A 57,671-nucleotide genomic window follows, 5' to 3' on the forward strand; every position below is an offset into this window, starting at 1 on the left:
GGCGCTTGGCCGGGCCGCGAGACCGCCTATTCCTACTTGATGAACGAGGTGCGCGTCGGTCCGGACGACCGCTCGATCACCTTGCTGACGGCACTCAGCCGATGTAGTCGCGCCAGGGGCCGGTGATCGCGAGCGTGATGCCCGGGGTCTGGATGTTGACGAAGAGCACCTTGCCGTCGGCGGAGAACGTCGGGCCGGTGAACTCGGAGTCGTTCAGCATGTTCCGGGCGATCGCGTACGTCGGTCCGCCCGGCGTCGCGCTGAGGACGTGGCTGGCGGCGTTGCCGTCCTCGGCGAGGATCAGCGAACCCCACGGGGTGACGGTGACGTTGTCCGGGCCGTCGAAGTTGAGGTCCTGGTACTTCGACTGCAGCGAGAGCGCTGCGGCGTTCTCCGGGAAGTAGGTGACCAGCTGGATGGTCCGGGCGTCGTAGTTGTAGAACCAGACCATGCCGTCGTGTGGCACGGCGTCGGCCGGCAGGTCGGCGGTGCCGCCCTCGGCGAACGAGTTCACGACGTACACGCCCTCGCTGGTGCCGTAGACGCCCTCGAACTTCTTGCCGCGGGTGATCTGGCCGTCGGTGAACTGCTTGCGGACCGACACCGTCGCGCCGTCGCGGTCGGGCACCGGCACCCACGTGGTCCGGAACGGCCGGAGCAGCTGGGCCGAGGTCAGGTAGGCGACGTCCGGGATCGGCTTGCCGTCGTCACCCAGGATGGCCAGCGCCTCGAGTGTGCCGAAGTCCTTGTCCTGCAAGTCCTTCCAGCTGCGCGAGCTGAGCTTGTAGCCGCGCGGCGCGGACCAGCGGTAGAAGGTCCCGTTCGGGCCGGAGGCGTCCTCGGACAGGTAGATGTGGGTGCGGTCCTCGTCGATCGCGAGGGCCTCGTGCGCGTACCGGCCGAGGGCCTTCAGCGGCACCGGGTGCGCGGTCTTGCCGTCGGCCCAGACCTCGAAGACGTAGCCGTGGTCCTTCAGCCGGGTGGTGCCGTTGGCCTTGTTCTCGGTCTCCTCGCACGTCATCCAGGTGCCCCACGGCGTCGGGCCGCCGGCGCAGTTGGTGAGCGTGCCGGAGATGCCGACCCACTCGCCGAGGTTGGCGCCGTCGCCGTCGACCGAGATGACCGTGCAGCCACCGGCCGCACCGACGCCGGTGTCGTAGACGGTGCCCTCGACCTGCGGCACGCCGAGCGGGTCGTTGGCGCCGATCTCGTGGTTTTGGATCAGCGTGTAGGTGTTGTGCCGGCTACCGGCGAAGACCGCGGTGCCGTCGTGCAGGGCCGGGGTCGGCTGACCGCTCGTGAGCTTGGTCTGGCCGGCCTGGGTGACGATCCGGTACTTGAACCCCGGCGGCAGTGCGAGCACGCCCTTCGGGTCGTCCAGCAGCGGCGGGAACGGGCGGTGCTCCGGGAACGGCCCGTGGTGCGCCGCGGGGGCGGCTTCGGCGAGGGACGGTACGGCGCCGACGGTGGCGAATCCAACTCCCGCGGCACCGGCCGCGGCACCCCGTAGGACGGAACGACGTGCAACAGACATGAAAGCTCCTTGGTGCGTGTGGTGAGCGTGATCCTTCACGGGGAGGGCGGACACTCGGCAAACAGCACCTGAACAACTGTCTGGTAACCAGGGTGCAACGAACGCCCGGCGTACGGCGTCTACTGTGGGAGGTGATCGTGATGCGCAGAGTAAGCGTGCTGGCCGTGGCGGCGACCGTCCTTCTGGTTGCGTGCGGCAATGAATCCGGAGCCGGAGGGGAACCGTCGATGACGCCCACGAGCAGTAACTCAGCATCGCCCGACCCGACGACCCCGCCCACCTCCCCGCCCGCTTCCGGCCCGACGACCCCGCCGACGCTGCCGGCGGATCCGGTCGAGCAGGCCAAGGCCGACCTGGCCGCCCACCTGCGCGTCGATCCGGCGCAGGTGACCGTGGTCAGCACGGCCGAGGTCACCTGGCGCGACGGCAGCCTCGGCTGTCCGGAGCCCGGCATGTTCTACACCCAGGCCCTGATCCCGGGCATCCGCACGATCCTCGAGGTGGCCGGCAAGCAGTACCACTACCACTCCGGCACCGGCCGCCCGCCGTTCCTCTGCGAGAACCCTCAGCCACCGGCCGGCGGCTGATCCTCGATCGGCTCGGTGCTCCCCGGCCCGCCGAGAATCGGCCGGAGCCGTCGCAGGGCCTGGTTGGTGAAGAGCCCGGAAAGCGCGCCCATCGTGACGAGGACGGTCACGCCCGCGGTCGACGTGGTCTCGTCGCCGATGCTGATCAGTCCGGTGTTGACGGCCACTACCACGACCGCTCCCAGCAGTCCGGCCCACACCGGGAACAGCACGTACCACCAGACCTGGCCACTGCGGAGCCGGTCGTACCGGGCGTACTGGGCGAAAGCGAGTCCCTGCTGCACGACACTGCCGACCGCACCGGCGGCCGCGCCGACGATGAGCAGGCTCATGTTCAGCGTGACCGGGATGTCCAGCCCCCACCAGCTCAGCGGCCGTGTCGCGACGGTCCCGGTGGGCGCGGCTTCCTGGGCGGCGACGAGCTGTTCGGCCACGCCGTACGACGCAACCAGCCAGACGAACGCGATCAGTCCCTCGAGGGCGTTGACCAATCCGGTGATCCGGCGCACCGCCGGCGTCATCGCGGACGCGGCGGGCTTGGCGCGACGTCGTACCTTGTCCGGCTTGGTGGGCCGGCTGCTGTCCGCGGCCTGCGCGGACGTCAGATCCATGGTGGCCACTGTGCATCTCCCCGAGAAAGTTCCTGATGACTTCCGGAGTCGCCAGTACCGGTTTCAGATACGTCCGGAAATTTCTTGGAAGCGGGGTGTATCACCGTCAGCCGTCACGGACTCCGCACAAATGGGGGGATGCCTCCGAGTCGCCCAGGGGGGAGAGCGACGGGAGGCGCTGCAGGGGAGGGCTGACGTGGTGCGGGTGCTCGGTGGTCAGGCCGATAGTCCGCACCGCGTCAGCGTGTTTAGTGTCCCGTGAGTGAAGCCAGAGCGTCGCCAGCGCGCAGTACGGCGCCCACGCCGGGCTCCGGCTGCGTCAGAGCGAATGCCAGCAGTGCGTCGGACGCCTGCTTCGCGTTCTCACCCGTCACCGACATCCGCCCGGCGATCAGTGCGGCGACCAGCGGTGTCGCGAACGACGTACCGCTCCAGCGCGCCATGCCGATGAACTCGCGCAGCTGGCCGGTGTTCGGCGGTTCGGTGCACTCGTAGGTGCCGGTGAGGAAGGCGTTGACCAGGTTCTCGCCTGGTGCGTAGACGTCGACCCAGCCACCGAAGTTGCTGAACGACGCCCGGTCCCGCCCGTTGTCGGCCAAGGCGCCGACGCCGACCGTCTCGGGGAAGGCCGCCGGCCAGAAGTAGTCCCGGGTGCCCTCGTTGCCTGCCGCGGCGACCAGGGCCAGGCCGTTGACGCGATTCAGCCGGGTCTTGATGAACACGTCCAGACCGAGCGCCGGCAGATTGAAGCGCGTCCGGGTGCCGGCCGACAAGCTGATGATGTCCGGCGCCTCGCCGAGCACCTCGTCGAGTGCCTGGGCGAGATCGAACTCCCACATCGCTCCGGCGGTGGTGAAATAGCTCTTCACCACGATTTCGACATGACGGGCGAGCGCCCGCATCACTCCGGCGATGAACGTGCCGTGACCGGCGTACGGCCGGATCCGCCCGGCCGGGTCGAAGGCGTTCTCCGGGTCTCCGGTCACCCCGGTCAGCCAGTACGCGCCTGGTGCGTCGGACCAGCCGACGTCCAGGACGACGACCTTCACGCCGCGCCCGTCGGCCGCACCGGCGGACAGGAACGGAGTCGGCAGCGCCGGGTCCGGCGGAATGCCGGGCGCGACCTCTTCGGGCTCGGTCGCGGGACACGGGCTGACGCTGGGAGTTACGTAGAACATGTGCTCCGGTGTGACCACGCCGCGGCCGAGCCGCAGGTCGGCGTACTTCAGGAACCGGATGGTGACCGAAGGATCCTCAGGTGCGTTCGGCGGCACCTTGTCCGGGAGATGCAGCCGGGTGACTCCGCCGATTCCGTTGTCGGCCGGGCTGCCGCCACCGAAGAGCTCGACGACCCGGGCAAGGTCCTCATCGCGGACCAGGACGATCCCGGTGCGGTACAGGTACTCGGCGCCCTCGGGCCGTTTCTCCCAGTCCTCCGGGAAGACCCCTACCTCGCGGCCGTAGGCCTCGAGGATCAGTCTGATCTGAGCGACGAACTTCCGCTCCGATGGCTCGTTCGTTTGATTTCCCCCGTTGCTGTTCCCCTGCTGGGCCATTTCCTGCCTTCCCCCTGGATCGAATGAATCGAATGAAATGGTGCAACCGGCCGTTATCATTTCAGAATGCCGACGCCCGCGGGGAGTGCCGACGTGGCGGTTGCGCCGGAGTCTCTGCTGCCGCTGGCGCTGTCGCGCCCGCATGACGCGATCGCGGCGGCCCAGGTCCTGCTGTCGGGGGAACCAACGCCTGCTGCCGCATCTCTCGCGCACCAGGCGACCGCCATCGCGGTGCGTCAACTCGGCGATGTGACCGCGGCGATCCGGGAGCTGCGGATCGCGTTGCAGCTGGCTGAGCGATCCGGCCGGCCTGATCGCGAGGCGGATGTCTTGGCCACCCTCGGCGCGACTCTCGGCCGGGCCGGACGTAGCCGGGAGGGCCTGGCCAACCTCGGCCGTGCCGTCGACCTGAGCCGCGGTGCGTTGACCGGACGGGTGCTCGTGCGGCGTGCCGACGTACTGCTCATTCTGGGCCGGCATCGTGAGGCACTAGACGATCTGCGGTCCGCGATCCCGCGCCTGCGCCGGTCCGGCGATCAGGTGTGGGAAGCGCGATCGCGCAACTATCGCGGCTTCGTCCAGCTTGCGCTCGGCGGGACCAAGCGGGCGGACGCCGACTTCGCCGTCGCCGAGCGGCTGTACGCCGCGACCGGCCAGGAGTTCGAGTACGCCGAAGCCCGCCAGAACAGGGGATTGGTCGCGTTCTCGCGCGGCGACCTGCCGACGGCGCTGGGGTATCTCGACGAGGCCGGCCGGCGGTTCGAGGCGGTCGGGGTGGTCTGGCCGGACCTCGCGATCGACCGCTGCGGCGTACTGCTCGCGGCCGGGCTCAGCACCGAAGCGCTGGCGGAGATGGATCAGGCCATCGTGCGGATGGAAGCCGAGGGTGCGCAGGCAACGAAACGCGGCGAGCTGTGGTTCGCGGCAGCGTCCGCGGCCCTGGCGACCGGCGACCTGCCTGCCGCGCGGGACCGGGCTGATCGCGCTCGGCGGCTGTTCTCCGCGCAACATCGCGAGTGGTGGGCGGTGCGCTCGTCGATGGTTCAACTGGAGGCCCGCTATCTGTCAGGTGAGAAGGGTCCGCGCTTGCTGCGGCGAGTGAGTGAAGTGGCCCGCCGACTCGACGACCTCGGTGCCTCGGAGGCGTCGTCCGCGCACCTGCTGGCCGGCCGGCTGGCGCTGGCCGATGGCCGGGCGCGGACCGCGGATCGCCATCTGGAATTGGCCGGACGGCGGAGCAAGGACGCGCCACCGCTCGCTCGAAGCGCGGCCTGGCTCGGCAAGGCATTGCGGTCGGAGGCCCGTGCCGATGTCCGCGGCATGCTGAGTGCTTGTGCTCGCGGCCTCGACGCACTCGATGAGCATCGGCTGACGATGGGTGCCACTGAGCTTCGCGCGTTGGCTACCGGTCACGGCGCCGAGCTCGCGGAGCTCGCGCTGCGCGACGCACTGCGGCGGGACGACGCGAGCAGCTTGCTGGTCTGGGGCGAACGGTGGCGAGCCACCGCGCTCACTGTTCCGCCGGTGCGTCCGTCGGATGACGAGCAACTGGTCGGCGATCTGGCTGCGCTGCGAGACGTCGTACGGCGCCTCGACGCGCAGCGTGACGCGGCGTTGGAACGCGAACGGCGGCGACTCGAGAAGGCTGTCCGTGAGCGGGCACTGCGGGCTCAGGGGCAGCCGTTGAGTGGGTCGACGACTCGATTCGATGTCGAGGAATTGGTCGGCGCGCTGGAGGAGACCGTCCTGATCGAGTTGATCGAGGTCGACGACGTACTGCATGCCGTTGTGGTCCGGGACGGGACGATCAGCCGGCACACCGTCGGGCCGGTCGCCACGGCCGCGGTCGAGGTCGAGCGGTCGCGATTCCGGTTGCGGTGGCTGGCCCACGGCCGGTCGCAGCGTGGTCCCTCGCTCGATGTGCTTGGTTCACGACTCGGTGAGGCGATCCTCGGACCCGCGCAGCACCTGCTCGGTGATCGGCCGGTGGTGATGGTGCCGCCGGGCCGGCTCCAGGCCTTGCCGTGGGGACTGCTGCCGTCGATGGCTGACCGGCCGGTGAACGTGGTGCCGTCGGCGGCGACCTGGTTGCGGGCGCGCCGGTTGCGACCGCCGTCCGATCGACGCGTGGTCCTGGTGCTCGGGCCTGGGCTGTCCGCGGGTAGGGCCGAGGTGATGCGGCTGGCTCAGCGCTACCCGGAGGCGACCGTCCTGGCCAACGGCGATGCGACCGCGGAGAAGGTGTTGCACGCGCTGGACGGTGCGTGGATCGCGCACATCGCCGCGCACGGCACCTTCCGGTCCGACAGCCCGCTCTTCTCGTCGTTGCGGCTCGACGACGGGCCGCTGACCGTGTACGACTTCGAGCGGTTGCACCGAGCGCCGTACCGGCTGGTGCTGTCCAGTTGCGACTCCGGCTTGGCGAAGCCTGTCGGTGCTGATGAGCTGCTCGGGTTGAGCAGTAGCCTGATCCCGCTCGGTGCGGCCGGCATTCTCGCGAGCGTCGTACCGGTGAATGATCCGGCCACCGTTCCCTTGATGACGGCATTGCACGACAATCTGCAAGCCGGGCAGTCACTCGCAGCCGCGTTCGCCGGTGCCCGGACCGCGGCCGCCGACGACCCGGTGGCGGTGGCCGCGGGGCGTTCGTTCGTCGCATTGGGGGCTTGAGCTCATGTATCACCAGAGGCCGTACCGACTCCGTACAGGTGAACGGTCCAGCGTGGGAGGGAGATGACATGCGGGACGACCCGACTGTCGTCGACCTGGTCACCCGGGCCAGAGACGGCGACAAGGATGCCTGGGACGAGTTGGTGGAGCGGTACGCGCCACTCGTCTGGTCAGTGTGCCGCCGATACCGGCTGGCACAGGCCGACACCGACGACATTGGGCAGAGCGTCTGGCTGCGGCTGATCGAACACCTGCCCGGCCTGCGCGAATCAGCGGCCCTGCCGGGCTGGATCGCCACCACTACTCAGCGCGAGTGCTACCGGCTCCTGCGCGCGTCGAGCCGGGTCGAGCCTGTCGATCCGGCCGAGTCGAACGATGTCGTCGAACAGGCGGTCGCCGAGGAGGAAGTGCTCCGGCACGAACGCGGGCAGGTGATCCGGGCCGCGTTCCGTGAGTTGTCGGAGCGTTGCCAGGCATTGCTGAGGCTGCTCACCCGCGATCCGCCGACGGCCTACGACGAGATCAGCCGGCTACTGCATATCCCTGTCGGCAGCATCGGCCCCAACCGGGCCCGGTGTCTGGACCGGTTGCGCCGTACACCCGCACTGGCGCTGCTGGTCGCCGGGGGACCTGACGACGAGACGAGGAGGTGAGCAGCGTGGTGGATCTCGACTGGACCGACGACGAGCTGCTGGACGCCTTGCGGGACGCACTGGTCACGACCGAAGAGGTGCCGCAGGCCTTCGTCGAGGCCGGCAAGGCCGCGTTCGCGTGGCGCACGATCGACGCCGAGCTGGCCGCGCTCACCTACGACTCGGCCTGGGACACGCCGGAACTGGTGGCGGTCCGTTCGGAGAGCGCGACCCTGAGATCGCTCACGTTCGCCTCCGACGGCTGGACGATCGAGCTCGAGCTGACGCCGGACGGCGTGCTCGGCCAGCTCGATCCGCCGGAGGCCGGCACGGTCAGCGCTCGCGGCGACGGCGGCAAGTTCGCCGAAGCCGAGATCGACGACCTCGGCTTCTTCGCTCTCCGCCCGGTCCCGACCGCGCCCTACCGCCTCGTCTGCACGACCAACTCCGGTACGACCATCCTGACCGGCTGGGTCACGCCCTAGAACGGGTACGGCGCGATCTCGGAGCGGACGGTCAGCCACTGGATCTCGGTGAACGCTTCGATGTTCGCCTCCGCGCCACCGAAGCGGGCGCCGGTGCCTGAGCCGCGGGTGCCGCCGAACGGCGCGTGGGCCTCGTCGCCGACGGTTTGCTCGTTGATGTGAACGATGCCGGCCGGCACCGCGTCGGCGACCGTCATGGCCAGGCCGACGTCGCCGAGGATGCCGAGCGACAGGCCGTACGGCGAATCCGCGGCAAGCTTGATCGCATCGTCGACCGAGCCGAACGGCACCACCGGGGCCACCGGTCCGAAGACCTCCTCGGCGTACGCCGGCATCTCCGGGGTCACCGCTGACAACACGGTCGGGCTGTAGAAGAGGTCCTGGAAGCGTCCGCCGGCGGCCAGGGTCGCGCCGGCACTGACGGTCCGGTTGACGAGGTCGTGGATCCGGTCGCGCTGCCCCGAGTCGATGACCGGGCCAAGGGCCACCTGCTCCGTGGCGGGGTTGCCGATCGGGAGGTTGGACGCCTTCTCCGCCAGCAGCGCGACGTAGTCGTCGTGCAGTGACTGATGGACGAGGTGGCGGCCGGTGGTCATGCAGATCTGGCCTTGATGGCCGAACGAGCCGAACGCGCCCGCGCTGGCAGCCTTCGCCAGGTCGGCGCCGGGGAGGACGACGAGCGCGCTGTTGCCACCCAGTTCGAGATGCACTCGCTTGAGGTGTTCCGAGGCGGCTCGGCCGACGAGCCGGCCGGCTTTCGTGGAGCCGGTGAACGACACCACCGACACCTCGGGCGCGGTCACGACCGCTTCGCCGATGTCCGCTCCGCCCGGCAAGAGCGACAGCAGTCCATGCGGCAGTCCGGCCTCCTGGAAGATCCTTGCCAGGACGACGCCACCCGAGACCGCGGTCCGCGGGTCGGGCTTCAGCAGTACGGCGTTCCCCAGCGCCAGCGCTGGTGCGACGCTGCGGATCGACAGGATCAGCGGGAAGTTGAACGGCGCGATCACCGAGACGACCCCGACGGGCCGTCGGCGCGAGAACGACCAGTGCGGCTCATTCGATGGAAGTACGTGGCCCATCGGATGCGTCGGGAGCGCGGACGCCTCGAAGCATTCCGTCGCCGCGCCGTCCGTCTCGACCGCCGCCTTCATCCGGATGGATCCCGCCTCGCGAACCAGCCAGTCCTGGATCTCGTCGGCGTACTGCTCGAACAGTTGGCCGGCCCGGCGGAGCACCGCGGCGCGTTCAGCGGGGGCGGCGACCGCCCACTCGCGTTGCGCGGCTGCCGCTCGGGCAGACGCGCGTACGACGTCTTCCGGTGCGGCGAGCCCGATCGCACCGAGGCGGTCGCCGGTCGCCGGTTCGACGACGGCTCGCACACCGGCCGACCCTGGGGTCCAGGAGTCCACGAAGATCTTTTCGGCCCACAGATCGGGCGAGAGCAGCACCATGTATCGACGCTAGAAACAGCGAACCTCGGCAGGACATCGGTCTTCCGCTGAGTGAAAGGCTCAAGCGGACGTTTGGCGGCCGGGCTGGTCGAGCTCGACGTGCGGACGGGACTGCCAGAGCGCCCACTCGGCACTGACGTCACCCGCGGTGCGCAGGAGCAGCGGAAGGTGATCGTGGAGGAGCTTCTCGGTCGAGGTCTCTGCGGCGTGGACGGTGACGTTCATCGCGGCACGAACCGTGCCGGTACCGTCGCGGACCGGCGCGGCCACCGAGCGGACTCCGGGGGCGAGCTCCTCGTCGGCCAGGGCCCAGCCGCGAGCCCGGATCTCGGTGAGCTGATCGCGGAGTTGCTCCGCGCTCCGTCCGATGTACGGCGGCAGTCCGGCCCGGCTCGGTTGCGCGAGGACGTCGGCCAGCTCGTCGGGGGAGAGGGCGGCGAGCAAGACCTTCCCCTGTGAGGTCTGGGCGGCGGGGAAGCGGGTGCCGATGTCGACCCGGAGCGCGATGATCTTCGGCACCGACACCCGGGCGACGTACACGATGTCGGAGCCGTCGAGCTGGGCCATCGAGGACGACTCGCCAGTGCGGGTGACGAGTGCTTCGAGGTGCGGCTTGGCGATGTCCCACAGTCCGAGGGAGCCGACGTACGCCATGCCGAGGGTCAGCACCTTCGGGGTGAGCTGGAAGGCACCGTCGACGGTGCGGACGAAGCCGAGCTCCTCCAGGGTCAGGAGGAGCCGGCGCGCGGTCGGCCGGGCCAGCCCGGCCGCGGTCGCGACTTCGCTGAGGGACATGGTCCGGTGGTCCGCGTCGAAGCAGGCCAGAACATCCAGGCCGCGCGCCAGTGACTCGACGAAGTCCGGGCCCGCGCCGCGTCCTGCCATCAGTTCCTACCTCCAACGCTCGTACGACGTAACGCCCGAGCCTACGACCCCGACTCGCCGAAGATGGTGCCGCGGGCCTCGCGGGTCGAGTCGGACTTGTACTCGGTGTACTGGTACGGGTTGTCGAGCACCTCGCCCTTCGGCAGCTCCGGGTTCATCCCACTTCTCCAGGCCTCCTCGCCCAGCGACGCGCGAAGGTAGTCGACGGTCGCCTCGACACCGCGCCGTACGGCCGCCAGGTCGCAACCGACCAGCTGGTTGGCGAACTTCACCACGCGGCCGTCGACGATCACGGTGTGCACGTCACCGCGCTGGGCCTGGAAAGCCACATGCCCGTAGGGGTTGACGAGCGGGAACGACACCGGCGACGTGTCGTTCTTGATCAGTACGACGTCCGCCGTCTTCCCGGGTTCGAGACTGCCGAGGTCGTCCCGGCCGAGCGCCTTCGCGCCACCGCGAGTGGCCCAGTCGACCACGTGCTCGGCGCGCAGATGGCTGTGCGTCACCGTGGCGCCCTTCATGTGCGCCTCGAGGTGCTCGCGGGCCCGGTCGGCGCCGAGCGTCGTCCGCATCGCGCTGAACAGGTCGCCGCTCCACCACACGCTGGTGTCCATCGACAGCGAGACCGGGATGCCGTGGCGGCGGACCTGCCAGGTGGGCGGGTAGCCCTGGCCGGCGCTCTGCTCGGATTCGGTCGAGACCGAGATCGATCCGCCGGTGGCCGCGATCCGCTGGTAGGAGTCGGTGTCGAGGGTCGCCGCGTGCACGTAGATGTTTTTCGGCGTCATGAAGCCGTTCTCGTGCATCAGCCGGATGCCGTCGTCGTTGGTCGCGCCCCACACGCCGGCATGCGTGGTCACGCCGACGTCGAGCTCCCGCGCCACCTCGAAGGCTCCCCGCTCCGGGAAGGCCGGGTCGCCGGTGACGTCGAAGGCGAGCTGCAGCCCGAGGCTGGAGTCGTCCCGGAGCCGTTCCAGGAACGCGCGGACGGCCGGATCGGCGGACCACTCCCACGGCCCGGCCTGGATGTTGCCGTAGGCAAGGACGAAGCGGCCGGGGACGGCGCGCAGCGCGTCGACCGCCGCCTCCGCGTGGTCGACGCTCTGCAGTCCGTGCGACCAGTCGACCGTGGTGGTGACTCCGGCCTCGAGGGACTCCCAGGCCGACGTCAGGTTGCCGGCGTAGATGTCTTCCGGCCGGAACGTCTTGCCGTGCTCGAGGTAGTACCAGACGAAGTACTGCGTCAGCGTCCAGTCGGCGCCGTACGCGCGCATCGCGGTCTGCCACATGTGCCGATGGGTGTCGATCATGCCCGGCATCACGATGCCGCCGGTCGCGTCGATCTCCTGGGTGCCGTCGGGGACGTCGACCGCCCGTCCGACGGCCGCGATCTGATTGTCGACAATCAGCACGTCCCCGTCGGTGACGACCGTGTGGTCGTCGTCCATGGTCAGCACGGTCCCCCCGCGCAGCAGCACCGGCCGGCCCGCCACCGGCATCTCGGCAGTGGTCATGATTCCCCTCCAGAAGAGTGCCCGGACATGCGTCCGTCTGACGGTCATCAGGGCGATACGGTCACTATCGAAGCGGCGGATCGCGCTGTCAAGGTCTCGCCGCGAGCGGTTGACATCGTCCGGATGGAGGTCTGAGACTGAGGCCGTCAGGGTTCTGCGGACAACTGTCCGTATTCAATCCAGGGAGGTCGCGTGACGGGTCCGTTGTCCGGATTGCTGGTCGCCGACTTCTCCCGGATCCTGGCCGGGCCGTACGCGACCATGCTGCTGGCCGACCTCGGCGCGGACGTGGTCAAGGTCGAGGCGCCCGGCGGTGACGACACCCGGTCCTGGCAACCGCCGGTCCGCGACGGCATCTCGACGTACTACCTCGCGGTGAACCGGAACAAGCGGTCGATCGCGCTCGACCTGAAGGACGCCGACGACCGGGCGGCGGCCCAGGAGCTGGCTCGGCGTGCCGACGTCCTGGTGGAGAACTTCCGGCCGGGCGGGCTGACGCGGTTCGGGCTCGACTACGAGACCGTTGCCACCGGCAACCCAAAACTGATCTATGCCTCGATCAGCGGCTTCGGCTCCGGCCCGAAGGGCGCCGAGCTGCCCGGCTACGACCTGATCGTGCAGGCGATCTCCGGGCTGATGAGCCTGACCGGCTCCCCGGACGGTGAGCCGTTCCGGGCCGGCATCTCGGTCTTCGACGTGATGGCCGGCCTGCACGCCACGATCGGCGTGCTGTCCGCGCTGAACGCCCGGCACGAGACCGGACGTGGTCAGCATGTCGAGGTCAACCTGCTGTCGTCGGCGCTCTCCGGCCTGGTCAACCAGTCGAGCGCGTACGTCGCGGGCGGCGTCGTCCCGGTGCGGATGGGCAACAGCCATCCCAGTCTCTTCCCGTACGAGCCGTTGCCGTGCTCCGATGGCGAGCTGATCATCACGGCCGGGAACAACAACCAGTTCCGCCGGCTGACCGAGGTGCTCGGCGTACCGGAGCTGGCCGACGACCCGCGGTTCGACCGCAACCAGAAGCGCACCGCGAACCGCGAGGAACTGAGACCGCTGCTGGTGGAGAGGCTGGGCACCAGGACCCGGATGGAGTGGTTCCGCGACATCATCGCCGCGGGTGTGCCCTGCGGTCCGATCAACTCCATCGACGGCGGCGTGGCCTTCGCGGAGGACATCGGTCTGGATCCGGTCGTCACGGTCGGCTCGATTCCGACCGTGCGGAACCCGATCACGTTCTCCGCCGGCGCGGCGTCGTACCGGCTGCCGCCGCCGGACCTGGACGAGCACGGCGCGGAGCTCCGGAGGTGGCTCAAGCAATGAGTTTTCCAACGTCCCTGGGTACGTCGACCGCCGACGAGATCCGCCTGCTCGGTCAGGACCTCACGGCCGACCTGATGGGCAAGGTCGGGTTCGGTGAGCTGGCCTTCTGGCTGGTCGCACTGCGGCGGCCGACTCCCGGTGAGACGCGCGTTTTCGAGGCGGTGCTGGTGGCGCTGGCCGATCACGGCTTCACGCCGACGGCGATCGCGGCTCGGCTGACGTATCTGTCGGCACCCGACTCGCTCCAAGGCGCGCTCGCGGCCGGACTGCTTGGTGGGGGATCGCGCTTCCTCGGCGTCACCGAGGACTGCGGGATGTATTTGGACGAGGCCCTCCAAGGCCGGGATGTGCCCACCGATGACGCGGGCTGGGACGCACTCGCACTGGACGTCGTCACCGCGGCTCGGGAAGCGAAGAAGTACGTCCCAGGCCTTGGGCATCCGGTGCACAAGGTGCAGGACCCGCGGACGCCGGTGCTGATCGGCATCGCCCGGGAGGAGGGGCTGGAAGGCCCGCATCTACGACTATTCGAGGCGATCGGGCGAGTGCACGAGCAGGTCCTCGGCCGCAAGCTTCCGCTCAACGGCGCCGGCGTCTGCGGCGCCGCACTGGCAGATCTTGGGTTGCCGGTCGAGTTGCTGCGTGGTTTCGCCTTGCTGGCCAGGGCGGCCGGCCTGCTCGGGCAGATCGCCGAGGAACGCCGCCGGCCGATCGGCATGGACGCTTACCTGACCGTCGACCGCAACGCCGTGTACGTCGATCCCGCAACCTGAAGGAGCTGCAGATGGCCACAGTCGCGGCGGTGATCGCCTCGACCCATCACCCGTTCTACTACCGCGCGAGTACCGCCACCGGGGCCGACCGGCCGCCGTTCGCCGACGAGTGGGTGGCGAAGATCGAGGCGTTCCGGGAGACCCTCACCAAGGCCCGGCCGGACATCCTGGTGATGGTCGGCAGCGACCACTTCCATCAGCTGTGGCTCGACAACATGCCGCAGTTCCTGGTCGGCAAAGCGCCGTACTTCGACGCCAACTGGTACAACGAGGAACGCGAGTTCGGGCTGCCGCGGATGACGCTGGCGGGGGAGGAGCGGCTGGCCGGGCACATCCTGCGCAACGGGCTGGACGCCGGCTTCGACCTTGCCTTCAGCAACGAGCTGCGGATCGACCACAGCATCACCTGCCCGATCATCACGCTCCGCCCCGAAGCGGACCTGCCGATCGTGCCGATCTACACCAACATCTTCGCGCCGCCGCTGCCCCGGCCGGGCCGGTTCGTCGAGCTCGGCAAGACGATCCGGCAGCTGGTCGAGTCGTGGCCGATCGACGCGCGGGTGGCGATCATCGGCACCGGGCACCTGTCGCTCGAGCTGGGCGGCCCGCGGCAGTTCGGTGCGCACGGGCCGGATCCGGAGTTCGATCGCAAGGCGGTGGACTGGATCGCCAGCGGTGATCTGGAAGGGTGCCTCGCCGAGGTGACGCTGGACAGCCTGCATCAGCCGGGCAACGCGACACACGGGTTCATGGACTTCATGCTGATGATGGGTGTCGCCGGCGCGGGTGCGAAGGCGGATCACGTCGACTCACTCGACCTCTTCCACACCATGGAGGCGTACTTCACCTGGTACCCGAACGGAGTGCCGGCATGAGCAAGTACCTGCTGAACAAGTTCCTCTACACCGTCGATCGCGACCCGGACCTGGTAGAGCGCTACCGCGAGGACGCCGCCGGCACCGTCAGCTGGTGGGAGGCGGAGATGGCGAACCAGATCCTCAACTGCCACACCGGAGAGCGCTCCACCTGGCTCAGCTTCACCGACGAGGAACGTACGGCGCTGCGCGAGCAGGATCATGTGGCACTCTTCGGGCTCGGTGCGCACCCCTTCCTCACGCTGACCTTGTTCATCGCGATGTTCGAGCGCGACCATGGACCGCTCGAGTACCAGCTGGCTTACGGTCGCGCACTGCAGCATCTGTCGCTGCCTTATCCCGATATCGCCACCTAAGGAGGCCGAGGTGCGCGCTGCCGTCCTGCACACCCATGGCGAACCACCGTCGCACGCTGATCACCCGGACCCGGTCGCCGCGGAGGGGATCTCCATCGTCCGCGTGACCGCCGCGCCCGTCGTACCGCTGGACCTGCTGTGTGCGTCCGGTACGTCGTACTTCGGTCAGCCGAAACTACCTTATGTTCCAGGGGTTCAAGGGGTCGGCGTGGTCGAGCAGTCCGAGGTGGTGTCACCCGGGACGAAGGTGTTCTTCGCGACTTCGGCCGGGATGGCCGCGGGTGACGGCAGCTTCGCCGAGCGGTGCGCCGTACCCGATGCCGATCTGGTGGTGCTGGACACGCCGGTCCCGGATCCGGAGGTCGCCGCGCTGGGGTTGTCCGCGGTGGCGGCTTGGATGTCGCTGACCTGGCGGGCCCAGCTCCGCGCGGGGGAGCAGGTGCTGGTGCTCGGTGGTGGTGGCGCGGTCGGTCAGGTTGCGATCGGCGCGGCGCGGGTCCTCGGTGCCGCGCGGGTCGTGGCACTGATCCGCTCGGACGCGGCTCGGGAACGAGCACTGGCCGCGGGTGCCGACGAGGTGGTTGCCTTCAGCACCGATGTGGACGAGCTGACCACTCGCCTCGGTGCGGCGACTGTCGATGTGGTGATCGATCCGGTGTTCGGAGTGGCCGCGACCGCAGCCGCCCGGGTGCTGGCCGCCGGCGGGCGGCTGGTGAACATCGGCGGTTCCGGTGGCGATGCGGCGACGTTCTCCTCGTCGATTCTGCGCAGCCGTACGGCGAGTGTCCTCGGCTACACGAACAACGCCATCACCCCGGAGCAGCGCCGCGACGCCGTGACCGCCGTACTGCAGCACGCAGCCACCGGCGCGATCGCGGTCGCCCACGAGACTGTCACCCTCGCCGACATCGGCGCCGCCTGGCAGCGTCAAGCCACCGGCGAAACCAGCGGCCGTCTCGTTCTCACCATCTAGCCAAGCGCGGCGACGGCGTCGGCGATCTTGGTCCAGAAGGCCTCGCGGTCCAGCTCGACAGCCACCCGAGCGTTGGATGGGCGACCGGTGTAGTTGAAGAGATCGACCACGGTCGCCCCTGCGGTCCATTCGCCCTGGGTCTCGATCACGACGTTCGCCTCGACGCAGCCGACGATCGCCGGATCGATGACCCGGGCGACGGCGACCGGATCGTGCAGCGGCGGCGCCTCGAAACCCCAGAGCCGCCGGTACGTCGAGGCGAAGAACGTCATCCACTCGACGCAGATCCCGGCCAGCGGCGTCCCGATCTGGTTGAGGTGCCCGAGGACGTCGTCCGTCACCAGCGCCTGATGGGTGACGTTGAGCCCGCACATGGTGAACGGGACGTCCGACCGGAGAACCTGGTCGGCCGCCTCGGGATCGACGTACGCGTTGGCCTCCGCGAGCGGCGCGATGTTGCCGCGGTCCGTCGAGCCGCCCATCCACACGATCTCGGCGATCTTCGTGGTCAGCGACGGCTCCGCGGACAGCAGTCGGGCGATGTTCGTGAGTGCTCCGGTCGCCACGATGGTGACCGGCGTCGGGTGCTTCCGCAGTACGTCGACCAACACGTCGTGGGCCGCTGACGGCGACTCGGGCACCGACGGCTCGGTGTCGAACCGCGGGCCGTCGAGCCCGGTCTGCCCGTGGACGTCGTCGGCGATGCGCAACCGCCGTACCAACGGCCGGTCGGCACCTCTGGCGACCGGCACATCGGCCACGCCCGCCAGCGACAACACCCGCCGCGCGTTCACCGTGCACTTGTCGACCGTCTGATTACCGGTAACCGTCGTCACCGCCAACAGCTCGACCGCAGGATCGGCAATCGCCAGCAACAAGGCCATCGCGTCGTCATGCCCCGGATCACAATCAAGCACCATTGGAGTGACCATGCGCCAGGGTACGACGGCACTCTCGGCAGCTCAGCTCTCGGCGGCGGCCTGCTTGTCCCAGCCGTGGAAGGACGAGAGGTCGCCGGCTTTCCAAGCCTCGCGCAGACCGGGCTTGCTCAGGTCCCAGTCGGGCCGGATCTCGCTGCTCGCCGCCCGGAGGTCCTGCCAGAGCTCGGCGATCGTCGGCCGGCCCCAGAACCAGTAGCCGTTGTAGATGCTGTGGATGACGAGTCCGGGCTTGAGCACCAGCGTGTGCGGGATCATCGGGTCGTTGTCCGGGTCGGTGTACTCCTGGATGTCCAGGTCCCGCTGCACGATCCGGCCTGGATCGGACAGGAACGGCCACTGCGCCCCGACCGACGCGCGGAACTCCTGCAGCGTGTGGTGCTCGTCGGTCGCGATCGTCACGATCTGCGTGTAGGACACCGCGATCTTGGGGTAGAAGGCCGCGAGCTCCTGGTGCTGCTGGTGTTCCTTCGGGCAGTAGTGGCCGCGGGCGAGCGTGAGGATCATCGGGTCGTCACCCTGCAACTCGCTGAGCCGGCGCGGTACGTCGGTGTGGTCGGGCAACTCGTAGTCCGGGAACGTGCCGCCCGGCGCGATGTCGGAACGCATGGTCAAGTCCTATGTTGGTTCCAGCCGCGTGTCCAGGGCACGCAGCCGTCACCCAGCGGAGCCGAGATATGAGTGATAAGGATCAGCCGCCGCAGGACCAGCCGACCTCCGGTCGGGGGGAAGGAGCCGATCGGGGCGAGCCGGACGGCGGTCCGCAGCGCCCGCCGCACAAGCCGTGGCGGACCGAGGGGCTGCCGACCGGTCGTGGCGACGGAGACCGGCCGAAGCGGCCCCGGTGGCTGCGGTGGGCGGCCTGGATCGTCGGGGGTTACCTGGTCCTGTTCCTGCTGACCACGATGCAGGACCAGATGTCCGGCGGCGAGCAGACCATCGCGTACACCGATTTCACCGCCCAGGTGCAGAAGGAGAACGTCGCCGAGGTGTTCTCCCGCGGTGACACCATCGAGGGACGGTTGAAACAAGCCGCTCCGGTCCTGGGCAAGAATGACTCGACGTACACGAAGTTCACCACCGAGCGACCGACGTTCGCCAACGACGATCTGTTCGGGGCGCTGCAGAAGGGTGGTGCGACGGTCCGGGCCACGCCGGTGGTCCAGCAGCGCGGGGTGCTCTGGAACCTGCTGATCTCGTTCGCGCCGATCCTGCTGCTGGTCGGTTTCTACTTCTGGCTGTTCCGGCGCCAGCGCGCGGCCGGCGGTGGTCTCGGCGGCCTGCTCGGCGGCGGCGGTCAGCAGAAGAAGCCGGTCGATCCCGGCAGTGTCCGGGTGACGTTCGCCGACGTCGCCGGGATCGATGAGGTCGAGGCGGAGATCGAGGAGGTCGTCGACTACCTCAAGGATCCCGGCAAGTATCGGCGGCTCGGTGCACGTGCTCCGAAGGGTGTGCTGCTGGCCGGAGCGCCCGGCACGGGCAAGACACTGCTGGCCCGCGCGACCGCCGGTGAGGCCGGCGTACCGTTCTTCTCGGCCAGCGCCTCGGAGTTCATCGAGATGATCGTCGGCGTCGGGGCGAGCCGGGTCCGGGAGCTGTTCGGCGAGGCCCGCAAGGTCGCGCCGGCGATCATCTTCATCGACGAGATCGACACGATCGGACGCGCCCGCGGCGGTGCCCGGTCGATCGGCGGGCACGACGAGGGCGAGCAGACGCTGAACCAGATCCTGACCGAGATGGACGGCTTCTCCGGCGCCGAGGGCGTCGTCGTCCTCGCGGCCACGAACCGTGCGGACGTCCTCGACCCGGCGCTGCTCCGGCCGGGCCGCTTCGACCGCACGATCACCGTGCACGCGCCGGACCAGAAGGGCCGCGAACAGATCCTCCGGGTGCACGCCCGCGGGAAGCCGCTCGCCGCCGACGCCGACCTCGGCGCGGTGTCCCGGGCCACGCCCGGCATGACCGGCGCCGATCTGGCCAACCTGCTGAACGAGGCTGCCCTGTCCGCGGCCCGGCAAGGGCAGTTGGAGATCCACCAGCGCGACCTGAGCGACGCGCTCGAGAAGATTCAGCTCGGTACGGCGCGCAACGTGGTGATGCCGGAGGAGGAGAGACGGCGTACGGCGTACCACGAAGGAGGGCACGCGCTGCTCGGCATGATCCAGGTCGGTGCGGACCCGGTGCGCAAGGTGTCGATCATCCCGCGCGGCCGGGCGCTCGGAGTCACGCTGTCCACGCCCGAGATGGATCGGTACGGGTACGACACGGAGTACCTGCGTGGCCGCATCATCGGCGCGCTCGGCGGGATGGCGGCCGAGCAGGAGGTGCTCGGCGTGGTCACCACCGGCGCCGAAAGCGACCTCGAGACCGCGACCCGGATCGCCCGCTCGATGGTCGGCCGCTGGGGGATGTCGGAGGCGATCGGCCCGGTCTCCGTCCTCCCGCCCGAAGGCGACGCGCGGCTGGCCAATGTGTCCGACGAACTCCTCAACACCGTCGACGCAGAGGTACGTCGGCTCATCGAGCAGTGCTACGCCGAAGCCAGGCGCCTGCTCCGCGAGAACCGGGACCGCCTCGACTCCCTCGCCGAGCAACTGCTCGCCCACGAAACCCTCGACGAAGCCGATGCGTACGCCGCCGCCGGCATCTCCCACGACACCGCCCCGGCCACGGCCATGACGAACGCTGCCAGCCGGACGACCCCACCGGACGAATCGGTCTCCTCCTAGCCGGGTTAGTTGGTGATTTTCTGATTAGCTGAGGTAGCAGGCAGTCGTTCACCTTCTGGTTGCCTGGGCGCCCCCGTGGTCTGACAGAGTCCGGCCCGATCGCGCTTCACGCGCGGTAGGGATCGGGGACTGTGAGCATCCGGAGCGTTGACCTTGCCTGTGTTCCAACGGCGGCTGTGCGCGTGCCTGGCCGGTCTGGTGGTGCTGTTCGCCGGGATTCAGCCGGCGTCGGCGCATCCGTTCGGCGACCCGCAGACGGTCACGATCGCCGGGGACGGCCAGGTCGTGCACGTGCGGTGGAAGGTCGGCGGGCTTGACGATCTGACGCTGCTCGGCGTCGCGCTCGGCGTACTTCCGCGGGACCGGGTGATGATGGACGGCGCGGTGATCTTCGAGCCGGCGGACTCGGTGGCGATCGGACCGTCGTCCAAGTTCACCGACTATCTGTTGCGGCAGATCACGGTCGCCAGCCGCGGGCGCCAGTGCACAGGGTCCGTGCAGCCGCCGGGTGACGTGGCCAAGACCGGTGTCGCGATCGACTACTCCTGTCCTGGGCCGCTGGGTGCGGTGTCGGTGACGGTGAAGACGCTGACCGATCTCAACCCGGCGTACAAGACACTCGCCACCGGACCGAACGGTGCGCGTGCGGTGTACGGCGACAGCGACGACAGCCACGAGTGGATGCTCGGAACGGCGACCGCCTCAGGTGTCGGGCGAAGTGCTGCCGTGCAGCTCGGTGCCGTGGTCGGTGGGGCGCTGCTGCTGACCGTCGCCGCGGCAGTCGGCGTACGGCGCGTCAGGCGGCGGAGTCCGGCATGAGCCTGGCCGATCAGCTCGAGGGCTTCCTGCATTCGCCGGGCGTGCCACCGCTCGCCTTCGTGCTGGCGTTCGCCGCGGGAGCAGGGCATGCGGTGATGCCGGGGCATGGGAAGAGTCTGGCGGCGGCGTACCTCGTGGGGGAGCGGGGGCGTGTTCGGGATGCCGCTTGGCTGGGTGGATCGGTCGCGGTGATGCACACGCTGAGTGTGCTGATCATCGGAGTGGCGTGGACGTTCCTTTCACTTGCTGCCTTCCTTCAGATGGAGCACGTCACCACCGCTCTACAGCTGATCGGCGGCTTGCTGGTGGTGACGACGGGCGTCTGGTTGCTGCGGCGTCATATTCATACGCACCGAGGGCATGGACATGGGCATGGTCACGGGCATGCGGAGACGTCGCGGCCCGGGCTGTTCCTGCTCGGGATCTCCGGCGGCCTGACCCCGTCGCCGTCCGCGTTCCTCGTGCTCGTGGCCGGCCTCTTCCTCGGCCGCGCCGGCTTCGCGCTCCTGCTCGTGATCACGTTCGGCCTCGGCATGGCCGTGGTGCTGTTCGGCGTCGGCCTGCTCGCGGTCGCGGGCAGCACAGTCGTCGTACGCGGCGGTCAGTCCCGCCACCTGCTGCTTCTCGCCACCCGTGTGGCACCCCTTCTCGCCGCCATCGGCATCACGCTGGCCGGCGTCGTCATGACCGCGCTCGCCGCGATCCATCTCACCGCCTGAGGAGAAACATGACCCACCGACTGCGCACAGGGTGGAGACGGTTGCGCACCGTCTCGGTCCTGGTGGCGGTTGCGCTCGTCGCCGGTTCCGGCGCCGCGATCATCTCGACGACCTCCGGCGCGGAGGCGGCCGCGGCGGCCGAGTCGACCGGCGCGCCCGCGCTCAACCTGCACGACGGCCAGACGCTGGAGGGTACGACGACCGTCACCGCCGAGCCGACCGCGGAGAACGACTCGGTCGTCGCGCTGAAGGTCGACGGCCAGCCGGTCGACGCGGACAAGACCGCCGGTACGGCGCACTTCGCGTTCGACATGGGCGGCAACGGCACCGAAGCGCGGTACCACAACTACATCACCGTCAACGGCCGCACCGATCGCGTCTACTTCCCGGACATCGCGGGCGGGCTCAACGGCCGCCTCGACCTGCCAGGTGACTGGCTGCGGACCGGCGTCAACACGGTCACCGTGCACGCCGGCGCGGCCTGGGTCGACACGACCGACACCGCCGCCGTCGGCTACGACGTACTGCCGTACGGTGAGGGCGGCCGCTGCCCGAACTACGACGACTTCCCGTTGAGCAGCATCAGCCTGAGCCTTCTCGGCGTGGCGATCGACGGCGAGCAGAACGACTTCAGCTACAGCTTCGGCGACGGAACGTGCGGGACTTCGAAGCACCTCCTCACCCAGGACCTCACCTTCGTCCTGTCCGGTGAGGCCGGCAGCACGGCGGGACTCCGCAAGGACCTGGATACGACGCAGCTCAGCAACGGCGAGCACACGATCGCCGCGACCACCGCGTCCGGCGCGACCACGATCGCCACCATCCAGGTCAACAATGCTCCGGCCGGCGCCGCCAAGCTGACCCCGGCGGACGGGACTCTGGTCAAGGGTGAGCAGCCGGTGATCGCCGCCGTACCGGTCGGCAGTCAGGGCGGTGTCGAGTCGCTCGCGATCGACGACAAGCCCGCGGAGTACGCCGAGACCCTGGCCACGGGGACGGCGACCTTCGGCGTCACGATCGAGGCGGGCAACTCGGTGGAAGCGCGGTACCACAACTACTTGCTTGTCAACGGCAACCTTGTTGACCTCGGTGGCGACTACGGCGTCAGCGGCGCGGAGACCGCGTCGATCAAGCTCCCGCAGCGCTTCCTGAAGTCCGGCGACAACGTGGTCCAGGTGAAGACCGGGGACTACAACGGCACGCTGAACGGCGCGACCTGCGCCAACCACGACGACTTCAAGCTCAGTCCGGCGAACCTCGCGCTGAGCACCTCCGGATCGATCACGCGCGGTACGACGTACCTCCTGACCACGACCGGTTCGACCACCACGAAGGCCGAGACGACCGACGCGATCCTGGCGCTCGGCGACGGCACGTGCGGTCCGAACAAGGAGGCCGAGTTCCACTTCACGATCGCGGATGCGCCGACCACCAAGACCGTGGACACCTTGGGGAGCGGGGGCGACGCCCACCTGAAGGTGTTCATCGGCGGCAACGGCTCGGACAACGGCTACGACAACAAGGTGCGGATCAATGGCATCCCGCTGGACCTCGGCGTCTGGGAGAAGGAGACCGCGGACCTGACCTTCCCGAACGAGTGGCTCGTCCCTGGTGTGAACGTGCTCGAGTTCGTGGCCGGCACCGACCACGGCGGTGCCAAGCCCGGCGGTTGTGACAACTACGACGACTTCACGCTCCGGGACTTCGAGCTGGCCCCGAGCGGTGCGAATGCCACGCAGCTGACCAAGGAAGTTGCCGAGAGCAACGTGACGATCGGCTCCGCGACGTACGCGACCGGTACGCCGGTCACGGTCTACCTGGGCGACGGCACCTGTGGCAGCAGCTTCAACGCCGCACTACGCAAGACGATCCTGTTCGACGTCACCGGCGCGGCGCTCGGCCGGCGCGCGGATGTCGACACCACCGCGATCGCGGACGGCGCGCACACCATCGAGGCGGTCGTCGGCGACAAGACCGCGACCCGCCGGTTCACCGTCGACAACACCGCTCCGATGGTCGAGAGCAGTGTCCCGGCCGAGGGCCAGCGGCTCACGTCGACCGTGGCGCTGATGGTCAACGTCAAGGATGCGTCGGCCATCGCGGGTACGCCGGTGATCACGCTCGACGGCACCGTGGTCAAGCAAGGCGATCAGATCGGTCACGGCCTGCCGGCCGGCACCCACAAGATCGCGGTGACCGCGGCCGATTCCCTCGGTAACACGGCCACCCGGGAGATCCACTTCACCAGTGCGAGCATCCCCGACGTCCCGACCGACCTCGGGGCGACAGTCACCGGCGTCAACGAGCAGGCGGCCGCGCTGTCCGCGAGGATCCCGGGGGAGGACGGCGTACTGCTGACGGCGACGTTCACCAAGGCGGACGTGGTCATCCCGTCCGCCGGCTACCAGGGCGAGGCGGCCGCGGTGCCGACCACGCTCGACGTCGCGCACGATCAGAACGTCAACGTCGACTCGTTGCGCCCGCTGGACGGCGAGACGATCGACACGGCCTCGGGTCGCGACGTGGTGTTCCAGCGCTACGACCTCGACCTCGGCGCCAAGGGAAGTACGCCGACCCTGCGCTGGGAGGGCACCGTCGACCCGAAGCGCGTGGTGGCGCTGCGGGTCTGGGATCCCGTCGGGAAGAAGTGGGACGCGCTCACGAGTGGCCGCGGTCAGGCCGGGCCGAGCACGGTGCTCACCACTCAGGTCGCCGACCAGTACCGCGACGGCGCCGTCGTCCACGTGCTGGTGACCGGCGAGGACCCGTTCGCCGATGACCTCTCCCCGCGGGACGCGTCGGCGCAGAACGACAAGGATCACTTCGAGGACCCGGCGTCGTACGACTTCTCGATCGCGCACTTCACCGACACGCAGTACCTCACCGAGGGTGCGGCCGGTGGCACGTACGACGACTGGGACGGCGTCAAAGAGCCGAGTGACGTGATGACCGCCGAGGAGCAGGCGATCTGGGCGGCGGCGTACCGCAACGAGGTGCAGTGGATCGCGGACAACAGCGCGGGCCGCAAGATCTCGTACGCCGCGCACACCGGCGACATCATCGAGAACGACTACTACGACCCGCTGGCGAGGAACCCGGACGGCTCGCTGCAGCGGCCCGGCCTGAACGAGGAGGTCGACAAGGAACTGGCACTCGCGTCCAGCTACCAGGCGATCCTGGACAAGAAGGGCGTGATCAACCAGGTCATCGCCGGGAACCACGACAACCAGCTCGGCGCGGAGACCGGACCGGACTCCCGGTTCAGCAAGATGTTCAGCGCCGACCGGTACCGCGAGGTGTCGAAGGCGTGGCCGGCCGGTGCCGAGTACCACGCGTGGGACGAGAAGGTGAACGCGGACGGGTCGATCACCCCCGGCAAGGACAACCAGAACAACTACGTCCTGTTCTCGGCCGGCGGTCTGGACTTCGTCGCGGTCGGTCTGTCGTACGGCGTGACGCCGGAGGAAGCGAATTGGGCCGCCTCGATCTTCAAGCGGTACAAGGATCGCAATGGGATCCTGCTCTCGCACGACTACCTGCGCCCGTCGACGAACCCGGACGGCCGGGACACCGGCTTCTCCACACCGGACGGCTCGCCGCTGTACAAGCAGGTCGTCGAGAACAACCCGAACGTCTTCCTGGTCCTGGCCGGTCACGAGCACGGCGTCGGTACCAACCTGAAGACCAAGGTCGGCGTCACCGTCGCGCACGACGTGGTGGAGCTGCTCGCGGACTACCAGTTCTACACAGTGCCGGCCGGCGAACTGTGGCCCGGAATGGTCGATGCCGCCGGCAACATCGACGTCAACGGCGACGGTACGCCGGACCACAAGGCGACCGACCGGCTGCAGTTCGGGGCGAGCTTCCTGCGGCTGCTGCAGTTCGACGTGAAGCGTGCCGAGATGCACATCGACACGTATTCGCCGTTCCTGAACAACTTCGGGGCGACCGAGTACGACATCCGCCAGGACGGCAGCCAGACCAAGCCGCGGTACAACGGTGCGGAGGACAACCTGACGCTGCCGGTCGACCTGACCACCCGCAAGACGTCGTTCTCGACCGATTCGCTGGCCGCTTACGTGCCGACCGGTGTGATCGGGACCGACAGCGTGGTCGCCAACGGCACCGCGAGTACGACGTGGTCCGGTCTGTCGCCGGCGACGTCGTACGCGTGGATCGTCTCGGCGAAGAGTGCGGACGACGGTGTCGCGGTGACGCAGCCGACCGTGTTCCGGACCCGCAAGGGTCAGCCGACGGTGACCGCGACGGCGGCGCCGGTCGAGTGGGGTACGGCGGCCAAGGTCGCGGTCAACGTGACCGCGGGCGGCCTACCGGTGACGGGTACCGTCGAACTCCGCGAAGGCACCAAGGTCCGCGGTACTGCGCCTGTGTCCGCAGGCAAGGCGACGTTCTCGCTCCCGGTCGGTCTTGCCGTGGGCAACCATGCGCTAACCGCTGCGTACTCGGGAAGCGACACCTTCGAACCGACCCAGGGTACGGCCACGCTGACGGTCAACCTGCCGCCGGCCTGGAACGCGAAAACGCTCTATCGCGCCGGAGCGAAGGTCTCGTACCAGGGCAAGCCGTACGAGGCGGCGTGGGCCAGCGTCCTGCTCCCGCCAGGCGACGCGTACGGCGCCTGGCAGGAGCTGGCGATGACAGAGGACGGTACGGCGATCTGGACGGCGTCCCGGATCTTCGACACCGGCGACGTGGTCCTCTACAAGGAGAAGAAGTACCGCGCCAAGTGGTGGACCCGGAACCAGCCGCCGGGATCGCCGTACGGTCCGTGGACTCCTGTCAGCTGACCGTCACCGTCTGTCCCAGGTCGTTGTAGCCGGTGGCCGGCTGCCAAGTTCCGCTGTTGGCCAGACGTACGGCGTACACCGAGTTGTACGTCTCGCTGGAACCTGGCAGTCGGGCCTGGGACTGGAGTTTCGGATCGGCGATGTTGAGCAGCAGCTTGTACTTGCCCGGCACCGGCGGTGCGGGGACCTTGAGGTTGAGGGTGGTGGTTGTGCCGGCGCCCCAGCGGCGGGGGTCGGCGGGGACGTTCACCTTGAAGGTGTGCTTGTCGTTCTGGAAGACCAGCTGCACCTGCCGCGGGTTGTACGGCGCGGCCCAGCCGTCGTTGCGGATCTGCAGGTTGACCCGGACATCACCGCGCGGCCGGGCCTTGTCCGTGTAGGTGCCCTGCACCAGCGCGAACCGGTAGCCCAGCTTCTGCTTGGCGGTCGTGAGGTTGTCGCCCCAGGTGTCCAGGACGTCCCGGTTGTATTCGATGTTCAGGAACGAGAAGTGCAGTCGCGCCATCTCGGCCGACGCCGAATCCCAGTCCGATCGCGGTGAGTTCACCGCGCAGGTCTCGCCGCCCTCGGGCACGTAATTGGTGTCCTGGGCAACGAAATCCTTGTCCAGCTCGACCGGGTCGCTCAGGTAGGTGCCGAAGTCGTCCGGACTGGCCAGGAAGCAGTCGTTGTGCTGGCCGATCCGCGCCACCGCCGAGCCGTTGTACGCCTGCTGCGCGGTCAGCCCGCCCGCGGTCCCGGTCGGTACGCCGTACATCCGCTGCTTCATGTACGGCGTCCGCACCTGGACCATCCTGTCCTTCGGCAACGCCTGCAGCAGTGCGTCGATCACTGCCTTGCGGTCGGCCCAGTTCTGGTCCGAGACCTGGCTCGGGTCCGCCGGGTCGGAGAAGTAGTCGGTGTAGTAGCCCTCACCCCAGAGCCCGACGAAGCCGGACTGGACGACGGCGATCATGTCGGAGTTCGACCGCAGGATCGGAGCGAGTTGCTTGATCTGCTTGACGACCCGGGACACCGGAGCGTCACCGTACGGGGTCGGTGGAGGCCAGCCGTCGCCCGGCAGGGCGTAGGCGAAGCGGACGATCATCTTGACTCCGGCCGCCCGGGCGGTGGCGAAGTCGGCCTTGACCAGGTCGAGGTAGTGCTGGTCGATCACGTCCTGCTTGGCGAACTTCTCCAGGTAGAAGATCCGGAGGATCTGCGTGATGTTCTCCTGCGTCCGGAAGTTCCGCAGGGAGGTCAGGTCGAGTGGCACGTAGCCGGAGCCGTCGGCCCGGTAGTGCGTCTCCTCGTGGTGGTAGAACCCACGCTCCTGGTTGGCGATCACCTCGTCGGACGCGGCGTAGGTGCGGGTGGTGGTGGTCGGTTCGTTGTGCGCCATCGCCGACTGGGCCGGTAGCAACAGGCCGAGCGAGGCGAGAGCTGCAGCAAGCCGTCTCATGCGGAGTCTCCTAGCTAGCTGACGGTGAGGGTGTGCAGGAGCGAGTTCATTCCGCTCGCGGCGTCCCAGGTGCCCTGGTTCGCGAGACGGATCGAGTACTCGGGGCGGGTGGACAGGAGTGGATCCGGCAGGTTGAGCAGCAAGGCGTAGGAGCCTGCCGGAAGATTCGCGGGCAGCGTGAGGGTCTGCGACACGGTGGTCGACGCGCCGGCTGTCCAGCGGCGTGGGTCGGAGCTCATCGCGAGCTTGTAGTTCGTGCCGGTCGACGTGTTCCGCAGGACCAGCTCGAGGTTGCGCGGGTTGAACGGCGTCGCGTAGCCGTCGTTGTGGACGGTCAGCGACACGGGCAGGCTGCCGCCGGGTGCGGCGGTCGCTGGATAGGTGCCGGTCTCCAGGCGCAAGCGGTATCCGAGTTTCTTGGTGACGTCGGCGAGGCAGCCGCCGGTGTTCCAGGAGTTCAGCACCGTGGGCTCGTAGTCGGTGTTCAGGAAGGACCAGTGGAACTGGGCAAGCTCGCCGGTGGCCGTCGGGCAGCTGGACCGCGGTGGGTTCGAACCACACGTCTCACCACCCATGGCGACGTACGTCGTCTCCGCCTGGAGGTACGGGTACTCGACCGCGGTGTTCTCGTAGGTGCCGAAGTCGTCGGGACTGGCCAGGAAGCAGTCGTTGTGGTGACCGAGCCGGGAGAGCGCCGAGCCGTTGTACGCGTCGGCCGACTGCACCGGAGTGGTCGAGTACATCGTCCGCTTGAACTTCGGTGTCCGCAGCTGCACCATCCGGCTCGACGGCACGACACTGAGCAACTTGTCGGTCACGGCCTTGCGGTTGGCCCAGTCGGTCGTCGTGATCGTGCCGGCGTTGCCGAAGTTCTGCGTGTAGTACCACTCGCCCCAGGCTCCGATCAGCCCGGCCTGCACGACCGCGATGACGTCCTTGCCGGAACTCAGGTACGGCGCCAACTGGTCGAGGTGGGTGAGGACACGGGCCTTGGTCGCGTCGTCGCCGGCGGTCGACGTCGTGTAGGCGAACCGCAGGACCATCTTCAGACCGGCCGCCCGGACGGTGTCGATCTGCTGCTGCAACTGGTCGAGCGCCGCCTGCTCGATCGGGCCGTTCTTGTACTCGGCCAGGTAGAACACGCACATCACCAGCGAGATGCCCTGGCTGGTCCGGTAGTTCTGCAGCGTGGTCCGTGAGAAGTCGGCTTTGTCGCAGTCGCCGGTGTGGTGGTAGAAACCGCGCTCCGGGTTGGCGAAGTTGTCGGTCGACGCCGTGTACGTCACCGTGCTCCCGGACCCGCCGCTCCCGCCGTAGACGTGGGTGTACTTGCTCGAGGTCTCCAGCGGTGATTCGACCTGGAAGATCAGATCGGCGTCGTTCGGGGAAGCGCTCTCGCCGAGATCCGCGCGGTTCACGGTCCACTGCGCGACCCCGCCCGTACCGGAGAAGGTGACTGTGCGTACGAGCGACCAGCTCCAGCCGGTGCCCGTGTGCTGGTACAGGCTGCCGTTCTCCAGCAGGTAGTCGGCGCCCGTACCGCCCTGGGCGAAGCCGGTGGCCGCGTTCCGGTCGGTGTCGACGTACACGCGGAGGTATTGCGGGGAGCCGGTGTAGGAGAACTGGTAGCTGATAGTGGTCGAGGTATTGGACGCCGAGCCGGCGGTGATCGTCGCGCTGGCGGGGGAGACCACCATCAGCGCCGCGAGCAGCGCGCCGGCGACCACGCCGGTGAGTAATCGGAGGGAACGCGGAACGGGACGCACGGTGGTTCCTCTCGCTGGGCGGGGCGATGGGAATAATCATGGAGTCCAGGAAAACTATGTCAAGGCTTCAGACCCGGAGGAAAAGCGTCGGAGAGGCCAGGTCGGGTCCGTTGTAGAGCGTGGAGTCGACCTCCTCGAGGGCCAGTCGGACCGCTCCGAGGGCCACGCCGAGGTCTGCGAAGGCCGAGACCCGGATCTCGGGAGTACGCAGGCACCAGCGGTCCAGCTCCCGTCGCAGCGGTTCAACCAGTACGTCGGCCGACCGCGAGAAGCCGCCGCCGATGACGACGAGCTCGGGGTCGAGGGTGAGGACCAGCGCGGACGCGCCGACCGCGATGTCCCGGACGTAGCCACGGACCGCTCGCATCGCTTCCCGGTCGCCGTCTCGGGCGGCCAGGAAGACGCGCTCGACCTCCTCGCCGGAGCCGAGCCAGCCGCGCAGGTGCTCGGGCGCCCGGAGCCAGCCGGCCGCGGGCAGTGCGCCGATCTCACCCGACCAGTTGGCGAAGCCGCGATGCAACTTCCCGTCGATGATCAGACCGGCACCGGTGCGTAGTCCGGCCAGCAGGAACACCACGTCCTTGGCGTACCGGGCGACGCCGTGCCAGGTCTCGGCCAGGGCGGCGAGCTTGCAGTCGTTCTCCACGCGGACCGGCCCGGAGACCAGCCGGCGCAGGTGGGCGGCCAGCTCGACTCCGGTCCACTCGGGCAGTGAGTCCGACAGCATGACCTTGCCGGTGCCGTCGACGAGTCCGGTGGTCGCGACCCCGGTCGACCAGATCTGGCCGGCCTTGACTCCAGCGCCGGCCAGAGCAGCGGCCACGCATTCGTCGAGCCCGGCCAGCCGCTCGCGGCGACCGGCTTCGGGGGACACCGCGATCCGGGCCTGGCTCAGCACCTCGCCCTCGAGATCGGTGACCAGGGCAAGGACCTTGTGTCCGCCGACGTCGACGCCGAGGAGCCGGCCGGCCTCGGCGTGGTACCGGTAGCGCCGGGCCGGGCGGCCGACTGTGCCCTCGGCCGGGGACACCTCGGTCACCCAGCCGCGCCCGAGCAGATCCCGGGCGACGTCCTCGGTCGAGGCCCGGGACAGGCCGGTCCGCTTCGACAACTCCGTCAGGGTGAGCGGCCGGTCGCCGCGTAGTGCCCGCAACACGGTGGCCGCGTTGAGCTGCCGCAGCCGGGACAGGTCACCACCGGTGGGCTCGTGGGTCATCGCGGTCCTCGGTGAAGTCGTGGTGCTCAGGGAGTCGGGATCCGTCACTTAATCATGGACTCCCGAATAACTATAGATGCGCCGCGACACCGGCGCGCCGAAGCCTCTTTACAGGCGTTGACAACGTTGTACTGTGGTGCGGCGGTTGGCCGAAACGTTTCCGAATGAGGAGGACCAAGGTGTCGAAACCGCTCAAGATCGCGGCCCTGGGATTCTGGCACGTGCACGCGGGCGACTACTCGAGGCAGGCGCAGGAGCATCCGGGAACGGAGCTGGTCGCCGTCTGGGACGACGACGCCGAGCGCGGTCAGGCCGGCGCCGATCGGTTCGGTGTGGAGTTCACCGGCGATCTCGACGCGCTGCTCGCGCGCGAGGACCTCGACGGCGTCACGATCACCACCGCCACGAACGAGCATCGCGACCTGATGGTGAAGGTCGCGCAGGCCGGCAAGCACATCTTCACGGAGAAGGTGCTCGCGCCGACGGTGGCCGAGGCCGAGGAGATCGTTGCCGCGACCGACGCGGCCGGGGTGAAGCTGACGGTCTCGCTGCCGCGCCTCGCACACGGTTACACGCTGGCGATCCGCGAGGTCATCGACAGCGGCAAGCTCGGGCAACTGACGTACGGCCGGGTCCGGCTCTCCCACAACGGCGCGATTCCGACGGATGGGGCCGAGGGCTGGTTGCCGCAACGGTTCTTCGAGCCCAAGACGGCGATCGGCGGCGCGCTGACCGACCTGGGCTGCCACCCCGTCTACCTGACGCAACTGTTCCTCGGTTCCACGCCGGACACGATCAATGCGACGTACCGCTCGGTGGCCGGCCGTGGCCTCGAAGACAACGCTGTCGTGGTGGTCGGGTACGGCGACCAGACGATCGGCGTGATCGAGGCCGGCTTCGCGAGCCAGAACCCGTTCACGATCGAGCTCTTCGGGACCGAGGGGACGCTGACCTACACCGACGCCGGCAACGTCCTGACGGTGAACGGCGAGCAGTCACCCGTGCCCGAGCACGGCAAGGACCCGTTCGCGCAGTGGGTCGACCACATCAACGACGGCACCCGGGCCGACGAGAACATCGCCCGCGCCGTCGAGCTGACCCGGCTGGTGGTGGCCGCGAACGATGCCGCCGACGCCGGACGCGCCATCGCCTACAGCTGAGGAGACTTGTGATGATCAAGGTTGGGCTCATCGGCGGCGGCGGGATCGCGTCCGCTCATATCAAGGGTTACCGCGCGCACGCCGACAAGATCGGCATCACCGCGGTCGCCGACGCCGTCGAGGAGACGGCCAAGGCGCGTGGCGAGGAGCTGGGCGCTACGCCGTACACGGACTATCGCCAGATGCTCGCGAACGAGGACCTCGACGCGGTCGACATCTGCCTGCCGCACCACCTGCACCGCGACGCCATCGTCGCGGCCGCGGAGGCCGGTCGGCACATCCTCTGTGAGAAGCCGCTCTGTCTCACCGCGGACGAGGCCGCGGATGTGCGTGCAGCAGTGACCGAGCACGGCGTCACGCTGATGTGCGCGCACAACCAGCTGTTCATGCCGACCGTGGCCAAGGCCAAGGAGCTGATCGAGGCCGGCACGATCGGGACCGTGTACGAGGTCCGCACCACCGACAGCTTCTACAACGACTTCGACCCGAGCTCGATGGGCTGGCGGGCGAGCAGCAAGACCAGTGGTGGTGGCGAGCTCATCGACACCGGGTACCACCCCACCTATCTGATGCTGCACCTGGCCGGTGGCCTGCCGGTCGAGGCGACCGCGATGCTCTCCACGCACCGGCTGAAGTTCATGGAGGGCGAGGACTCCGCGCAGGTTCTGATCAGGTTCGACAACGGCGTCGTCGGCCAGATGGTGACCAGCTGGGCCTATCAGCCGGCCGCCTCCACCGAGCGGTTCTCCGCCGTCGGCGAGCTCGGCTCACTGCACAGCGACGGTACGTCGTTGTCGTACCGGCTCCGGTCGGGTGAGACCGAGAGCTTCGAACTCGAGTCCGTCGACACCTTCGTCGCCGAGATCGGCCACTTCGCCGAATCCCTGCGCACCAAGTCCCGTCCGATCCACACCGAGGAAGAGGGCATCGCCGTCCTGGGCATCCTCCTGGCCGCCTACGAAGGCTCCCGCTCGAAGACGATCGCGCCGGTGCTGAAGGTCTAGCTCCCTTTTGTGGTCTAGGCGGTTCGGAAGTAGAAGTCCGTCGAGAGGTCCTCCAGCAGGCCCGGGTACGTCGGGTGCCAGTCGAGCAACTCGCTCGTTCGGGCGGCGGACGTCGGGTTGTCGATCCCGGCGAACGCCGCCAGGAAGCCGACGTACTCGGGCGCCTGCTCGGGGGTGATCGAGCGGGCGGGAACATCGACGCCGCGGCCGATCGCCTCAGCGATCCGGCGTAGCTCCACGCCCTCGGCGACCGCATGCAAGCGGGTGCCGGCGGGGGCTGACTCCAGGGCGAGCCGGTAGAGCCGAGCGGCATCGAGGGTGTGCACCGACGACCAGCGATTCGTGCCGTCGCCGATGTACGCCGAGAAGCCGTTGCGGCGGGCGAACGTGATCAGGGACGGGACGAAGCCGGTGGTGTCGAGTGTGCTGTGGACGATCGGCAGCCGGACGACCGATGACCGGATGCCCTTGGCGGCCAGGTCGATGACGAGGTTCTCCGCGTCGATGCGGTAGCCGCCGGGCAGGGTGTCGTCCTCGGTGCCGGTCCGGCCGAGGTTCGCCCGCGCGAGCAGCCCCGTGCCCGACGTACCGACGAGTGGTTTGTCCGTTCCGGCCAGGGCGTCCGCGATCGCTCGTACCGCGGCCAGGTCGGTCTCGGCCGCGCCGGTGAAGTCACCGGCCACCATCGCTTCGTGCCGGAACGCGAGGTGGATGACGCCGTCAGACGCCTCGGCTGCGGCGCGCAGACCGTCGAGATCGTGGAGGTCGCCGCGAACAACGTCAGCACCCCACTCGGTGAGGCGAGCCGCGGAAGCGTCCGAGCGAGCCAGGCCGGCGACCGAGTGACCGTGCTGGAGGAGTTCCGGGACGACGGCGGAGCCGAGGTGTCCCGAGGCTCCGGTGATGAACACGCGCATGATGCTGGTCCCTTTCGGTGATGTCAGTCAGTGACATCACCATGCTACATCCGGTGATGTCAGTCAATGACATCAGCTAGGATCGAGCCCATGGCACGGTGGGAACCAGACGCGGCGGGACGGCTGCGGGAGGCGGCGATGGCGCTGTACGCCGAGCGCGGGTACGACAACACGACCGTCGCCGAGATCGCGGACCGGGCCGGAGTGACCGCGCGGACGTTCTTCCGGCACTTCGCCGACAAACGCGAGGTCCTGTTCGCCGGCTCCGAGGAACTCGAGCGGGTCATGGTCGAGGCGCTGACCGCCGCGCCGGAGTCCGCGACACCGATGGAGGCTGTTGCGGCCGCCGTACTCGCGTCCGGCGAATTCTTCGACGATCTCCGCCGGGACTATTCCCGCCGGCGCCAGGCCGTCATCACGGCGACTCCCGAACTCCGCGAGCGTGAGCTGATCAAGCTGGCCTCCCTGACCACCGCTTTCACCGCGGCGCTGCGGAGCCGAGGTGTCAGCCCGGACGTCGCGGCGCTGGCGGCGGAGACCGGCGTCGCGGTCTTTCGGGTGGCGTTCGAACGCTGGATCACCGAGCCGGAGGGCGTCTCCCTGGCGGACGTCATCCGGTCCACCCTGACCACGCTGTCCGGCCTTACTGCCTGAGACCCTCCGCGGCATTGAGCCAGGACACGATCCCGGCGAGGGCCACGCAGGTGGCCGTCAGGAGAGCGATCGTGACGGGCGAGCCGACCAGGGGAGTGCCGAGCGGAAGCAGGAGGAGCGTCACGATGGCGGGAATCGCAGCGCCGAGATGGAGGGTCGGCGTCGACGAGATGAACGTGTGCACGATCCACAGCATCCCGATGAAGACGGCGACCGGGATGGCGACGGCGTAGCTCACACCGGTAGGCGAGATGTGCAACTCGTGTCCGGTCTGCTCGACAGCGACCTCCAGGCCGGCCCCGAGAGCTCCGAGCGCGGCGAAGATGAAGTAATGGCCGTAGCCCCAGCGGTACGAGCCCTCGCGCCGGTTGGCCAGTCCCGGACCGGCTGGGTGCAGGAAGTACAGCCACCAGAGCGCGAACACCATCACCAGACCGCTCGCGGCGACCGTGATCAGCTCGGCGCTGACCTGGGTCGCCTCGAGAGCTCGGCGTACGGCGTTGGTCGCGGCGAGGATCGTCTCGCCGAGCAGGATGATCGTGAACAGCCCGTAGCGCTCGGCGATGTGGTGCGGGTGCCAGTTGGTTGTGCTGGTCCGCTCGGCCCAGCGAGGGACCGACAGCTCGAGGGCGACGAGAATCAGGAAGCCGGCCAGCTGCGCGGACTCGTTGAGCAGGTCGCGTTCGCCCAGGTACACGCGCAGGATCCAGCCGACCTGCAGGACGCTGATGCCGAGGGCGTACCTGCGCGCCGTACGACGTCGTTCGGGGTCCTCGACACTCGCGCGCAGCCACTGGGCGACCAGCGCGAGCCGCATGATCACGTAGCCCACGACCACCGTGCGATAGTCCCCGTGATCGGCGGCGGACGGGACACCCGCGGCGAGGACGAGGACACCGGCCATCTGGACCATGGTGAGCAGCCGGTAGGGGACGTCGTCGGTGTCGTACGACGAGGCGAACCAGGTGAAGTTCATCCAGGCCCACCAGATCGCGAAGAACACCTGGAGGTACAACAGCAGACCGTCCGCGGCGTGGCCTTCGGCGATGGTGTGCGCGAACTGCTCTGTAGCCGCGGCGACCGCGACCACGAAGGTCAGGTCGAACAGCAGCTCGAGCTGGCTGGAGACCCGGTGCGGCTCGTCGATCGGCCGCGCGGTCATCCGGACCCGGATCCGGATCGAGGGGGCAGGGCCAGAGTCGGGCACGGGCGATTCCTTTCGGCGAGGCCTCTTCCTCTCCTATGACAGCGCAGGTCAGCGGCTTGTGACCAGGGCCTCGACCGGGCCGCTGTCACAAGCCGGGTCACTGCCCTGTCTTACCTGGTGACGGGCGGCAAGGGATGCCGTCGGCAACGAAGGGATTCTGGGATGAAGATCGTCGTGATCGGCGGCACCGGCCTGATCGGATCGAAGCTGGTGGCCAAGCTCACCGAGCACGGGCACGAGGCGGTGCCGGCCGCGCCGAGCACCGGCGTGAACACCCTCACCGGCGAGGGGCTGGCCGCCGTCCTGCAGGGCGCCGACGTCGTGATCGACGTGGCGAACTCGCCGTCGTTCGAGGAGAAGGCAGTCATGGAGTTCTTCAAGACCTCGACCGGCAACGTACTCGCGGCCGAGGCCGAGGCCGGCGTCCGGCACCACGTCGGGATCTCGATCGTCGGCACCGAGCGGCTGCCGGAGAACGGGTACTTCCGGGCCAAGATCGCCCAGGAGGAGCTGATCAAGGCCTCCGGCATCCCGTACTCGCTGGTGCACGCGACCCAGTTCATGGAGTTCGTCGGCGCGATCGCGGACGAGGCGACCCAGGGCAACGAGGTGCATATCGCGCCGGTCGCGTGGGCGCCGATCGCGGCTCAGGACGTGGCCGCGATCCTCGGCCGGACCGCGGTGGGCGAGCCGCTGAACACCCGGATCGACATCGCCGGGCCGGACGAGTACCGGATGGACGAGTTCTTCCGCAAAGCGCTTGCCGAGCGCAACGATCAGCGCGAGGTCGTGACCGACACGCACGCCCGGTACTTCGGCTCGGAGCTGATCGAGCGCAGCCTGGTCCCGATCGGCCCGGCCACTCTCGGTGAGCTGCACTACGACGAGTGGTTCGCGACGCAGTACATCGGGAAGTGAGCTCGATGAACGACGATCCGGTCCTGCGCGAGCTCGAGGTGGAGGTCGAGGCCGACATCGAGCTGAATGCGGCGGGGACGCCGCCCGACGACGACATCGAGTCGCCCAGCGAGTGGCTGCTCGATCCGGTGGAGGTTCAGGAGGAGGCGGTCGACCTGCGGAGCCTGCGGGGTGCGATCGAGGCCCTGGAGGGTGATGATCCGGGAACGACCGTATCCTCAGCCTGACACTGGGACGGTGGGGATGGCGGAGGCGGACGACCTCGACGAGGCGGTCGCGATCTTCAACGAGGTGCGTCCGCGCCTGATGGGGATCGCGTACCGGATGCTGGGCAGTCACAGTGAGGCCGAGGACCTGGTCCAGGAGGTCTGGATGCGCTGGCAGGCCGCCGATCGCAGTGCGGTCGTCAGCCCGGTGGCGTACCTGTCGACCGCGGTGACCAGGCTGGCGATCAACGCGAGCCAGTCCGCCCGCGCTCGCCGGGAGACCTACATCGGCCCGTGGCTGCCCGAACCGGTGGACACCAGCGCCGATCCGCTGCTGGGCGCGGAGCGCGGGGAGGCGTTGAGCTTCGCCGTACTGCTCGTGCTCGAGAGGCTCTCGCCCACCGAGCGGGCGGCGTACATCCTGCGCGAGGCGTTCGACTACCCGTACGACGAGCTCGCCGCCATCCTGCAGACCACCGAGGCGGCGGTGCGGCAGCTCGTCAGCCGGGCCCGCAAGCGCATCCGGGCCGAACGCCGTACCGAGATCAGTGGCACCCAGCAGCGCAAGCTGCTCACCGCCTTCGTCGCCGCGGCCCGCTCGGGCGATCTCGCCGCACTCGAACAGTTGCTGGCCAAGGACGCGATCAGCTACTCCGACGGCGGCGGCATCCGTCAGGTATCGAAGTTCCCGGTAGTCGGCCGGCCGCGGGTGGCGAAGTACTACCGGGCGTTTCACGAGCGCTTCTGGGTCGGCGTCGAGGTCGAGTTCGGTACGGCGAACGGCCAGGCGGCAGCGTTCCTGCGGCGCGACGGTGGCGACGTGTTCGGGTTCTGTACGGTCAACGCGTCGGAGGACGGGATCGACGAAATCCTGTGGATACTGAACCCTGCGAAGCTCACCGGCGTACCCGCTTGAGGCAGCTGGAGGAGATGTGAGCTTCCTGGTGAGGCGGGGTGACGAATCGGTCGTCCAAGAGTTCGCGACGGCCTGCAGTGCGGGCAGTGTCGGTGCGCTACGGCGCATGCTCGCGCCACAGGCGGTCGTGGTCAGCGACGGCGGCGGGCAGGTCGCGGCCGCCCCGCATCCGGTCCGCGGGGCCGATGCGGTCGCGCAGTGTGTGACCGAGTTGCTGAGCCTGCAGCCGGGTACGGCGCTGACCGTCCAAGCGGTGAACGGACAGGCCGGCGTGGTCCTGCGCCGGGCCGGTGCGGTCGTGGCCGTGGTGAGCCTGACTGTGACGGGCGCGAAAGTCGCGGCGGTGTGGATCGTGCTGAACCCGGACAAGCTTCGGCACTGGCTCTGACAGCCGGGAATGAACCCCCAGGTCCTGCGTGTTGACATGTCAACCTAGTATTTGAGGTGGCAACGCAGATGGGAGTGGGGAATATGGCCGACGTGGCCGACCTGGTGTTCGGACTCGACACCTTCGGGGACATTCCGGTGGGTGACGACGACGCGCCGGTCTCGGATGCCGCGGCGATCCGGCACGTGGTCGAGGAGGCCGTTCTGGCCGACGACCTCGGTGTCGACGCGATCGCGCTCGGCGAGCACCACCGCCCGGAGTACTCGATCTCCACGCCGGAGACCGTGCTGGCCGGGATCGCGACGCGGACGTCGCGGATCAAGCTCGGATCCGGGGTGACGGTGCTGAGCTCGGACGATCCGGTCCGGGTGTTCCAGCGCTTCTCCACCGTGGACGCGCTGTCGAACGGACGGGCCGAGGTGATCCTCGGGCGCGGCTCGTTCACCGAGTCCTTCCCGTTGTTCGGCTACGACCTGGCCGACTACGACGTCCTCTTCGAGGAGAAGCTGCAGCTGTTCAGCCGGTTGCTCGACGAGAAGCCGGTCACCTGGGAAGGCACCACCCGGGCCGCCCTCGACAACGCCGACGTCTATCCGAAGACCGAGTCCGGTCGTTTGAAGACGTGGGTCGGCGTCGGTGGCTCGCCGCAGTCCGTCGTACGTACGGCGTTCTACGGGCTGCCCTTGATGCTCGCCATCATCGGTGGTGTGCCGGACCGGTTCGCGCCGTACCTGGATCTGTACCGGAAGGCGGCGGAGCAGTTCGGCACGACCGCACTGCCGGTCGGGATGCACTCGCCTGGCTTCATCGCCGACACCGACGACGAGGCTCGTGAGGTGTTCTACCCGCGGTACAAGGTGATGCGGGACCGGATCGGGGCGCTGCGCGGCTGGCCGCCGATCAAGCGACAGGAGTTCGACTCCGAGGTGGAGCACGGCTCGATGTACGTCGGTTCGCCGGAGACTGTCGCCCGCCGGATCGCCGACGCCGTCCAGACGCTCGGGGTCGGGCGGTTCGACCTGATCTACTCCGCCGGGCCGTTGCCGGTCAGTGCGCGGATGCGTGCGGTCGAGTTGTACGGCACGAAGGTGATCCCGATAGTCCGGGAGATCCTCGCAGCGGAGGAGAAGTGACGATTGCCATTCTCGGTGCCGGGAAGGTCGGTACCGTTCTCGCGCGGCTCGCGGTCGCGGCCGGGTACCGGGTGCTGATCGCGGGATCCGGTGAGGTGTCGAAGATCGCGCTGATCGTGCAGGTCGTCACGCCCGGCGCGATCGCGACGACCGCGGCCGAGGCGGTCGCGGAGGCCGACGTGGTGATCCTGGCGCTGCCGCTCGGGAAGTACCGCACCATCCCCGCCGAGGAACTGCGCGGCAAGCTCGTGATCGACGCGATGAACTACTGGTGGGAGGTCGACGGCACCCGCGACGACCTCACCGATCCACGCACGTCGTCCAGCGAGATCATCCAGGACTTCCTGCCCGAGTCCCGAGTCGTCAAGGCCTTCAACCACATGGGCTACCACGACCTGGAAGAAGGCGCCCGCCCGCCGGGATCGCCCGACCGCAAGGCAATCGCCATAGCCGGCGCCCCCGCCGACGCCGCCGAGGTCGCCGAAATCGTCAACTCCCTAGGCTTCGACCCCGTCATCGCCGGCCCCCTCTCCGAAGGCATCCGCCTCCAACCCCACACCGAAATGTTCGGCGCCAACGCCCCCGCCGAAGAGGTCCGAACCCTCCTATCCCGCTACCCCACCACCCCTCACGCCCAAACCATCACAACCGCCCGAGCTGCCGCCGTCGGCGAAACCCGCACCACCGCCGAATCCGCGGCCTAACCCGCGCCCGCACCACCGCCGGCTCGGCCGCTCCGTCGTCGAACCCGCCCCGACCCGACCCGCCGCCCCGGAGCATTTGAGGGGTTAACCCTTGAGTTGGAGGGTTGCCCACTGAGAATCTCAGTGGGCAACCCGCTAGGTGAGGGGTTATCCCCCTGAAATTTCAGGTGATGGAGATTCGGTCCAGGTCGGGGGCGGGGTCGTTGTTGTTGGAGATTTGGAGGGTGTTGGGGCCGGAGTTCAGGTGGATGGGGAGGGTGACGGTTTGGACTGTGGTGTTGCCGATTCCGGTGACTGAGGCTTCGACGGAAGGGCCGCCGTTGACGGAGACGAAGTAGGACTTGGTTCCGTTGACGGTGTAGTCGAGGTGGAGGGTGTAGGTGCCGGCCGCCGCGACGGTGATGTCGGGGACGATGACGTGGGCGTCGGGGGTGCCGCCCAGGTTGCGGACCTTCTGGCCGCCGGAGCAACCTGAGCAGTTGGTGATGCCGGCGCTGCCGATCTGGTTGAGGGAGCTTTCGGCCTCGCGCATGAAGACGCTGTCGGCTGGGCGCACCTGGATCGGGACAGTCTTTGTGATTTTGTGGGGAAGGCCGACCGTTTCGAAGGTCACTTCGACTGGGACCTGTGCGGCGCCGGATCCCGTGAGGGTCCACGTGCCGGTGATCGTTTGACCGAGACGCAGACCGGCTGCCGTCACCGGAGCACCCGAGACAGTCCAACCCGACGGAACCACAGGCGTCATGCGGACGTTGTCGATCGAGTCCTCGTCCAGTCGGAGCTCAGCCGACACCGTGACCGATTGTTGGCCAGGGCCGACCCAGACGATGCCGGATGGCTTCACCGTCATCGTGGTCTTCGGTACGTACGACGCCGGCGGCATCGGCCCGATCGCGATCCGGTCGAGCCCGACCTGACGGTCGCCCGTCACCTGGATCGTGTTCGCACCAGCCTTCAGCGGTACGGCGACAGCCGTCGACCGAGGCACCTCCGGATTACCCGCATCCAGCGACGCCGTGATCGGCGAGCCACCGTTGACCCGGACCGCGAACGACCCAACAGCGGACGTGGTCCCGTCCAACTGCAGACGGTACGTCCCCGCACTCGCAGCCTGGACATCCCGATACGTCACCCCGCCACGGTCCAACCCGACGACCTGGGCAGACCCGGAACACGCCGCACAGCCGGCGACACGACTACCCCCGCTGCGGTTGAACTCAGCCTCCAACGGCAGCGGATTCCGCAACTCCTGCGGATACGCGTACCCGACCCGGATCTCGTCAATGCGCAACTGCCGGTAGTACGGCGGGGATTGCGGCCCGGACCACGTGTTGAGCACCTCGAGCTTCACATACCGCGCGACCTGGTTGCCGATGTCGATGAACTGCACACCGCGCCGGCTCGGCATCGCGCTGGCCCGCACCGTCGTCCAACGCTTGCCATCCACGCTGACGGACACCTTGTAGTCCTTGATCCGCGCCGAGTCCTCCGGTCGCCCGAACGACTCCCGCGCGTGCGTCGGCGACCACTCGGTCTGGTTCACCGCGAGGTACGTCGCCTTCCGCGCCCGACCGAGGTCGAGTGTCGCCGCCACCGGGAACTGCCCGTCGGCATCCCAGTAGTTCGGGTAGCTGCCGTCGACCAGGTTCGCCGCAGGATGATCGCCGGTCGCCGCCGTGGCAGTTGCCTTGAGCATCGATTGCGGATAGAGACCTTCCTGACCGGAGATCGTCACCTTGAAGACGGTGTCGTACGGATCCCAGTCGGTGACCCCGAGGATCGACAGATACCCACCCGACTGGTTGAAGCGGAACGACTTCCCGGTCCGGACATCCGACACCGACGTGACCCGGTAACCGTTGTCTCGCAGCCTCACCAGGTCCTGCGACTTCGGCTTGGTCAGCACGTGCAGGTACTGCGTCCGCCCGTTGTCCGCGACCGTGATCACCCCGTGCGCCCCGTCGTTCCAGAAGCCAGGCTGCATCCCGCCGTACATGTACCCGCCGCCGTCCGTCTTCGCCAGCGAGGACATGATCGGCGGCAGCCACTCGGCCATGAAGTTGTTGAAGTTCACCTGCTGCGGCGGGAACCTGCCGTTGACCATCGCGGTCTCGGCCATCAACGACTTGATCGACGATCCCGCGTTGGCGACGTACCGGCCGACGCTGAGGCCGTAGTCGACCACGCTGTCGCTGCCGTCGTACCACCATTGGCCGGTGGTGGGCAGCTTGTAGTCGGCCTCGGTCAGCCTCGGCATCGGGGTGAAGGTCGCCTGCGGGTAGTCGTAGGCGGGTGTGATGCCGGTCTTCTGCTCGTTGCTGACCGTGTCCATGATCGGGGTGTCCTCGTTGTTGTTGCTGAGCAACCACGAGGGCCGTTGCTGCCGGATCTGCTCGTACAGTCCGTGCTGCTCCCAGTAGGCGTTGTCGTTGTCGATCCAGAAGCCGGACAGGTCCGGGTAGTCGTCCATCACCTCGTGGAACAGGTCGTAGCTGTACATGCCGAACCCGTCCCGCGTGGTCAGGTCGACCTGCTGACCCTTGTACGCCGAGTACGCAGCCGAATCGAGCGTCTCGACGCCGGGCACCTCGTTGTGCCACTGCGGGTCGTCGGTCATGTAGAGCAGGATGTGCACACCCTTGGCCTTGCCCGCGGCGACCAGCTCGCCGAGGAAGTCTCGTTGCGTGGCGCAACTACCAGGGATCTTGGACGGCCACGGCCGGGCGTAGCCGAGGCGGCTGTGGAAGGTCGCCAGCACGATGTACGACGCGTGCAGCTTCTGCGCCTCGTCGACCCAGTAGTCGGCGTTCCAGCCGCCGGCGGTGACGTCGCGCTCCCAGGCGGCGCAGTCGGTGTGGCGGGGCGCGGTGAACATGCCCCAGTGCAGGAACAGGCCGGCGGTGGAGTCGCGCATCCATTGCTGGCGCGGGTTCTCGACCTCCGCGCGGGCGGGGGCGATGCCGAAGACGGTGGAGATCAGGGCCAGGACGAGGGTGGCGGCAGTGAACCGCCGGGGTAGTCGGAGGGCCATCGAGTTCTCTCACTTCGAGTGGGCGGAAGAATAATGGCAACAAGATTGCCTATTGAGAGATCCGATCTTTCCAACCTTCCGGCCGTGCGGTCAAGACCCGGGGACCGCCAACAGGTCGGCGAGGACGGTGTCCAGCGCCATCCGGGCCGCGCCGAGGGCGACCGAGTCGGCACCCATCGTCGAGCTGACCACGTCGATGGGGACCAGCGACAGCTTCGCCAGCTCGCGCCGGAATGGCTCGGCGATGATCGCGCCACCGCGCGACATACCGCCGCCGAGCACGATCACCTCGGGGTCGACGGCCAGCGCGAGCACGGCCGCGCCGCGGGCCAGCACCTCGGCGAACTCGATCAGCACGGCGAGACTCTCTGGGTCCTGCAGGGCCGCGGATGCGATCACCAACTCGCCCTCGCGACCAGGTCCGGCGCCCTGCTCGGCCGCCAGCGCGGCGCCACGAGCGTGCAGCCGCTCCATCGCCGGCGCCCAGCCGAGGGTCGGAAACACGCCGATCTCACCGGCGGCGCCGTGACGTCCCTGGTGCACCTGCCCGTCGATGAGTACGCCGGCTCCCGCACGGTGACCGGCGAACATGTAGACGACGTCCCCGTACTCGCGGGCCGCGCCCTTCCAGTGTTCGGCCAAAGCGGCCAGCTTCACGTCGTTCGCGACCGCCACGGGCTGTCCAAGCCCGTCAGAGAGGGCTCCCGCCACGTCGATCTCGGTGAATCCGGGAAGCGAGTACGGCGCCAGCCCGGAGCCGACCGGACCGTCGCGGACGTCGTGGACGCCCTCAGCGGCCCGCAGTGCGCCGGTCACCCCGCACGCGATGCCGGTGATATCGGCCGGCCCGAGCTGGGCCTGTGACCAGCTCACGTGGGCGGCGTCCACCGCGGCTCGCACGCGCTCTCCCGCGCCGAGGTCGGGGTCGAGCTCGACCCGGTGCGTCGCGAGCGGGTTGCCGCGCAGGTCAGTCACCACGGCCATCGCCTTGTGGGCCCCGATGTCCAGGCCTGCGACGTACCCCGATTCCGCGCGGAACCGGAAATATCGGGCGGGCCGGCCGGCGGCGCGGGCGGTCGAGGGCTTGCGGGGTGGAGCGCTCTCCTCGACCCGGCCCTCGGTGAGCAACTCGGCGAGCAGGTCCTCGGCGGTCGGCCGGGAGACGCCGACCAGCGCGCGCAGTTCGCGCAGGGTCAGTGACTCGGACTCGAGGAACGCCCCGAGGGCGGCTGCGAGGTTCAGCCTGCGCAGCAGCGACGAATCGCCCATCCGCCCGCCGGCGGCTCGATCTTGACTCATCCGATGAATCGTCCTTATGCTCGCGCCGATATTGCCAACTGATCTGCATAATACTGCCGGAACGCCGCGCGGGCCGGACCTCGGAAGGAACCGTATGCCATCACGTTGGACAGGCACGATCGCTGTGGCGACCCTCCTGACCGTAGCGCTTGCCGGCTGTACGAGCGGGGGCAAGGCGACGAGCAGTGAGAGCGGCGGCACCGTCGAGCTGACGATGCTGACCTTCGAGACGCCGAACCTGCCCGCCTCGCTGTGGGACTCGGCGATCGCCCGGGTGTCGCAGAAGGTGCCCGGGGTGAAGATCAAGAAGCTGGTCACCCCGAACGTCGACCGGACCACCTACGCCAAGCAGCTGGCCAGTTCGGGGCAGCTGCCGGACATCATGATCGCGGTGAACCCGCAGGGCTTCGCCGAGGGCGGCCAGCTCGCGGGGTTCACCCAGGACGAGCTGAAGGACTTCGCCAGCCCGGAGTCGGGGGCGATCAAGGGCAAGATCTACCAACTGCCGACGAATGCCCAGCCGCAGTCGTTGCTCTACTACAACAAAGCCGACTTCGCGAAGGCCGGGATCACCGCCCCGCCGAAGACGTGGACCGAGTTCCTGGCCGACTGCGCGAAGCTCAAGACGGCCGGCATCACGCCGATCGCGGTCGGTGGCGGCGGCCAGGACACGTTCGCCGGCATGTACACCTGGGTCGGTACGGTCGGCACCGACGTCTACCTGTCCGACCCGGGCTTCTCGCAAGAGATCACGGACGGGTCGAAGACATTCGACGACCCCGGGTTCGTGAAGGCCACCGACAAAGTCGCGCAGCTGGCGAAGCTCGGCTACCTCGACAAGCAGGGCACGAGCCGCTCGTACGCCGATCACGAGAAGGCATTCCGGGCCGGCTCAGCCGCGATGTATCCGATGGGCTCGTGGTTCGCGACCTCGGCGGACAACGACAAGCCGAAGTTCGACGTCGGGGTGTTCGCCTGGCCGTCCGATGACGGTAAGGCAGTCGTTCCGAACCTCACTGGTGGTGGTTTGAGCGTCAGCGCGAAGGCAGAGAACGTCGACCTGGCGAAGAAGTTCGCCTTGGAGTGGACCAAGGACAAGGAGACCTCGGACGCCTTCACCAAGGCGGACGGCACGTTCAACACCATCGCGGGCTACCAGCCGCCGGCCGACATGGGTCCGCTCTTCAAGGCGACCCTCGCCATCTACAACCAGGCGGTCAAGGACAAGACCGTCACCCCGGCGCTGTCGATCGAGCAGGGTGACAACGGTCTGCCCGCCGACATGACTGTGCCGGTCCAGCAGATCGCGGTCGAGTTGCTGAACGGCAAGTCCGACGCGAAGACCGCGGTCAGCAAGCTGAACAAAGAATATGCTTCTCTCAAATAGACAGCCGAGAAAACGGCATTCTGGTCTGATACCGGTCCGGGAGTTCTCCGGGTTCGCTTTGCCCGGCCTGTTCCTCTACGGGCTGCTCGTACTGGTTCCGATCGGGTGGACCGTGGTGCTGGGGTTCACCGATCGGAACCGCTTCGCCCCGGACACCAGTTGGGTCGGGCTGGATCAGTTCCGGCGGTTGCTCGAGGACGACCAGTTCTGGCTCGTACTGCGGAACACGTTCGTGGTGACCGCGATCGTGGTCGTCGTACCGAACGTGCTCGGCCTCGCGATCGCGCTGCTGCTGGATCGCGACACGCTGCTCTACCGCCTGCTGCGGTCGGTCTTCTTCACGCCGGTGATCCTCAGCGGCATCGTGGTCAGCGTCATCTGGCAGAGCATGCTCCGTCCCGACGGTGTTCTGAACAAGGTGTTCGGCGACGTGGGCTGGTTGTCTGATCCGGGGATCGCGCTCTACTCGATCAGCGGGATTCTCTGCTGGCAGATGCTCGGATTCTGCGTCGTGGTGTACCTGGCCGGACTGAACGGCGTACCCAAGGAGTTGCACGAAGCAGCGATCGTGGACGGGGCGGGGTGGTGGCGCCGGTTTCGGTCGGTGACGTGGCCGATGATCGCGTCCGCGGTGACGATCAACACGGTGATGCTGCTGATCAGCGGCTTCAAGGTGTACGAGCACGTCCTCGTGCTGACCAACGGCGGGCCGGGTCGGAACACCACGGCGTCGATCGCGTTCGACGTGATCGAGAAGGGCGTCCGCGGCGACCGGATCGGGTTCGCCGCGGCGGAGGCGACCATCATGCTCTGCATCATCGTCGCGCTGAGCGGCCTCGTCCTGCGCCTGCTCCAGCGGCGGGAGGTACATCTGTGAAGGTGGTCCGGCCGATCGCCGCGATTGCGCTCGCCGCACTGTTCTTCTTCCCGGTGTACGTCGTGGTGACGGGGATGCTGAAACCGGTCAAGGACATCCAGTCGTCGCCACTCGGACTACCGGCACCGCCGACCGGTGCGAACCTCGACGCCGTCCTGGGCCGCGAAGACGGGCTGTACTGGTCGGCGTTGATCAACAGCGTTCAGATCACCGTGCTCTCGGTCCTGGCCCTGACGTTGCTCTCGGCAATGTTGGCGCACTACCTGGTCCGGTCGACCGCACGCTGGACGCGGCCGGCGTTGCTGATGCTGCTCGCGGGTCTGATGATCCCGCCGGCCGTGATCTTGCAGCCGGTGACGCAAGTACTCGGCGCCGTCGGCCTGATGAACTCCGTCGTCGGAGTCGTCTGTGCCAACGTCGCGTACTACCTGCCGTTCGGGGTGTTCGTGTTCTCCGGCTTCATCGGCACAGTGCCGATCGAGATGGAGGAGGCTGCGAGCATCGACGGCGCGAGCCGGTTCCGGCTGTTCTGGCAGGTCGTGTTCCCGACGCTGCGCCCGGCGGCGGCCAGCGTGATGATCTTTCTCGGAGTCTGGGTGTGGAACGACTTCCTCACCCCGTTGATCGTCCTCGGTCCCGAGGCGGGGACGACGGTGACGGTCGGCGTCTACCGGTCGGTGGGGGAGTACTCGACCAACTTCGGCACGCTCTACGCCTTCTCGTTCCTGGCGTCGTTGCCGGTGCTGCTGTTCTTCGTCGCACTGCAGAAGCAGTTCGTCGCCGGTCTGACGACGGGAGCCGTCAAATGAGTGTCCACTTCGAGAACGGCGTCCTGCTGCTGACGACGCCGCGTACGTCGTACTCCGCCTACCTCGGCGACGACGACATCCCGATCCACACCCACTGGGGTGCACGGATCACGGTGGACGACGCGGCGTACCTGGCCCGTACGACGGCCGCCCGGTTGGCCGGCGAGTGGACGAGCTTCCGGTCGGCAGCCAACGGCCATGAGGAGTACCCGCTCGACGGGCGACTGCAGTTCGGGCGGTCCGCGTTGTCGCTGGCGTACGGCGACGTGCGGAGTACCGAGTGGGCGTTCGTGGACCACCTCGTCCACGACGACCGGGACCTGGAGCTGATCTTCGACGCACGCGGTGTCAGGGTCAGCCTGCACTACCGCATGTACGACGACAGCGACGTGATCGACCGGTGGGTCGTCGCACGGAACGAGTCGGACTCGGCCGTCGACGTACATCGGCTGGACTCGGCCGCGTGGGTCCTGCCCGAGCAGGCGTCGTACCGGATGTCGACGTTGACCGGGCGCTGGGCGGCCGAGACGCGGCTCGGCCGGAGCGAGTTGGCGGAGGGGCGGTTCGTGGTCGAGAGCCGACGGGGGATCACGAGCCACCATGTGAATCCGTGGATCGCTCTGGACGACGGTACGGCGACCGAGGAGACCGGCGAGGTGTACAGCGCGGCCCTGCACTGGAGTGGGTCGTGGCGAATGCTCGCGCAGCGGGAGCTCGACGAGCCCGTGCAGGTGCTGTTCGGCTGGGGGCACGAGAACTTCGGGCCACGTGGCCTCGAGCCGGGCGAGGAACTCGTGACACCGGTGACGTCGGGCCTGTTCACCAGCGGCGGCTTCGGTACGGCGAGTCGCGCGTGGCATGCCTATGCGTTGGAGCACGTGTTGCCGCGGGCAACGGAGATCCGGCCGGTGCTGTTCAACTCCTGGGAGGCGACCGGGTTCGACGTCGACGAGGCGAGCCAGGTCGCGCTGGCGACCCAGGCGGCCGACCTCGGGTGTGAGCTGTTCGTGCTCGACGACGGGTGGTTCGGCCGGCGGACCGACGACCGTACGGGGCTGGGGGACTGGTCGGTGAATCCGGATCGCTTCCCGAACGGGCTGCAGCCGCTGATCTCCAAGGTGCACGCCCTGGGCATGGGCTTCGGGCTGTGGGTGGAGCCCGAGATGGTGAATCCTGACTCCGATCTGTATCGCGCGCATCCGGACTGGGTGTATCACTTCGAGGGGCGTGAGCCGGCGCAGTTGCGCAACCAGCTCGTCCTCAACCTGGCCCGGCCAGACGTCGCCGCCTGGGCTCTCGAGCAGCTGGACTCGTTGCTGACGGCAAACGATCTGCAGTTCGTGAAGTGGGACATGAACCGCCCATTCGCGGACACCGGCTGGCCGGCCGAGCCGTCGCGGCAAGGCCGGATCTGGTTCGACCACGTCACCGCGGTTTACGGCATCATCGACGCGTTGCGGGCCAGGCATCCCGGAGTCGCGATCGAGGCCTGCTCGGGTGGCGGCGCCCGGGTCGACCTCGGCATCATGGCGCGGACCGATCAGTTCTGGACGTCGGACAACACCGACGCGTTGGACCGGCGTTACATCCAGCACGGGTTCAGCCAGGTGTACCCGGCGCGCACGATGTCGTGCTGGGTGACGGATGTGCCGACGTTCATCAACAAGCGGAACGTGCCGTTGACGTATCGCTTCCATGTCGCGATGGCCGGCGTCCTCGGCATCGGCGGTGACCTGGCCGAGTGGTCGCCGGCTGAGTTGACGCTGGCGCGTGAGTTGATCGCGGAGTACAAGGACATCCGGCACGTCGTGCAGCACGGATCGCAGTACCGCCTGGGTGAGCCGGGGCGATCCGCGTCGGCCGTGCAGTACGTGACCGCGGACCGTCAGGAGTCCGTCGTACTGGTGTATCAGGAGGCGCAGCAGTACGACAGCGCACCACGGCCGCTGCGGTTGCAGGGGCTGGATCCCGAGGCGGCGTACCGCTTCGAGGACAGCGTGGTGTCAGGCGCATTCCTGATGGCTCATGGTCTGTCGCTGACGTTGGTCGGCGATTACGCCAGCCTGCTCATCCAGCTTCGGAGCGGCTGACCTGTGGGCGCGCTCGGCGCCGATGCCGGCGGCAACCACTGAGGCGATGCCGACGGCTTGCAGGAGGCCGGGGGACTGGCTGAGGATCAGCCAGCCGATGAGGAGGGCGAGGGCCGGCTCGAGGCTCATCAGGGTGCCGAACACGCCGGCGTCGAGGCGGCGCAGGGCGAGGTACTCCAGGGTGAACGGCACGACCGGGAGCAGCAGTGCCAGCCCGAACCCGATGGCGACGAGCTGCCAGGTCATGACCGGGATCGTGCTCGGTCCGGCGACCACGGTCGCGACCAGTGCGGCGACCGGGATCGACACCCCCATGCCCTGCAGGCCGGTGACGTTGTCGCCGACATGCTGGGTGAGGACGATGTATGCCGCCCAGCACACGGCGGCACCGAGCGCGAACAGTACGCCGATCCCGTCCACTGAACCGTGCCACGGTTGCGTCAGCAGCATGACCCCGACAAAGGCGAGCGCGGGCCAGATCAGCCGGCCACGACTGCCCAGTACGGCGACGGTCAGCGGACCGAGGAACTCCAGTGCGCTGGCCGTGCCGAGCGGCAGGCGCGCCACCGCAGCCATGAAGAGCAGCGTCACTCCACCTGTGGCGACGCCGAGGCCGACCGCGGCCAGGAAGGACCTGCGGTCGAAGGAGCTGGGGCGCGGGCGGAAGAGCACCAGCACGATGAGCGCCGCACAGGCCAGTCGCAACCAGGCAGCACCCTCGGGGCCGACCCGGTCGAAGAGGCCGACGGAGGCGGCCAGGCCGAGCTGGACCATCGTCATCGACAAGACGGCGAAGGTCACTCCGGTGCGGCTGTCACGCGTGCTCATGACTCCAGTGAAGCTCGCGAATCCGTTCGCGTCCACGTGATATTTGTGGACAAATCGTTCGGGAGTTCTGAACAATAGTCCGATGGACGTACGCCGTCTCGAGCTCCTGCTGGCCCTGTCACGACAGGGGTCGATGCACGCGGTCTCGGAGACCCTCGGGGTCACCACCTCGACCGTCTCGCAGCAGATCGCCGCGCTGGCCAAGGAGGTCGGTACGCCGCTGCTCGAGCCGGATGGTCGCCGGGTCCGGCTCACCCCGGCCGGTCGTCGGCTCGCAGAGCACGCCGTACAGATCCTCGCGGCGCACGAGGCGGCGCGGGCCGATCTCGACCCATCCGCGGAGCCGGCCGGGACGGTCCGGGTCGCTGCGTTCCACACCGTAATCCGGGATACCTTGCTGCCCGTCGTGCACCAGTTGGCGGCTGAGTACCCCGCGGTGCGGCTGGAGATCCAGGAACAGGAACCACCCGAGGCGCTGGCCCTGCTCGAGCGGGACCAGGTAGACCTCGTGTTGAGCTACGACTACAACTTGGCGCCCGCCGCGGTCGAGCCGGCGCTGGACCTGACCCCGCTGTGGCACTCCACCTGGAGTCTCGCGGTGCCGTCGCAGTCCCCGCGTACGACCGGTCCGGCGGCCGACGTACTCGCGGCCTTCGCCGACAGCGACTGGATCGTGAACTCCCGCCACAACGCCGACGAGCGGGTCGTCCGCACGATCGCCGCCCTGGCCGGCTTCGAGCCCCGCATCACCCAACGCGCCGACAGCCTCCCGCTCGTCCAGGAAATGATCATCGCCGGCCTAGGCGTCGCCCTGATGCCCGCCGACTACCCCAAAACCGCCGGCATCTCCCGCCGCCGCCTCCGCGACCCAGAACCCAACATGCGAGCCCACGCCCTAACCCGCCGAGGCCGCACCAACTGGTCCCCCCTCGCCTTGCTCCTCACCCTCCTGTCACAGCGAGACTGAGGCCTCACTCGACGAGTTTGCCGTCGGAGGAGACGTGGCGCATGAGGGTGCGGAACTCGTCGGGGATGGGTGGGATCTGTTCGTGCTCGATCGATCCGGGGCCGGACCAGACGAGGTTCACCTGGAGGGACTCGTCGAGGTCGGGGTAGTCGGAGCGGTTGTGGCAGCCACGGGATTCTCGGCGTTCGAGGGCTGCGTCGAGGGTGGCTCGGGCGGCTAGGGCGGACGACTTGAGGTCGAAGGCGTGGGCGAGGTCCTGGAAGCCGGCGATGTCGGGGTGGACGCCCAGCCGGGTCATGCGATCGTCGAGTTCGGCAAGCTCGGCGATGCCTGCGAGGAGTCCGGCTTCGTCGCGTACGACGCCCGCCCGGGACGTCATCGTGTCGCGGAGAGCCCGCTGCAGCGCGCGTACGTTCTCCTGGCCGTCGGACGCCAGCAGTGCGTCGACCTCCGCTCGTGCTTCGGCGACCGCCTCGGCCGACCGCTGCTGTGATTGCCGGTCGATCGAGTACTTCGCGGCCTCCTCCGCCACGATCCGGCCGAAGACCAGGAGCTCGATCAGCGAGTTGCCGCCCAGCCGGTTCGCTCCGTGCAGACCGCTGGCCGCCTCGCCGAGCGCGTACAGCCCGTCGATGCCGGTCCCGTGGTCCTCCGGCCGGACCCATACGCCACCCATCGAGTAGTGCGCGGTCGGCGCGATCTCGATCGGCTGCTTGGTGATGTCGAGCATCTGGAGCTCGAGCAGCGTCTGGTACACGCGCGGCAGCCGGCGCATGATCGTCTCGCGCGGGAGGTGGGACACGTCCAGCCAGACCCCGCCGTTCGGCGTACCGCGGCCTTCCTTGATCTCGGTGTACGCGGCGAGCGCGACCCGGTCACGGGTGGACAGTTCCATCCGCTCGGGGTCGTACCGCGTCATGAAGCGCTCTCCGAGGGCGTTCCGCAGCTGACCGCCTTCGCCGCGGGCGGCCTCGGACACGAGGGTGCCGGCGGCGTTCTCGGGCTCGATGAGTCCGGACGGGTGGAACTGGACGAGCTCGGGATCGCGGATCTTGCCGCCGGCCAGGACGGCCAGGCGGAACGAGTCGCCGGTGTTCTCGTCCCGGCGGGACGACGTACGGCGCCAGATCCGGGTGTGACCGCCGGCCGCGAGGATCACCGCGTCCGCGTGGATGACGTACCGCCGCCCGGTGGTCAGGTCGAACCCGTAGGCCCCGAACACGGCGTTGTCCCGGACCAGGATCCGGGTCACGTAGACGGTGTCGAGGATCGGCACGCCGAGCTGGACCGCCCGGTTGATCAAGGTGCGCTGGATCTCCAGGCCGGTGTAGTCGCCGGCGAAGGCGGTCCGCCGGTAGGTGTGGGCGCCGAAGAACCGCTGGGAGATCCGGCCGTCGGCCTCGCGGGCGAACGGCATGCCGTAGCTCTCCAGATCGGCGATGCCGCGGGCCGCGCCCTCGGCCACGATCTGGACCGTGACCGGGTTGGCCAGCAGGTAGCTCTCCTGCAAGGTGTCCGCGGCGTGCTGCTGCCAGGTGTCCTCGGGGTCCATCGTGGCGAGCGCCGCGTTGATCCCGCCGGCCGCGAGCGAGGTGTGCGCGTCGGAGCGCGGCCGTTTGCCCAGAGCAAGGACTTCGACACCCTGCTCGGCCAGCTCGATCGCTGCCCGCAGGCCACCACCACCGGTGCCGATCACCAGGACGGAAGTGGCGATCTGCTGTTCGGTGACACTCATTTGGCTCTCCCTCGGCTGCGTGCGTACTCACTGACTAGGACAGACCACGACCGCGTTCTGTGACTGTCTCGCCGGTCACAACCCGGCTGTCCGCTCCGTCACAACCCGGCGAGCTGTCCGGTCCTTCCTGGTAGTCCCGAGAGAAGGAGCACCTCATGAATGACCAAAGTCCCGTTGTTGTGCTGGTCCACGGCGCCTTCGCCGAGTCGGCCAGCTGGAACGGTGTCGTCGAGCGGCTGCAAGCACGGTCGATCGAGACCGTCGCCGTCGGGAACCCGCTGCGCAGCCTCGCCGGTGACGCCGCGTACGTGCGCGACGTGATCGCCGGCCTCGGCCGGCCGGTGGTGCTGGTGGCCCATTCGTACGGCGGCATGGTGATCACCGAGGCGGCCGCGCAGAACGACGCCGTCCGGGCGCTGGTGTACGTGTGCGCGTTCGCACCCGACGAAGGCGAGACCGCATTCGCGTTGTCGGCGAAGTTCCCCGGCAGCACGCTCGGTGAGGCGCTCGATGCCTACCCGGTCAGCACCGGCGGCAACGACCTGAGAATCAAGCCCGACCTGTTCCACCACCAGTTCTGCGCCGACGTACCGGCCGCCACGGCAGCGCTGATGGCCGCGACCCAGCGGCCGGCCAGTGACGTGGCGCTCACCGACGCCCTGTCGACCGCGATGCCGGCCTGGAAGACGATCCCGTCCTGGTTCGTCTTCAGTGACGAGGACCTGAACATCCCGGTCGCGCTGCACCGCTTCTTCGCCGAGCGGGCCGGCGCGAAGGACACACGTGAGGTCGCCGGCGCGTCCCACGCCCTGTCCGTGTCCGACCCGGAGGTCGTCACGGCCTCGATCCTCGACGCCCTGTCCGCCTGACCCCGCCCGCCAGGGGAGTCCGCCCACGGACTCCCCTGGCGGACCACGGACTCGACCACGGACTTTCCAGGGCGCGCCGACCGCTGTCCGGACGCGACGGTGGGAGTTGCCCCCCACGCAAGGAGTCCGGATCGTGACGACGTCGACGGCTGGATTGGACGAGTTTCTGCAAGCGCGACCGCGGTTGTTCCGGATCGCCTGTCGGATTGTCGGCAATCCGCAGGAGGCCGAGGAGCTGGTGCAGGAGGTGTGGCTGCGGTGGCAGCGCGCCGACCGGTCGGCGGTCGTCGATCCGGGGGCGTTCCTGGCGACCACGATCTGCCGGCTCGCGATCAATCTGGTGCAGTCGGCTCGGCGCCGGCACGAGACCTCCGTCGGCCCGTGGTTGTCCGAGGAGAGTGCGGTCGGCGGGGTCGATCCGCAGACCCATGCGGAGCAGCAGGAGGCGTTCGATGACGCCGTACGACTGCTGCTCGAGCGTCTGTCACCGGCTGAGCGGGCCACCTATGTACTGCGGGAGGGCTTCGAGTACCCGTACCGGCAGATCGCCGAGACGTTGCGGATCGGCGCACCCAACGCGCGGCAGTTGGTGAAGCGGGCGCGAGACCGGCTCGCCTCCGACCGGTGTCGCCCGGTCACTCCGGCCGCGCACAGCCGGCTCCGGCACGCCCTGGCCTCGGCCTCACGCGCCGGTGAGCTGGATGGCCTCGAACAACTCCTCACCGCCGACCTCGCCCAGCCGGTCGGCTGAACCACCGGCTACTGTTGCCACACGCCGGCCGGATGACGCTATTGCGACACCGGCGGGTCCTATCCCGGATCGACGTCAGGCTCTAGCCTCTGGTGAGGGAGGGTGCAGCCATGTCGATCGGTCGGCCCGCGCCCGAGCTTCGCGGGCGGCGTACGGAGTGTGCACGGCTGGACCATGTGGTCGCCGGCATCCGCTCCGGCGACGGCCAGGTGCTGGTTGTCCGTGGTGAAGCGGGCATCGGGAAGACCGCCCTGCTCGAGTACTTGGTCGGCCACGCCGAAGCGTGCCGGGTCGCGCGAGCTGCCGGCGTCGAGTCCGAGATGGAGCTCCCCTTCGCCGGTCTGCACCAGTTGTGCGCCCCGCTGTGGCGTCTCAGTGATCGACTCCCGCGGCCGCAGCGTGACGCACTGGCGGTCGCGTTCGGACTGGAGTTCGGCGGCCCGCCCGACCGGTTCCTGGTCGGTGCGGCGGTGTTGAGTCTGTTGTCGGCAGCCTCAGAAAGCCGACCAGTGCTGTGCGTGATCGACGACGCGCAGTGGCTGGATCAAGCGTCGGCCCAGACGCTGGCGTTCGTCGGGCGGCGGCTCTTCGCCGATCGGATCGGCCTCGTGTTCGCCGTCCGTGAGCCGGTGACCGGGCCCGAGTGGAGAGGCTTCCCCGAGCTGGCGGTCGGGGGCCTGTCAGACCGTCATGCGGGGGCTCTGCTCGACGCCGTCGTACCCGGCCGGCTGGACGAACACGTCCGGGACCGGATCGTGGCGGAGACCAGAGGTAATCCGCTGGCCTTGCTCGAGCTGCCGCGAGGGCTGACCGCGGGTGAGCTCGCGGGCGGGTTCGAGCGACCGGATGCCCAGCCGCTGGTGAGTCAGATCGAGCAGAACTTCGCCCGCCGGGTACAGGCCCTCCCACCGGAGACCCAGCTGTTGCTGCTGACCGCGGCCGCCGAGCCGGTGGGCGACGTACCGCTGCTGCTCCGCGCGCTCGCGGTCCTGGAGGTGCCGGTGAGTGCGGCCGCGCCCGCCGAAGCGGCCGGCCTGGTCGAGCTCGGTGCGCGGGTCAGGTTCCGGCATCCGTTGGTACGGTCGGCGACGTACCGCGCGGCGGATCCCGCCGACCGCCGGCGCGTGCACCAAGCCCTCGCCGAGGCGATCGATCCGGACCTGGATCCGGACCGGCGGGCCTGGCACCGCGCGCACGGAGCGGATGGCCCGGACGAACACGTCGCCGCCGAGCTCGTCAGTTCGGCCGATCGGGCTCAGCGTCGCGGGGGAGTCTCGGCCACCGCGGCGTTCCTGCAGCGGGCAACCGAACTCACGCCGGATCCGGCCCAGCGCGCGGTCCGTGCCCTCGCCGCGGCCCAGGCCACCCTTCGGGCCGGCGCGTTCGAGCCGGCGTCGCGGCTGCTCGTCACCGCCGGCGACGGGTCGGCCGACGCTCTTCACCTGGCCCGAGTGAACCTCCTCCGGGCGCAGATCGCGTTCGCCTCCGGGCACACTCTGGAGTCGGGGCCGCTGCTCCTGGATGCGGCCCGCCGACTCGAACCACTCGACCTCGACCTCGCTCGGGACACCTACCTCGACGCGATCGCGGCCGGGCAGTTCGCCGGGCGACTGGCCGAGCGGGCCGGGGATCCCGGACTGGCCGGAGCGGCTCGCGCGGCCCGGGCCGCGCCCACTCCGGACCTCCGCCGCAAGCGGGACCTGGTGCTGGACGGTGCCGCGACGCTGTTCACCGACGGGTACCCGGCGGCCGTTGCTCCCTCCCAGGAAGCGGTCCGGGCGTTCTCTGGCGCGGACGGGGCGCCGGACCAGGACGACCTGCGGTGGTTGTGGCTGGCGTCGCTGCTGGCCGTGAACCTCTGGGACGAGGAGAGCTGGGAGGCGCTCACCGCGCGCCATGTCCGGATCGCCCGCGAACTCGGCGACCTCAACGAGCTCCCGCTCGTCCTGAACCACCGGGTCATGCTGAGCCTGTTCACCGGGGAGATCTCCACGGCGGCCGCTCTGGTCGCGGAGATCAGGACGATCAACGACGCGACGGGCGTCGGCCTGACGCCGTACGGCGCGATCTGTCTCGCGGCTTGGCGCGGCCGCCCGAAGGAGGCGACGGCGCTGATCGGCACGGCCAGGGACGATGCCCTCGGCCGCGGCGAAGGCGGTGGGCTGGCCATGACGCACTTCGCGGACGCCGTTCTGCTGAACGGACTCGCGAACTATCAGGAGGCACTGGCGTCGGCGCGTGAGGCGACGGCGTATCCCATCGAGCTCGGCGTTGCGAGCTGGGCGCTGCCCGAGCTGATCGAAGCGGCGGCGCGCAGCGGTCGTCCGGAGCAGGCGGCGGACGGCCTCGATCGGCTGGACCAGATGGCGCAGGCGTGTGGCACGGACTGGGTGCTCGGTGTGCTCGCCCGGTCGAAGGCTCTGTTGACCACGACGCGGTCGGCGGAGTCGGCCTACCAGGAGGCGGTCGAGCGACTCGGCCGGACGCGGATGCGGATGGACCTTGCCCGTGCTCACCTCGTGTACGGCGAATGGCTTCGACGCCAGGGCCGGCGGCAGGACGCGCGGGTCCAGCTGCGGACGGCACACAAGATGTTCACCACAGCTGGTGTCGACGCCTTCGCCGACCGCGCGGGCCACGAGCTGGCTGCGACGGGCGAGGCAGTCGGAGACCGTGCCGGCCGGGCGACCGACGGCTTGACCGCGCAGGAGGCGCACATCGCGGAGCTGGCCGGCACCGGCCTGACCAACGCCGAGATCGGTGCGCAGATGTTCCTCAGCCAGCACACTGTCGAGTGGCATCTCCGCAAGGTGTTCTCCAAGCTAGGCATCACCTCCCGCAAGCAGCTCCGCCGCTAGCACGCGTCACAACCCGGGCGGCTGGGTTGTCTTACTGACAGAGTCGACGGAAAGAGGACAACCCGTGCGCAGGATCCTGGTGATCGGTGGTGGGTACGCCGGTTTCTACACGGCGTGGAAGCTCGAGAAGAAGCTGCGGCGCGGCGAGGCCGAAGTCGTCGTGGTCGACCCCCGGCCCTACATGACATATCAGCCGTTCCTCCCCGAAGTCGTCTCCGGATCGGTCGAGGCGCGCCATGCCGCGGTCTCGTTGCGGCGCAATCTGCACCGGACCAAGGTCGTCTCGGGCTCGGTCATCGCGA

Annotated in this window: 48 protein-coding genes (1 of these 48 running past the window's edge); 31 read left to right on the forward strand and 17 right to left on the reverse strand. The window is 68.7% G+C overall.

The window, feature by feature from the left end; all coding sequences use genetic code 11:
- Window positions 1-94: 94 nt before the first annotated feature.
- A complete protein-coding gene (locus AB0E63_RS23745) occupies window positions 95-1,534 on the reverse strand; it encodes an alkaline phosphatase PhoX (protein WP_360370054.1) in 1,440 nt (479 codons plus the stop codon).
- Between the two features lie 227 nt (window positions 1,535-1,761).
- Here AB0E63_RS23745 and AB0E63_RS23750 point away from each other — a divergent pair, with 227 nt between their 5' ends.
- Complete coding sequence (locus AB0E63_RS23750; RefSeq protein WP_360370057.1) at window positions 1,762-2,121, forward strand: hypothetical protein; 360 nt, start codon at window positions 1,762-1,764, stop codon at window positions 2,119-2,121.
- On the opposite strand, the gene AB0E63_RS23755 is transcribed toward AB0E63_RS23750, so the two are convergent.
- Window positions 2,100-2,732, reverse strand: a complete 633-nt coding sequence (locus AB0E63_RS23755) for a hypothetical protein (RefSeq protein ID WP_360370060.1) — start codon at window positions 2,730-2,732, stop codon at window positions 2,100-2,102. The two genes, AB0E63_RS23750 and AB0E63_RS23755, sit on opposite strands and share 22 nt — an antisense overlap.
- A 248-nt stretch (window positions 2,733-2,980) precedes the next feature.
- Complete coding sequence (locus AB0E63_RS23760) at window positions 2,981-4,288, reverse strand: S8/S53 family peptidase (protein ID WP_360370063.1); 1,308 nt, start codon at window positions 4,286-4,288, stop codon at window positions 2,981-2,983.
- A 66-nt stretch (window positions 4,289-4,354) separates the two neighbouring features.
- Here AB0E63_RS23760 and AB0E63_RS23765 point away from each other — a divergent pair, with 66 nt between their 5' ends.
- From AB0E63_RS23765 to AB0E63_RS23775, 3 genes are all read left to right on the forward strand, one after another.
- Window positions 4,355-6,958, forward strand: a complete 2,604-nt coding sequence (locus tag AB0E63_RS23765) for a CHAT domain-containing tetratricopeptide repeat protein (protein WP_360370066.1) — start codon at window positions 4,355-4,357, stop codon at window positions 6,956-6,958.
- 68 nt (window positions 6,959-7,026) lie between these two features.
- Window positions 7,027-7,611, forward strand: coding sequence for a sigma-70 family RNA polymerase sigma factor (locus AB0E63_RS23770; RefSeq protein WP_360370069.1), 585 nt, complete (start codon window positions 7,027-7,029; stop codon window positions 7,609-7,611).
- Entirely contained in the window at window positions 7,608-8,075 is a 468-nt protein-coding gene (locus tag AB0E63_RS23775) for a hypothetical protein (RefSeq protein WP_360370072.1), read from the forward strand. The genes AB0E63_RS23770 and AB0E63_RS23775 overlap by 4 nt, the downstream gene beginning before the upstream one ends.
- Here the strand turns inward: AB0E63_RS23775 and AB0E63_RS23780 are convergent.
- From AB0E63_RS23780 to AB0E63_RS23790, 3 genes are read right to left on the reverse strand one after another with little or no spacing between them, the layout of a single operon-like run.
- Window positions 8,072-9,529, reverse strand: coding sequence for an aldehyde dehydrogenase family protein (locus tag AB0E63_RS23780; RefSeq protein ID WP_360370075.1), 1,458 nt, complete (start codon window positions 9,527-9,529; stop codon window positions 8,072-8,074). The genes AB0E63_RS23775 and AB0E63_RS23780 overlap by 4 nt on opposite strands.
- Before the next feature lie 60 nt (window positions 9,530-9,589).
- Window positions 9,590-10,414, reverse strand: a complete 825-nt coding sequence (locus tag AB0E63_RS23785) for an IclR family transcriptional regulator C-terminal domain-containing protein (RefSeq protein ID WP_360370078.1) — start codon at window positions 10,412-10,414, stop codon at window positions 9,590-9,592.
- A gap of 41 nt (window positions 10,415-10,455) precedes the next feature.
- A complete protein-coding gene (locus tag AB0E63_RS23790; protein WP_360370081.1) occupies window positions 10,456-11,928 on the reverse strand; it encodes an amidohydrolase family protein in 1,473 nt (490 codons plus the stop codon).
- Window positions 11,929-12,120: 192 nt separating this feature from the next.
- Between AB0E63_RS23790 and AB0E63_RS23795 the strand changes: the two genes are divergently transcribed.
- The 5 genes from AB0E63_RS23795 to AB0E63_RS23815 are packed head-to-tail and all read left to right on the forward strand — an operon-like array spanning window position 12,121 to window position 16,225.
- A complete protein-coding gene (locus tag AB0E63_RS23795; protein WP_360370084.1) occupies window positions 12,121-13,248 on the forward strand; it encodes a CaiB/BaiF CoA-transferase family protein in 1,128 nt (375 codons plus the stop codon).
- Window positions 13,245-14,021 (forward strand): citryl-CoA lyase, encoded by a 777-nt coding sequence (locus AB0E63_RS23800; protein WP_360370088.1) that lies wholly within the window; start codon window positions 13,245-13,247, stop codon window positions 14,019-14,021. The genes AB0E63_RS23795 and AB0E63_RS23800 overlap by 4 nt, the downstream gene beginning before the upstream one ends.
- An 11-nt stretch (window positions 14,022-14,032) precedes the next feature.
- Window positions 14,033-14,896: a hypothetical protein gene (locus AB0E63_RS23805; protein WP_360370091.1), complete on the forward strand. Its 864-nt coding sequence runs from the start codon at window positions 14,033-14,035 to the stop codon at window positions 14,894-14,896.
- Complete coding sequence (locus AB0E63_RS23810) at window positions 14,893-15,252, forward strand: hypothetical protein (RefSeq protein WP_360370094.1); 360 nt, start codon at window positions 14,893-14,895, stop codon at window positions 15,250-15,252. The genes AB0E63_RS23805 and AB0E63_RS23810 overlap by 4 nt, the downstream gene beginning before the upstream one ends.
- Window positions 15,253-15,262: 10 nt before the next feature.
- Window positions 15,263-16,225, forward strand: a complete 963-nt coding sequence (locus AB0E63_RS23815) for a zinc-binding alcohol dehydrogenase family protein (RefSeq protein ID WP_360370097.1) — start codon at window positions 15,263-15,265, stop codon at window positions 16,223-16,225.
- On the opposite strand, the gene AB0E63_RS23820 is transcribed toward AB0E63_RS23815, so the two are convergent.
- Both AB0E63_RS23820 and AB0E63_RS23825 read right to left on the reverse strand, forming a co-directional pair.
- Window positions 16,222-17,145, reverse strand: coding sequence for a nucleoside hydrolase (locus AB0E63_RS23820; protein WP_360370100.1), 924 nt, complete (start codon window positions 17,143-17,145; stop codon window positions 16,222-16,224). The two genes, AB0E63_RS23815 and AB0E63_RS23820, sit on opposite strands and share 4 nt — an antisense overlap.
- 42 nt (window positions 17,146-17,187) lie before the next feature.
- Entirely contained in the window at window positions 17,188-17,772 is a 585-nt protein-coding gene (locus tag AB0E63_RS23825) for a redoxin domain-containing protein (protein ID WP_360370103.1), read from the reverse strand.
- A 68-nt stretch (window positions 17,773-17,840) separates the two neighbouring features.
- On the opposite strand from AB0E63_RS23825, the gene ftsH reads away from it, so the two are divergent.
- The 4 genes from ftsH to AB0E63_RS23845 all read left to right on the forward strand — a co-directional run bounded on the left by ftsH (window position 17,841) and on the right by AB0E63_RS23845 (window position 26,238).
- A complete protein-coding gene (ftsH, locus tag AB0E63_RS23830) occupies window positions 17,841-19,892 on the forward strand; it encodes an ATP-dependent zinc metalloprotease FtsH (protein ID WP_360370106.1) in 2,052 nt (683 codons plus the stop codon).
- 147 nt (window positions 19,893-20,039) lie between these two features.
- Complete coding sequence (locus AB0E63_RS23835; protein ID WP_360370109.1) at window positions 20,040-20,711, forward strand: hypothetical protein; 672 nt, start codon at window positions 20,040-20,042, stop codon at window positions 20,709-20,711.
- Window positions 20,708-21,430, forward strand: coding sequence for a cobalt transporter (locus AB0E63_RS23840; RefSeq protein WP_360370112.1), 723 nt, complete (start codon window positions 20,708-20,710; stop codon window positions 21,428-21,430). The genes AB0E63_RS23835 and AB0E63_RS23840 overlap by 4 nt, the downstream gene beginning before the upstream one ends.
- Before the next feature lie 8 nt (window positions 21,431-21,438).
- A complete protein-coding gene (locus tag AB0E63_RS23845) occupies window positions 21,439-26,238 on the forward strand; it encodes an Ig-like domain repeat protein (protein ID WP_360370115.1) in 4,800 nt (1,599 codons plus the stop codon).
- Here the strand turns inward: AB0E63_RS23845 and AB0E63_RS23850 are convergent.
- The 3 genes from AB0E63_RS23850 to AB0E63_RS23860 all read right to left on the reverse strand — a co-directional run bounded on the left by AB0E63_RS23850 (window position 26,231) and on the right by AB0E63_RS23860 (window position 30,661).
- A complete protein-coding gene (locus tag AB0E63_RS23850) occupies window positions 26,231-27,679 on the reverse strand; it encodes a DUF4832 domain-containing protein (protein WP_360370118.1) in 1,449 nt (482 codons plus the stop codon). The two genes, AB0E63_RS23845 and AB0E63_RS23850, sit on opposite strands and share 8 nt — an antisense overlap.
- A gap of 14 nt (window positions 27,680-27,693) precedes the next feature.
- On the reverse strand, window positions 27,694-29,445 hold the full coding sequence (locus AB0E63_RS23855; protein WP_360370121.1) for a DUF4832 domain-containing protein: 1,752 nt from the start codon (window positions 29,443-29,445) through the stop codon (window positions 27,694-27,696).
- Window positions 29,446-29,512: 67 nt separating this feature from the next.
- Entirely contained in the window at window positions 29,513-30,661 is a 1,149-nt protein-coding gene (locus AB0E63_RS23860; RefSeq protein WP_360370124.1) for an ROK family transcriptional regulator, read from the reverse strand.
- A 179-nt stretch (window positions 30,662-30,840) separates the two neighbouring features.
- Between AB0E63_RS23860 and AB0E63_RS23865 the strand changes: the two genes are divergently transcribed.
- Both AB0E63_RS23865 and AB0E63_RS23870 read left to right on the forward strand, forming a co-directional pair.
- Complete coding sequence (locus tag AB0E63_RS23865) at window positions 30,841-31,821, forward strand: Gfo/Idh/MocA family oxidoreductase (RefSeq protein ID WP_360370127.1); 981 nt, start codon at window positions 30,841-30,843, stop codon at window positions 31,819-31,821.
- Between the two features lie 11 nt (window positions 31,822-31,832).
- Window positions 31,833-32,825 (forward strand): Gfo/Idh/MocA family oxidoreductase, encoded by a 993-nt coding sequence (locus tag AB0E63_RS23870; RefSeq protein ID WP_360370130.1) that lies wholly within the window; start codon window positions 31,833-31,835, stop codon window positions 32,823-32,825.
- Between the two features lie 14 nt (window positions 32,826-32,839).
- Here AB0E63_RS23870 and AB0E63_RS23875 read toward each other — a convergent pair whose 3' ends face one another.
- Complete coding sequence (locus tag AB0E63_RS23875; protein WP_360370133.1) at window positions 32,840-33,742, reverse strand: SDR family oxidoreductase; 903 nt, start codon at window positions 33,740-33,742, stop codon at window positions 32,840-32,842.
- Between the two features lie 90 nt (window positions 33,743-33,832).
- Here AB0E63_RS23875 and AB0E63_RS23880 point away from each other — a divergent pair, with 90 nt between their 5' ends.
- Window positions 33,833-34,396: a helix-turn-helix domain-containing protein gene (locus AB0E63_RS23880; RefSeq protein WP_360370136.1), complete on the forward strand. Its 564-nt coding sequence runs from the start codon at window positions 33,833-33,835 to the stop codon at window positions 34,394-34,396.
- On the opposite strand, the gene AB0E63_RS23885 is transcribed toward AB0E63_RS23880, so the two are convergent.
- Entirely contained in the window at window positions 34,386-35,603 is a 1,218-nt protein-coding gene (locus tag AB0E63_RS23885) for a low temperature requirement protein A (RefSeq protein WP_360370139.1), read from the reverse strand. The two genes, AB0E63_RS23880 and AB0E63_RS23885, sit on opposite strands and share 11 nt — an antisense overlap.
- A 162-nt stretch (window positions 35,604-35,765) precedes the next feature.
- Between AB0E63_RS23885 and AB0E63_RS23890 the strand changes: the two genes are divergently transcribed.
- From AB0E63_RS23890 to AB0E63_RS23915, 6 genes are all read left to right on the forward strand, one after another.
- Window positions 35,766-36,521 (forward strand): SDR family oxidoreductase, encoded by a 756-nt coding sequence (locus AB0E63_RS23890; RefSeq protein ID WP_360370142.1) that lies wholly within the window; start codon window positions 35,766-35,768, stop codon window positions 36,519-36,521.
- Window positions 36,522-36,526: 5 nt separating this feature from the next.
- Complete coding sequence (locus AB0E63_RS23895; protein WP_360370145.1) at window positions 36,527-36,748, forward strand: hypothetical protein; 222 nt, start codon at window positions 36,527-36,529, stop codon at window positions 36,746-36,748.
- A gap of 16 nt (window positions 36,749-36,764) precedes the next feature.
- Window positions 36,765-37,643, forward strand: a complete 879-nt coding sequence (locus AB0E63_RS23900; RefSeq protein ID WP_360370311.1) for an RNA polymerase sigma-70 factor — start codon at window positions 36,765-36,767, stop codon at window positions 37,641-37,643.
- A gap of 16 nt (window positions 37,644-37,659) precedes the next feature.
- Window positions 37,660-38,031: a hypothetical protein gene (locus tag AB0E63_RS23905; protein WP_360370148.1), complete on the forward strand. Its 372-nt coding sequence runs from the start codon at window positions 37,660-37,662 to the stop codon at window positions 38,029-38,031.
- Window positions 38,032-38,099: 68 nt separating this feature from the next.
- Window positions 38,100-39,164 carry an LLM class flavin-dependent oxidoreductase gene (locus AB0E63_RS23910; protein ID WP_360370151.1) on the forward strand — a complete coding sequence of 355 codons (1,065 nt, stop codon included), beginning with the start codon at window positions 38,100-38,102 and terminating at the stop codon, window positions 39,162-39,164.
- A complete protein-coding gene (locus AB0E63_RS23915) occupies window positions 39,161-39,868 on the forward strand; it encodes an NAD(P)-binding domain-containing protein (RefSeq protein WP_360370153.1) in 708 nt (235 codons plus the stop codon). Before AB0E63_RS23910 ends, AB0E63_RS23915 begins: the two co-directional genes overlap by 4 nt.
- Before the next feature lie 163 nt (window positions 39,869-40,031).
- Here AB0E63_RS23915 and AB0E63_RS23920 read toward each other — a convergent pair whose 3' ends face one another.
- Entirely contained in the window at window positions 40,032-42,899 is a 2,868-nt protein-coding gene (locus tag AB0E63_RS23920) for a discoidin domain-containing protein (RefSeq protein WP_360370156.1), read from the reverse strand.
- Between the two features lie 90 nt (window positions 42,900-42,989).
- Window positions 42,990-44,198 (reverse strand): ROK family protein, encoded by a 1,209-nt coding sequence (locus AB0E63_RS23925; RefSeq protein ID WP_360370159.1) that lies wholly within the window; start codon window positions 44,196-44,198, stop codon window positions 42,990-42,992.
- Window positions 44,199-44,292: 94 nt separating this feature from the next.
- On the opposite strand from AB0E63_RS23925, the gene AB0E63_RS23930 reads away from it, so the two are divergent.
- From AB0E63_RS23930 to AB0E63_RS23945, 4 genes are read left to right on the forward strand one after another with little or no spacing between them, the layout of a single operon-like run.
- Window positions 44,293-45,585 (forward strand): extracellular solute-binding protein, encoded by a 1,293-nt coding sequence (locus AB0E63_RS23930; RefSeq protein WP_360370162.1) that lies wholly within the window; start codon window positions 44,293-44,295, stop codon window positions 45,583-45,585.
- A gap of 58 nt (window positions 45,586-45,643) precedes the next feature.
- Window positions 45,644-46,462 carry a sugar ABC transporter permease gene (locus AB0E63_RS23935; RefSeq protein ID WP_360370165.1) on the forward strand — a complete coding sequence of 273 codons (819 nt, stop codon included), beginning with the start codon at window positions 45,644-45,646 and terminating at the stop codon, window positions 46,460-46,462.
- Window positions 46,459-47,271: a carbohydrate ABC transporter permease gene (locus AB0E63_RS23940; RefSeq protein WP_360370168.1), complete on the forward strand. Its 813-nt coding sequence runs from the start codon at window positions 46,459-46,461 to the stop codon at window positions 47,269-47,271. The genes AB0E63_RS23935 and AB0E63_RS23940 overlap by 4 nt, the downstream gene beginning before the upstream one ends.
- Entirely contained in the window at window positions 47,268-49,361 is a 2,094-nt protein-coding gene (locus AB0E63_RS23945; RefSeq protein WP_360370171.1) for an alpha-galactosidase, read from the forward strand. Before AB0E63_RS23940 ends, AB0E63_RS23945 begins: the two co-directional genes overlap by 4 nt.
- On the opposite strand, the gene AB0E63_RS23950 is transcribed toward AB0E63_RS23945, so the two are convergent.
- Window positions 49,275-50,189, reverse strand: a complete 915-nt coding sequence (locus AB0E63_RS23950) for an EamA family transporter (RefSeq protein ID WP_360370174.1) — start codon at window positions 50,187-50,189, stop codon at window positions 49,275-49,277. The genes AB0E63_RS23945 and AB0E63_RS23950 overlap by 87 nt on opposite strands.
- Before the next feature lie 82 nt (window positions 50,190-50,271).
- On the opposite strand from AB0E63_RS23950, the gene AB0E63_RS23955 reads away from it, so the two are divergent.
- Window positions 50,272-51,156, forward strand: coding sequence for a LysR family transcriptional regulator (locus tag AB0E63_RS23955; RefSeq protein ID WP_360370177.1), 885 nt, complete (start codon window positions 50,272-50,274; stop codon window positions 51,154-51,156).
- Between the two features lie 4 nt (window positions 51,157-51,160).
- Here AB0E63_RS23955 and AB0E63_RS23960 read toward each other — a convergent pair whose 3' ends face one another.
- Window positions 51,161-52,891 (reverse strand): FAD-dependent oxidoreductase, encoded by a 1,731-nt coding sequence (locus AB0E63_RS23960; RefSeq protein WP_360370180.1) that lies wholly within the window; start codon window positions 52,889-52,891, stop codon window positions 51,161-51,163.
- A gap of 155 nt (window positions 52,892-53,046) precedes the next feature.
- Between AB0E63_RS23960 and AB0E63_RS23965 the strand changes: the two genes are divergently transcribed.
- The 4 genes from AB0E63_RS23965 to AB0E63_RS23980 form a co-directional block, all read left to right on the forward strand.
- Entirely contained in the window at window positions 53,047-53,760 is a 714-nt protein-coding gene (locus AB0E63_RS23965; protein WP_360370182.1) for an alpha/beta hydrolase, read from the forward strand.
- 133 nt (window positions 53,761-53,893) lie between these two features.
- Window positions 53,894-54,511, forward strand: coding sequence for a sigma-70 family RNA polymerase sigma factor (locus AB0E63_RS23970; protein WP_360370185.1), 618 nt, complete (start codon window positions 53,894-53,896; stop codon window positions 54,509-54,511).
- A 110-nt stretch (window positions 54,512-54,621) separates the two neighbouring features.
- A complete protein-coding gene (locus AB0E63_RS23975) occupies window positions 54,622-57,369 on the forward strand; it encodes an AAA family ATPase (RefSeq protein ID WP_360370188.1) in 2,748 nt (915 codons plus the stop codon).
- 64 nt (window positions 57,370-57,433) lie between these two features.
- On the forward strand, window positions 57,434-57,671 hold the beginning of the coding sequence (locus AB0E63_RS23980; protein WP_360370191.1) for an FAD-dependent oxidoreductase. The gene runs 1,184 nt beyond the window's last position; only the first 238 of its 1,422 coding nucleotides appear in the window; its start codon is at window positions 57,434-57,436; the stop codon falls past the right edge of the window.

Source organism: Kribbella sp. NPDC026596 (assembly GCF_040638415.1).
Lineage (GTDB): Bacteria > Actinomycetota > Actinomycetes > Propionibacteriales > Kribbellaceae > Kribbella.

What these genes read in the sequence shown, in the direction of transcription:
- AB0E63_RS23765 (WP_360370066.1), top strand. Translation starts at nt 4,355, where the DNA reads ATGCCGACGCCCGCGGGGAGTGCCGACGTGGCGGTTGCGCCGGAGTCT.
- AB0E63_RS23840 (WP_360370112.1), top strand. Translation starts at nt 20,708, where the DNA reads ATGAGCCTGGCCGATCAGCTCGAGGGCTTCCTGCATTCGCCGGGCGTG.
- AB0E63_RS23860 (WP_360370124.1), bottom strand. Translation starts at nt 30,661, where the DNA reads ATGACCCACGAGCCCACCGGTGGTGACCTGTCCCGGCTGCGGCAGCTC.
- AB0E63_RS23745 (WP_360370054.1), bottom strand. Translation starts at nt 1,534, where the DNA reads ATGTCTGTTGCACGTCGTTCCGTCCTACGGGGTGCCGCGGCCGGTGCC.
- AB0E63_RS23785 (WP_360370078.1), bottom strand. Translation starts at nt 10,414, where the DNA reads ATGGCAGGACGCGGCGCGGGCCCGGACTTCGTCGAGTCACTGGCGCGC.
- AB0E63_RS23925 (WP_360370159.1), bottom strand. Translation starts at nt 44,198, where the DNA reads ATGAGTCAAGATCGAGCCGCCGGCGGGCGGATGGGCGATTCGTCGCTG.
- AB0E63_RS23900 (WP_360370311.1), top strand. Translation starts at nt 36,765, where the DNA reads ATGGCGGAGGCGGACGACCTCGACGAGGCGGTCGCGATCTTCAACGAG.
- AB0E63_RS23760 (WP_360370063.1), bottom strand. Translation starts at nt 4,288, where the DNA reads ATGGCCCAGCAGGGGAACAGCAACGGGGGAAATCAAACGAACGAGCCA.
- AB0E63_RS23825 (WP_360370103.1), bottom strand. Translation starts at nt 17,772, where the DNA reads ATGCGTTCCGACATCGCGCCGGGCGGCACGTTCCCGGACTACGAGTTG.
- AB0E63_RS23880 (WP_360370136.1), top strand. Translation starts at nt 33,833, where the DNA reads ATGGCACGGTGGGAACCAGACGCGGCGGGACGGCTGCGGGAGGCGGCG.
- AB0E63_RS23975 (WP_360370188.1), top strand. Translation starts at nt 54,622, where the DNA reads ATGTCGATCGGTCGGCCCGCGCCCGAGCTTCGCGGGCGGCGTACGGAG.
- AB0E63_RS23875 (WP_360370133.1), bottom strand. Translation starts at nt 33,742, where the DNA reads ATGCGCGTGTTCATCACCGGAGCCTCGGGACACCTCGGCTCCGCCGTC.
- AB0E63_RS23950 (WP_360370174.1), bottom strand. Translation starts at nt 50,189, where the DNA reads ATGAGCACGCGTGACAGCCGCACCGGAGTGACCTTCGCCGTCTTGTCG.
- AB0E63_RS23850 (WP_360370118.1), bottom strand. Translation starts at nt 27,679, where the DNA reads ATGAGACGGCTTGCTGCAGCTCTCGCCTCGCTCGGCCTGTTGCTACCG.
- AB0E63_RS23750 (WP_360370057.1), top strand. Translation starts at nt 1,762, where the DNA reads ATGACGCCCACGAGCAGTAACTCAGCATCGCCCGACCCGACGACCCCG.
- AB0E63_RS23965 (WP_360370182.1), top strand. Translation starts at nt 53,047, where the DNA reads ATGAATGACCAAAGTCCCGTTGTTGTGCTGGTCCACGGCGCCTTCGCC.
- AB0E63_RS23780 (WP_360370075.1), bottom strand. Translation starts at nt 9,529, where the DNA reads ATGGTGCTGCTCTCGCCCGATCTGTGGGCCGAAAAGATCTTCGTGGAC.
- AB0E63_RS23845 (WP_360370115.1), top strand. Translation starts at nt 21,439, where the DNA reads ATGACCCACCGACTGCGCACAGGGTGGAGACGGTTGCGCACCGTCTCG.
- AB0E63_RS23910 (WP_360370151.1), top strand. Translation starts at nt 38,100, where the DNA reads ATGGGAGTGGGGAATATGGCCGACGTGGCCGACCTGGTGTTCGGACTC.
- AB0E63_RS23820 (WP_360370100.1), bottom strand. Translation starts at nt 17,145, where the DNA reads ATGGTGCTTGATTGTGATCCGGGGCATGACGACGCGATGGCCTTGTTG.
- AB0E63_RS23920 (WP_360370156.1), bottom strand. Translation starts at nt 42,899, where the DNA reads ATGGCCCTCCGACTACCCCGGCGGTTCACTGCCGCCACCCTCGTCCTG.
- AB0E63_RS23930 (WP_360370162.1), top strand. Translation starts at nt 44,293, where the DNA reads ATGCCATCACGTTGGACAGGCACGATCGCTGTGGCGACCCTCCTGACC.
- AB0E63_RS23895 (WP_360370145.1), top strand. Translation starts at nt 36,527, where the DNA reads ATGAACGACGATCCGGTCCTGCGCGAGCTCGAGGTGGAGGTCGAGGCC.
- AB0E63_RS23960 (WP_360370180.1), bottom strand. Translation starts at nt 52,891, where the DNA reads ATGAGTGTCACCGAACAGCAGATCGCCACTTCCGTCCTGGTGATCGGC.
- AB0E63_RS23890 (WP_360370142.1), top strand. Translation starts at nt 35,766, where the DNA reads ATGAAGATCGTCGTGATCGGCGGCACCGGCCTGATCGGATCGAAGCTG.
- AB0E63_RS23870 (WP_360370130.1), top strand. Translation starts at nt 31,833, where the DNA reads ATGATCAAGGTTGGGCTCATCGGCGGCGGCGGGATCGCGTCCGCTCAT.
- AB0E63_RS23755 (WP_360370060.1), bottom strand. Translation starts at nt 2,732, where the DNA reads ATGGATCTGACGTCCGCGCAGGCCGCGGACAGCAGCCGGCCCACCAAG.
- AB0E63_RS23805 (WP_360370091.1), top strand. Translation starts at nt 14,033, where the DNA reads ATGGCCACAGTCGCGGCGGTGATCGCCTCGACCCATCACCCGTTCTAC.
- AB0E63_RS23810 (WP_360370094.1), top strand. Translation starts at nt 14,893, where the DNA reads ATGAGCAAGTACCTGCTGAACAAGTTCCTCTACACCGTCGATCGCGAC.
- ftsH (WP_360370106.1), top strand. Translation starts at nt 17,841, where the DNA reads ATGAGTGATAAGGATCAGCCGCCGCAGGACCAGCCGACCTCCGGTCGG.
- AB0E63_RS23945 (WP_360370171.1), top strand. Translation starts at nt 47,268, where the DNA reads ATGAGTGTCCACTTCGAGAACGGCGTCCTGCTGCTGACGACGCCGCGT.
- AB0E63_RS23770 (WP_360370069.1), top strand. Translation starts at nt 7,027, where the DNA reads ATGCGGGACGACCCGACTGTCGTCGACCTGGTCACCCGGGCCAGAGAC.
- AB0E63_RS23800 (WP_360370088.1), top strand. Translation starts at nt 13,245, where the DNA reads ATGAGTTTTCCAACGTCCCTGGGTACGTCGACCGCCGACGAGATCCGC.
- AB0E63_RS23790 (WP_360370081.1), bottom strand. Translation starts at nt 11,928, where the DNA reads ATGACCACTGCCGAGATGCCGGTGGCGGGCCGGCCGGTGCTGCTGCGC.
- AB0E63_RS23955 (WP_360370177.1), top strand. Translation starts at nt 50,272, where the DNA reads ATGGACGTACGCCGTCTCGAGCTCCTGCTGGCCCTGTCACGACAGGGG.